The sequence below is a fragment of the Stenotrophomonas sp. GbtcB23 genome, assembly GCF_019091045.1.
Lineage (GTDB): Bacteria > Pseudomonadota > Gammaproteobacteria > Xanthomonadales > Xanthomonadaceae > Stenotrophomonas > Stenotrophomonas rhizophila_A.
On record NZ_JAGXKC010000026.1, the window covers coordinates 1 to 56,778 of the forward strand.

51 protein-coding genes and 2 rRNA genes (1 of these 53 only partly in view) are annotated in these 56,778 nt (G+C 66.7%); 32 read left to right on the forward strand and 21 right to left on the reverse strand.

The annotated features are described in order from the left end of the window. The first annotated feature begins 227 nt into the window (after window positions 1-227). The 3 genes from rrf (KVS69_RS11970) to KVS69_RS11980 all read left to right on the forward strand — a co-directional run bounded on the left by rrf (KVS69_RS11970) (window position 228) and on the right by KVS69_RS11980 (window position 1,443). Window positions 228-342 (forward strand): 5S ribosomal RNA (gene rrf, locus KVS69_RS11970). A 159-nt stretch (window positions 343-501) separates the two neighbouring features. Next, window positions 502-616: ribosomal RNA gene (gene rrf, locus KVS69_RS11975) — 5S ribosomal RNA — on the forward strand. Window positions 617-960: 344 nt separating this feature from the next. Continuing rightward, entirely contained in the window at window positions 961-1,443 is a 483-nt protein-coding gene (locus KVS69_RS11980; protein WP_254622157.1) for a transposase, read from the forward strand. A 62-nt stretch (window positions 1,444-1,505) separates the two neighbouring features. Here the strand turns inward: KVS69_RS11980 and KVS69_RS11985 are convergent, their stop codons facing one another. Both KVS69_RS11985 and KVS69_RS11990 read right to left on the reverse strand, forming a co-directional pair. Next, window positions 1,506-3,236 (reverse strand): M28 family metallopeptidase, encoded by a 1,731-nt coding sequence (locus KVS69_RS11985; protein WP_217538207.1) that lies wholly within the window; start codon window positions 3,234-3,236, stop codon window positions 1,506-1,508. 52 nt (window positions 3,237-3,288) lie between these two features. Next, complete coding sequence (locus KVS69_RS11990; protein WP_217538208.1) at window positions 3,289-3,951, reverse strand: hypothetical protein; 663 nt, start codon at window positions 3,949-3,951, stop codon at window positions 3,289-3,291. A gap of 205 nt (window positions 3,952-4,156) precedes the next feature. Here KVS69_RS11990 and KVS69_RS11995 point away from each other — a divergent pair, with 205 nt between their 5' ends. Together KVS69_RS11995 and KVS69_RS12000 are read left to right on the forward strand one after the other, a co-directional pair. Further along, the gene (locus tag KVS69_RS11995; RefSeq protein ID WP_254622160.1) at window positions 4,157-5,374 is read left to right on the forward strand and encodes a peptidoglycan DD-metalloendopeptidase family protein; all 1,218 of its coding nucleotides are present in this window, start codon (window positions 4,157-4,159) and stop codon (window positions 5,372-5,374) included. 96 nt (window positions 5,375-5,470) lie between these two features. Further along, window positions 5,471-6,859 carry a S41 family peptidase gene (locus KVS69_RS12000; protein WP_217538210.1) on the forward strand — a complete coding sequence of 463 codons (1,389 nt, stop codon included), beginning with the start codon at window positions 5,471-5,473 and terminating at the stop codon, window positions 6,857-6,859. Between the two features lie 179 nt (window positions 6,860-7,038). Here KVS69_RS12000 and KVS69_RS12005 read toward each other — a convergent pair whose 3' ends face one another. After that, window positions 7,039-7,731: a rhomboid family intramembrane serine protease gene (locus KVS69_RS12005; RefSeq protein WP_068848738.1), complete on the reverse strand. Its 693-nt coding sequence runs from the start codon at window positions 7,729-7,731 to the stop codon at window positions 7,039-7,041. Window positions 7,732-7,961: 230 nt separating this feature from the next. Here KVS69_RS12005 and KVS69_RS12010 point away from each other — a divergent pair, with 230 nt between their 5' ends. Further along, entirely contained in the window at window positions 7,962-9,305 is a 1,344-nt protein-coding gene (locus KVS69_RS12010; protein ID WP_093532966.1) for an outer membrane protein transport protein, read from the forward strand. Window positions 9,306-9,499: 194 nt separating this feature from the next. On the opposite strand, the gene KVS69_RS12015 is transcribed toward KVS69_RS12010, so the two are convergent. Then, the gene (locus tag KVS69_RS12015) at window positions 9,500-10,231 is read right to left on the reverse strand and encodes a ThuA domain-containing protein (RefSeq protein WP_217538211.1); all 732 of its coding nucleotides are present in this window, start codon (window positions 10,229-10,231) and stop codon (window positions 9,500-9,502) included. A gap of 104 nt (window positions 10,232-10,335) precedes the next feature. Here KVS69_RS12015 and KVS69_RS12020 point away from each other — a divergent pair, with 104 nt between their 5' ends. After that, window positions 10,336-10,983 carry a hypothetical protein gene (locus tag KVS69_RS12020; RefSeq protein WP_217538212.1) on the forward strand — a complete coding sequence of 216 codons (648 nt, stop codon included), beginning with the start codon at window positions 10,336-10,338 and terminating at the stop codon, window positions 10,981-10,983. 68 nt (window positions 10,984-11,051) lie between these two features. On the opposite strand, the gene putA is transcribed toward KVS69_RS12020, so the two are convergent. Beyond that, window positions 11,052-14,276, reverse strand: coding sequence for a bifunctional proline dehydrogenase/L-glutamate gamma-semialdehyde dehydrogenase PutA (putA, locus tag KVS69_RS12025; protein ID WP_217538213.1), 3,225 nt, complete (start codon window positions 14,274-14,276; stop codon window positions 11,052-11,054). Between the two features lie 441 nt (window positions 14,277-14,717). Here putA and coxB point away from each other — a divergent pair, with 441 nt between their 5' ends. Genes coxB through KVS69_RS12045 form a run of 5 tightly spaced genes read left to right on the forward strand, consistent with a single transcriptional unit; the run spans window position 14,718 to window position 18,943 of the window. After that, window positions 14,718-15,659, forward strand: a complete 942-nt coding sequence (gene coxB, locus KVS69_RS12030) for a cytochrome c oxidase subunit II (protein WP_217538214.1) — start codon at window positions 14,718-14,720, stop codon at window positions 15,657-15,659. Between the two features lie 59 nt (window positions 15,660-15,718). Further along, window positions 15,719-17,329: a cytochrome c oxidase subunit I gene (ctaD, locus tag KVS69_RS12035; RefSeq protein ID WP_068848748.1), complete on the forward strand. Its 1,611-nt coding sequence runs from the start codon at window positions 15,719-15,721 to the stop codon at window positions 17,327-17,329. Between the two features lie 8 nt (window positions 17,330-17,337). Next, complete coding sequence (locus KVS69_RS21275) at window positions 17,338-17,466, forward strand: hypothetical protein (RefSeq protein WP_256947664.1); 129 nt, start codon at window positions 17,338-17,340, stop codon at window positions 17,464-17,466. Further along, complete coding sequence (locus KVS69_RS12040) at window positions 17,463-18,044, forward strand: cytochrome c oxidase assembly protein (protein ID WP_068848749.1); 582 nt, start codon at window positions 17,463-17,465, stop codon at window positions 18,042-18,044. The genes KVS69_RS21275 and KVS69_RS12040 overlap by 4 nt, the downstream gene beginning before the upstream one ends. Window positions 18,045-18,064: 20 nt before the next feature. After that, entirely contained in the window at window positions 18,065-18,943 is an 879-nt protein-coding gene (locus KVS69_RS12045; RefSeq protein WP_068848751.1) for a cytochrome c oxidase subunit 3, read from the forward strand. Window positions 18,944-18,955: 12 nt separating this feature from the next. Here KVS69_RS12045 and KVS69_RS12050 read toward each other — a convergent pair whose 3' ends face one another. Then, the gene (locus KVS69_RS12050; protein WP_068848753.1) at window positions 18,956-19,174 is read right to left on the reverse strand and encodes a twin transmembrane helix small protein; all 219 of its coding nucleotides are present in this window, start codon (window positions 19,172-19,174) and stop codon (window positions 18,956-18,958) included. A 57-nt stretch (window positions 19,175-19,231) separates the two neighbouring features. Between KVS69_RS12050 and KVS69_RS12055 the strand changes: the two genes are divergently transcribed. The 5 genes from KVS69_RS12055 to KVS69_RS12075 all read left to right on the forward strand — a co-directional run bounded on the left by KVS69_RS12055 (window position 19,232) and on the right by KVS69_RS12075 (window position 23,540). Continuing rightward, window positions 19,232-19,963, forward strand: coding sequence for an SURF1 family protein (locus KVS69_RS12055; RefSeq protein ID WP_217538215.1), 732 nt, complete (start codon window positions 19,232-19,234; stop codon window positions 19,961-19,963). 13 nt (window positions 19,964-19,976) lie between these two features. Next, window positions 19,977-20,552 carry a hypothetical protein gene (locus tag KVS69_RS12060; protein ID WP_093532971.1) on the forward strand — a complete coding sequence of 192 codons (576 nt, stop codon included), beginning with the start codon at window positions 19,977-19,979 and terminating at the stop codon, window positions 20,550-20,552. Between the two features lie 10 nt (window positions 20,553-20,562). Then, window positions 20,563-21,759 (forward strand): COX15/CtaA family protein, encoded by a 1,197-nt coding sequence (locus KVS69_RS12065; protein ID WP_217538216.1) that lies wholly within the window; start codon window positions 20,563-20,565, stop codon window positions 21,757-21,759. After that, window positions 21,756-22,643 carry a heme o synthase gene (gene cyoE, locus KVS69_RS12070; protein ID WP_217538217.1) on the forward strand — a complete coding sequence of 296 codons (888 nt, stop codon included), beginning with the start codon at window positions 21,756-21,758 and terminating at the stop codon, window positions 22,641-22,643. The genes KVS69_RS12065 and cyoE overlap by 4 nt, the downstream gene beginning before the upstream one ends. A 72-nt stretch (window positions 22,644-22,715) precedes the next feature. Next, window positions 22,716-23,540: a calcium-binding protein gene (locus KVS69_RS12075; protein WP_254622158.1), complete on the forward strand. Its 825-nt coding sequence runs from the start codon at window positions 22,716-22,718 to the stop codon at window positions 23,538-23,540. Window positions 23,541-23,788: 248 nt separating this feature from the next. Here KVS69_RS12075 and KVS69_RS12080 read toward each other — a convergent pair whose 3' ends face one another. From KVS69_RS12080 to rpsU, 6 genes are all read right to left on the reverse strand, one after another. Next, window positions 23,789-24,781, reverse strand: a complete 993-nt coding sequence (locus KVS69_RS12080) for a bile acid:sodium symporter family protein (protein WP_217538218.1) — start codon at window positions 24,779-24,781, stop codon at window positions 23,789-23,791. A gap of 52 nt (window positions 24,782-24,833) precedes the next feature. Continuing rightward, entirely contained in the window at window positions 24,834-25,421 is a 588-nt protein-coding gene (locus KVS69_RS12085; protein WP_217538219.1) for a protein tyrosine phosphatase family protein, read from the reverse strand. Between the two features lie 24 nt (window positions 25,422-25,445). Then, window positions 25,446-27,170: a DNA primase gene (gene dnaG / locus KVS69_RS12090; protein WP_093532976.1), complete on the reverse strand. Its 1,725-nt coding sequence runs from the start codon at window positions 27,168-27,170 to the stop codon at window positions 25,446-25,448. Between the two features lie 64 nt (window positions 27,171-27,234). Further along, a complete protein-coding gene (locus KVS69_RS12095; protein ID WP_083214047.1) occupies window positions 27,235-28,185 on the reverse strand; it encodes a YihY/virulence factor BrkB family protein in 951 nt (316 codons plus the stop codon). 179 nt (window positions 28,186-28,364) lie between these two features. After that, the gene (locus KVS69_RS12100) at window positions 28,365-28,811 is read right to left on the reverse strand and encodes a GatB/YqeY domain-containing protein (protein ID WP_093532977.1); all 447 of its coding nucleotides are present in this window, start codon (window positions 28,809-28,811) and stop codon (window positions 28,365-28,367) included. A gap of 115 nt (window positions 28,812-28,926) precedes the next feature. Next, window positions 28,927-29,142, reverse strand: coding sequence for a 30S ribosomal protein S21 (rpsU, locus tag KVS69_RS12105; protein WP_002808376.1), 216 nt, complete (start codon window positions 29,140-29,142; stop codon window positions 28,927-28,929). A gap of 167 nt (window positions 29,143-29,309) precedes the next feature. Here rpsU and tsaD point away from each other — a divergent pair, with 167 nt between their 5' ends. Continuing rightward, on the forward strand, window positions 29,310-30,335 hold the full coding sequence (gene tsaD, locus KVS69_RS12110) for a tRNA (adenosine(37)-N6)-threonylcarbamoyltransferase complex transferase subunit TsaD (protein ID WP_068848772.1): 1,026 nt from the start codon (window positions 29,310-29,312) through the stop codon (window positions 30,333-30,335). Between the two features lie 9 nt (window positions 30,336-30,344). Here the strand turns inward: tsaD and KVS69_RS12115 are convergent, their stop codons facing one another. Continuing rightward, entirely contained in the window at window positions 30,345-30,989 is a 645-nt protein-coding gene (locus KVS69_RS12115) for a hypothetical protein (RefSeq protein ID WP_254622159.1), read from the reverse strand. 405 nt (window positions 30,990-31,394) lie between these two features. On the opposite strand from KVS69_RS12115, the gene folB reads away from it, so the two are divergent. The 4 genes from folB (at window position 31,395) to KVS69_RS12135 (ending at window position 36,153) form a co-directional block, all read left to right on the forward strand. Then, a complete protein-coding gene (gene folB / locus KVS69_RS12120; RefSeq protein WP_093532979.1) occupies window positions 31,395-31,748 on the forward strand; it encodes a dihydroneopterin aldolase in 354 nt (117 codons plus the stop codon). A gap of 133 nt (window positions 31,749-31,881) precedes the next feature. Further along, window positions 31,882-33,144, forward strand: coding sequence for a mechanosensitive ion channel domain-containing protein (locus tag KVS69_RS12125; RefSeq protein WP_217538220.1), 1,263 nt, complete (start codon window positions 31,882-31,884; stop codon window positions 33,142-33,144). Window positions 33,145-33,226: 82 nt separating this feature from the next. Continuing rightward, the gene (gene bglX / locus KVS69_RS12130) at window positions 33,227-35,401 is read left to right on the forward strand and encodes a beta-glucosidase BglX (RefSeq protein ID WP_217538221.1); all 2,175 of its coding nucleotides are present in this window, start codon (window positions 33,227-33,229) and stop codon (window positions 35,399-35,401) included. Window positions 35,402-35,529: 128 nt separating this feature from the next. Continuing rightward, on the forward strand, window positions 35,530-36,153 hold the full coding sequence (locus KVS69_RS12135) for a hypothetical protein (protein WP_217538222.1): 624 nt from the start codon (window positions 35,530-35,532) through the stop codon (window positions 36,151-36,153). Between the two features lie 264 nt (window positions 36,154-36,417). On the opposite strand, the gene KVS69_RS12140 is transcribed toward KVS69_RS12135, so the two are convergent. Next, window positions 36,418-37,575 carry a PQQ-dependent sugar dehydrogenase gene (locus KVS69_RS12140; protein ID WP_217538223.1) on the reverse strand — a complete coding sequence of 386 codons (1,158 nt, stop codon included), beginning with the start codon at window positions 37,573-37,575 and terminating at the stop codon, window positions 36,418-36,420. 142 nt (window positions 37,576-37,717) lie between these two features. On the opposite strand from KVS69_RS12140, the gene yiaA reads away from it, so the two are divergent. Then, entirely contained in the window at window positions 37,718-38,149 is a 432-nt protein-coding gene (gene yiaA / locus KVS69_RS12145; RefSeq protein ID WP_068848781.1) for an inner membrane protein YiaA, read from the forward strand. 23 nt (window positions 38,150-38,172) lie between these two features. On the opposite strand, the gene KVS69_RS12150 is transcribed toward yiaA, so the two are convergent. The 6 genes from KVS69_RS12150 to KVS69_RS12175 form a co-directional block, all read right to left on the reverse strand. Continuing rightward, window positions 38,173-38,535: a hypothetical protein gene (locus KVS69_RS12150; RefSeq protein WP_068848783.1), complete on the reverse strand. Its 363-nt coding sequence runs from the start codon at window positions 38,533-38,535 to the stop codon at window positions 38,173-38,175. Between the two features lie 210 nt (window positions 38,536-38,745). Continuing rightward, on the reverse strand, window positions 38,746-40,041 hold the full coding sequence (locus KVS69_RS12155; protein WP_093532984.1) for an amino acid permease: 1,296 nt from the start codon (window positions 40,039-40,041) through the stop codon (window positions 38,746-38,748). Further along, a complete protein-coding gene (locus KVS69_RS12160) occupies window positions 40,038-40,832 on the reverse strand; it encodes a L,D-transpeptidase family protein (RefSeq protein ID WP_068848787.1) in 795 nt (264 codons plus the stop codon). Before KVS69_RS12160 ends, KVS69_RS12155 begins: the two co-directional genes overlap by 4 nt. A 17-nt stretch (window positions 40,833-40,849) precedes the next feature. After that, a complete protein-coding gene (locus KVS69_RS12165; protein ID WP_217538224.1) occupies window positions 40,850-41,698 on the reverse strand; it encodes a MurR/RpiR family transcriptional regulator in 849 nt (282 codons plus the stop codon). A gap of 28 nt (window positions 41,699-41,726) precedes the next feature. Continuing rightward, a complete protein-coding gene (locus tag KVS69_RS12170; RefSeq protein WP_217538225.1) occupies window positions 41,727-42,833 on the reverse strand; it encodes a dipeptide epimerase in 1,107 nt (368 codons plus the stop codon). Then, entirely contained in the window at window positions 42,833-44,275 is a 1,443-nt protein-coding gene (locus KVS69_RS12175; RefSeq protein WP_217538226.1) for an SH3 domain-containing protein, read from the reverse strand. The genes KVS69_RS12170 and KVS69_RS12175 overlap by 1 nt, the downstream gene beginning before the upstream one ends. Before the next feature lie 201 nt (window positions 44,276-44,476). Here KVS69_RS12175 and KVS69_RS12180 point away from each other — a divergent pair, with 201 nt between their 5' ends. The 9 genes from KVS69_RS12180 (at window position 44,477) to KVS69_RS12220 (ending at window position 55,422) form a co-directional block, all read left to right on the forward strand. Beyond that, a complete protein-coding gene (locus KVS69_RS12180; RefSeq protein ID WP_217538239.1) occupies window positions 44,477-45,892 on the forward strand; it encodes a transglutaminase domain-containing protein in 1,416 nt (471 codons plus the stop codon). A gap of 61 nt (window positions 45,893-45,953) precedes the next feature. After that, on the forward strand, window positions 45,954-48,980 hold the full coding sequence (locus KVS69_RS12185) for a TonB-dependent receptor (protein ID WP_068848797.1): 3,027 nt from the start codon (window positions 45,954-45,956) through the stop codon (window positions 48,978-48,980). Window positions 48,981-49,028: 48 nt separating this feature from the next. Next, on the forward strand, window positions 49,029-50,654 hold the full coding sequence (locus tag KVS69_RS12190; protein ID WP_217538227.1) for a serine hydrolase domain-containing protein: 1,626 nt from the start codon (window positions 49,029-49,031) through the stop codon (window positions 50,652-50,654). Then, window positions 50,608-51,339: a M15 family metallopeptidase gene (locus KVS69_RS12195; RefSeq protein ID WP_217538228.1), complete on the forward strand. Its 732-nt coding sequence runs from the start codon at window positions 50,608-50,610 to the stop codon at window positions 51,337-51,339. Before KVS69_RS12190 ends, KVS69_RS12195 begins: the two co-directional genes overlap by 47 nt. A gap of 59 nt (window positions 51,340-51,398) precedes the next feature. Next, window positions 51,399-51,776, forward strand: coding sequence for a hypothetical protein (locus tag KVS69_RS12200; protein ID WP_068848803.1), 378 nt, complete (start codon window positions 51,399-51,401; stop codon window positions 51,774-51,776). Window positions 51,777-51,995: 219 nt separating this feature from the next. Continuing rightward, window positions 51,996-52,412 (forward strand): calcium-binding protein, encoded by a 417-nt coding sequence (locus KVS69_RS12205; protein WP_095364451.1) that lies wholly within the window; start codon window positions 51,996-51,998, stop codon window positions 52,410-52,412. Between the two features lie 95 nt (window positions 52,413-52,507). Further along, window positions 52,508-53,257, forward strand: coding sequence for an HAD family hydrolase (locus KVS69_RS12210; protein WP_217538229.1), 750 nt, complete (start codon window positions 52,508-52,510; stop codon window positions 53,255-53,257). Between the two features lie 4 nt (window positions 53,258-53,261). Further along, window positions 53,262-53,816 (forward strand): hypothetical protein, encoded by a 555-nt coding sequence (locus tag KVS69_RS12215; protein WP_093532993.1) that lies wholly within the window; start codon window positions 53,262-53,264, stop codon window positions 53,814-53,816. A gap of 241 nt (window positions 53,817-54,057) precedes the next feature. Next, complete coding sequence (locus KVS69_RS12220) at window positions 54,058-55,422, forward strand: VOC family protein (protein ID WP_217538231.1); 1,365 nt, start codon at window positions 54,058-54,060, stop codon at window positions 55,420-55,422. A gap of 218 nt (window positions 55,423-55,640) precedes the next feature. Here KVS69_RS12220 and KVS69_RS12225 read toward each other — a convergent pair whose 3' ends face one another. Continuing rightward, a protein-coding gene (locus KVS69_RS12225; protein WP_068848813.1) for an acetyl-CoA hydrolase/transferase family protein crosses the window boundary here: on the reverse strand, window positions 55,641-56,778 show its 3' portion. Its footprint extends 377 nt past the window's final position; only the last 1,138 of its 1,515 coding nucleotides appear in the window; the start codon falls outside the window, past its right edge — the gene reads right to left on this strand; the stop codon is at window positions 55,641-55,643.

Below are 56,778 nucleotides of genomic sequence, written 5' to 3' on the forward strand. Positions count from 1 at the left end.
GGAAGTGAAACGCAGCTGCGCCGATGGTAGTGTGGCTCAAGCCATGCGAGAGTAGGTCATCGCCAGGGTTTACACCCCGAAAACCCCGCTGCAGATGCAGTGGGGTTTTCTTTTTTTTGCAAGTCCCACGTTTTCGGGAGCCTGCACCCGGTAGCACACGACCGTTGGTCGTGTGAAACGGGAGACACGAATGCCGAGCTGGCGCACCGCGCTGCTCCAACCGTCTCCCTGGTGAAATTAGCGCTGTGGAACCACCCGATCCCATCCCGAACTCGGAAGTGAAACGCAGCTGCGCCGATGGTAGTGTGGCTCAAGCCATGCGAGAGTAGGTCATCGCCAGGGTTTACACCCCGAAAACCCCGCTGCAGATGCAGTGGGGTTTTCCTTTTTTTGCAAGTCCCACGTTTTCGGGAGCCTGCACCCGGTAGCACACGACCGTTGGTCGTGTGAAACGGGAGACACGAATGCCGAGCTGGCGCACCGCGCTGCTCCAACCGTCTCCCTGGTGAAATTAGCGCTGTGGAACCACCCGATCCCATCCCGAACTCGGAAGTGAAACGCAGCTGCGCCGATGGTAGTGTGGCTCAAGCCATGCGAGAGTAGGTCATCGCCAGGGTTTACACCCAAAAACCCCGCTGCTCACGCAGCGGGGTTTTTTCTTTTCCGCGATAGGTGCGCGCGTGCCGACCAACGGTCGGCACCTACCGTGTTGGGATGATCGATGTGTGCCGACCAACGGTCGGCACACATCGCGACGGGACGGGAGGTGGTAGGGTCGGTTCCCAAACGACTGCCGATAACGGTGACCGGCACGGTGACGCATGGACCCCGATCGAAACGCGTTCCCTGCGTCCGTGGTCATGCCCCAACGGGGTAATCACCACCACGGCGGTCGATTGGGATGCGACCCTACCGGCTTCGTCTGACAGGCTGATTGATAGTTGCCGGATACAACCAGCCATGGGCGAACGCCACTCTGTGGTCATGCCCAGTCCACGCCTCCTCATCGGCCGCCGCTCCCTCCAGGGCGCCTACTACATGCTCACCACCGTAGTGGCCGGCCGCGAATCGATCTTTGTCGATGACGCCACCGTCGAATGCGTGGTCGAGGCACTTCGCTGCTCAGATCGCGAACATCGCTCACGCACCCTCGCATGGGTGGTGATGCCGGATCACGTCCATTGGCTGATGCAACTGGGCAACGGCAACATCAGTCGCTGTGTCCAAGCCTTCAAATCCCGCTCCTCTCGTGCAGTCAATCTGCATCGCGGCAGCGAGGGCTCGTTGTGGCAACGGGGCTTCTACGATCACTGCATCCGCTCAGACGAATCTTTACTCACACAGGCCAACTACCTGATCGAGAACCCGATTCGTTCGGGGCTCGCTACAAAGGCAGGCGAGTACCCGTATTGCTGGACGCGGTGGCCCTCCGCTACCGAGTGACCCCCAAAAAAGAAGCGGCGCCAAAGGCGCCGCTTCCTTTCAACCAGCGATGTAGGCCAGGCTTACTTCGCAGCCGGAGCCGCCGCAGCCGCCTCGGTCTTGCCCTTCATCATCTCGTCGCGGGCTGCCTTGAACGGGTTGCCCTCGTACCAGTTCGGCCACTGGCCGCCCACGGCGATGGCCTTGCCCACGCCGTGCAGCAACTCCAGGTCTTCCACGGTGCCGTCCAGCTTCCAGGTGCTGGCGTCGTACTCGTCCTTGGGGCCGTGGTACCGGTCGCGGCCATACGCCTCAGCCGCCTTGCGGCCTGCGTCAACGCCGCCCTCAAGCAGGTCTTCGCCGCCGTCGGCATACAGCGCCGGCACGCCGGCCTTGGCGAAGTTGAAGTGGTCCGAACGGAAGTAGAAGCCGCTCTGCACCGAGGTTTCGCCGTGCAGCGTGCGACCCTTCTCCGCCGCCAGCGGCTTGAGGATGTCCTCCAGCTGCGAGCTGCCGAAGCCGGTCACGGTCAGGTCCTTGGCCTTGCCGGCCACCGACATTGCGTCGATGTTGATCACGCCGGCAATCTTGTCCAGCGGGAAGGTCGGGTGGTTCACGTAGTATTTCGACCCCAACAGACCCGATTCTTCCAGCGTCACCGCCAGGAATACCACCGAGCGCTCGGGCGCGGGCTGCTCATGCGCCATCGCATCGGCGATCTCCAGGATGCCGGCCACGCCCGTGGCGTTGTCGATGGCGCCGTTGTAGATGTTGTCGCCCTGCTCGCCTTCATGCTTGCCCAGGTGGTCCCAGTGCGCCATGTACAGCACTGCCTCGTCGGCATGCTTGGTGCCCGGCAGCACGCCGACCACGTTGCGCGACTTCTTTTCAGCGATGGTGCTCTTCAGGTCCAGCGAGATCTTCGCCTTCAGCGGCACCGGCTTGAAGCCGCGCTTGTTGGCATCCTTGTAGGCCTGGTCCAGGTCCAGCCCGGCATCGGCGAACAGCTGGCGCGCCGCTTCGGCACTCAGCCAGCCCTGCGCCGGCAGGCGGGGTTCCGGATCGTCCTTGGCCGGCAGGTCGTACTGCGGGCCGGCCCACGAGTTCTTGACCACCTCCCAACCGTACGAAGCACCGGCGGTGTCATGCACGATCAGCGCCGCGGCAGCGCCCTTGCGGGCGGCCTCTTCGAACTTGTAGGTCCACCGGCCGTAATAGGTCATGCGCTTGCCGTCGAACAGCTTCTCGTCGTTGACGTGGAAACCAGGGTCGTTGACGAACATGACCACCGTCTTGCCCTTCCAGTCCTGGCCGGCGTAGTCGTTCCACTTCTGCTCCGGCGCATCCACGCCGTAGCCGACGAAGACCAGGTCGCTGCCGTCGATCTTCACTTCCTTCTGGCCGCTGCGGGTGCCGATCACCATGTCGGTGCCGAACTTCAGGTCGCGCTGCTTGCCGGCCTGGTCCAGCTTCAGCACGGTGCTCTCATCGGCGGTGGTTTCGGTCATCGCCACCTCCTGGAACCAGCTGTCGCCGTTGCCCGGCTGCAGGCCGATGCGCTGCATCTGGTCGCGGATGTACTCCACCGTGCGGTCTTCGCCGGTGCTGCCCGGCGCGCGGCCTTCGAACTCATCCGACGACAGGGTCTTGACCAGCTCGCCGAAGTCGCCGGCGTTGATTTCGGCCGAGAAGGCGTGGCCGGCGGCGGCCGGGGCGGTATCAGCAGCCGGCGCGGCCGCCGGTGCAGTGGTCTCGCCCTTGCACGCGGTCAGCGCGGCGGTGGCGGCCAGGCACAACAGAAGTTTGCGGGACATCATCGATTCCTGGAGACAAAGGGCCGGTGCGCGGGCACCGGGTAAAAGAGTATCAATCGTTCGGCGCGGCGTCGGTGTCGAACGGCACGGGTTGGGCGCCCTCGACCGGACCAATGTGTGCGCTGCGGTGCACATACAGGGTGACCTCGCGCTCGAAGTGCAGCGGGCCGTTGACCGCCGCATTCGGGCCGATGATCACGCGCGGCTTGCGCCCGGCGCGCAGCGACAGGCTGAAGCTGGGCTTGTTGACGTGGATCCCGCCCTCGACCACCGAACCGATGCCGACGGTGATGTCGCCGTTGACCGTCTCGATGCCTTGGGACAGCCGCGTCTCCACCAGACCGATGCCGCCGTTGACGGTTTCCACGCCACCGTCGATGCGGGTGCCGCGGTCGACAAAGATGCTGCCGTTGACGGTTTCGACATCGCCATCGACCACGACGCGCTGCCCGATCTTGATGCCGCCGTTGACTGTCGAGATGCCACGGGTGCGGGCGCGATCATCCACCTGGATGCCGCCGTTGACGGTCTGGATGTCGCCGGCCTCGGCGCCGCCCTCGACGGTGATTCCACCATTGACGGTGTCCAGGTCGCCGTAGGTCTGGCCGGCGCTGGCGGTGATGCTGCCATTGACCTTGCTGATGCCATCGCTGGCGAAGGCGGGCGCGCAGGGCAGCACCAGGGCAATCAGCAGCGGTAGCGGGAAACGTTTCATGGGGTGCCTCGTCCGGGTATGCGGCTGGCAGGCCGCCTTCAGGAATGTCACCATGCAGCGCTGCAATCCGCATCTGCCTGAAGTCACTGGAAAGCCCTTGCGCCCCAACGTCTTTTCCTCACGCGGGAATAACAATCCGACCGCTGGGCACGGCCGTAGCTCGCGCTGGCCGGTGGCGCTGTCGGCGCTGGCACTGATTCTGGCGATGATCGGCGCTGCGCCGCTGGCCGCGCAGAACCCGAAGGACGCCGAGCGCAAGCTGCAGAAGCTGCGCACCGAGCTGAAGGGTGTCGCCCAGGAACGACGCACGCTGGAAGGCCAGCGCGGGCAGGCCTCGCGCCAGCTGCGCGAGGCCGACGAAAAGGTCGCCCGCACCGGCCGCGTCCTGGCCGAGACCGAAACCGCGCTGCAGCGCGAAACCCGCGCCCTGCAGGAGGCCCAGCAGCGCCGCAGCGAACTGCAGGCGGGCCTGCAGCAGCAGCGCCAGGAGCTGGCCTCGCTGCTGCGCGCCGCCTACCGGATCGGCAACAACGCGCCGTTGAAGCTGCTGCTGTCGCAGGACCGGGTGGCCGATGCCAACCGCACGCTGGCCTACCACCGTTACCTGCAGCGCGAACGCGCGCGGCGCATCGGCGCGCTGACCGCCGACCTGACCGAACTGGAATCGCTGGAGGCGCAGATCGCCGAACGCCGCCAGGCGCTGGAAGGCACCCGCCAGCAGCAGAAACAACAGGCCGCCAGCCTCGCTGCGGACCGCCGCACGCGCGCCGAGACGGTGGCCAGCCTGGACGAACGCTACAAGGACCGCAGCGAACGCGAAAAAGCGCTGGGCCAGGATGCCAAGGCGCTGGAAACCCTGCTGGCCAACCTGCGCGCCGCCGCCGCGCGCGCCGAAGCCGAACGCCGTGCCGCCGCGCGCCGCGCCGCCGCGGAAAAAGCCGCCGCCGAGAAGGCCGAGCGCGCTGCCGCCGCCAGTGGCACCAAGCCGCCGCCGCGCCCGGGCAAGACCCCGCCGGCCGTCGCCTCGGCGCCGCCGCCCAAGGTGGGCGGGCTGGGCTGGCCGCTGTCGGGCAACCTGCTGGCGCGTTACGGCGGCAAGCTGCCGGACGGGCGCACCAGCAGTGGTGTGCTGATCAGCGCGCCTGCCGGCAGCACCGTTACCGCCGTCGCCGATGGCACCGTGGTGTTCTCCGACTGGATGACCGGCTACGGCATGATCCTGATCGTCGACCACGGCAATGGCTACATGAGCCTCTACGCGCACAACGACACGCTGCTGCGCGATGCCGGCGGCACGGTGAAGAAGGGCGATGCCGTGGCCAAGGTCGGCAACTCGGGCGGGCAGGGCGTTACCGCGCTGTATTTTGAATTGCGGCGTAATGGGCAGCCGGTGGATCCGTCGTCGTGGCTGCAGCGCCGGTAGCCCCGTTCAACGGGAATTTACCGTGCCTTCGCGCATAATCGGGCCACGCATCATCGGTGCGTGTGGTCCCGTCCCCCGCTCAACCTGGAGTGCTTCATGCGCGTAGCCCGTTCCGCCACCCTGCTGCTGGCCCTGGTGCCGGCGCTGTCATGGGCGCAGCAGACCGCCCAGGTTCCGGAACGCGGCGGCGATGCAGCCTCCACCGAAGAGGCGGTGACCTCGCGCGTGCCGCTGGATGAAATCCGCCGCTACGTCGCCGTCTACAACGCGGTACGTGCTGCGTATGTCGAGCCGGTGGACGACAAGAAGCTGATGCAGTCGGCCATCCGGGGCCTGCTGCTGGACCTGGACCCGCACAGCACCTACTTCGACAAGGAAGATGCCGAAGCCTTCGACGAACAGGCCGAAGGTGCCTATGAAGGCATCGGCGTGGAGCTGCAGCAGCAGCCCGACAACAGCAGCCTCAAGGTCATCTCGCCGATCGACGACACCCCGGCGGCCAAGGCCGGCATCCTGGCCGGCGACCTGATCATCGCCATCGACGGCAAGCCGATCAGCGCGATCGAAGCCACCGAGCCGCTGCGTGGCAAGGCCGGCAGCAAGGTGATCCTCACCATCGTGCGCGAGGGCAAAGCCAAGCCGTTCGACGTGCCGATCACCCGCGAAACCATCCGCGTCACCAGCGTGCGCAGCCGCATGCTGGAACCCGGCTATGGCTACGTGCGCCTGAGCACCTTCCAGGCCGATACCGGTGCCGATTTCCAGAAGCACGTGGGCCAGCTGCAGCAGCAGGCCGGCGGCAAGCTCAAAGGCCTGGTGCTGGACCTGCGCAGCAACCCCGGTGGCCTGCTCACCGCAGCAGTGCAGGTCGCCGACGACCTGCTGGACAAGGGCAACATCGTCAGCACCCGGGGCCGCATCGCGATCAGCGACGCGCGCTTCGATGCCACGCCCGGCGACCTGCTCAAGGGTGCGCCGGTGGTGGTGTTGGCCGATGCCGGTTCGGCCAGCGCCTCGGAAGTGCTGGCCGGCGCACTGCGCGACAACGGCCGTGCCCGCGTGATCGGCAGCCGCACCTTCGGCAAGGGCTCGGTGCAGACCGTGCTGCCGCTGGACAACGGCGATTCGGTCAAGCTGACCACCGCGCGCTATTACACCCCGAGCGGCAAATCGATCCAGGCCACCGGCATCGTGCCCGACGTGGTGCTGGTGCCGGAGAAGAAGCCGGGCGAAGACGACGACCTGCCGGCCAGCCTGTCCGATTACAGCGAAGCCACGTTGCCGGGCCACCTGCGCGGTGACGAAGAAGGCGGCGAAGGCTACCAGGCCGGCGACGTACTGCCCGGTGACGGCCCGATCAACGACGCGCTGGCCGAGCTGAAGCAGCCCGGTTCGGTAGCCGCAAAGCAGAAGGCCGACGCGGCGAAGAAGCCGGCGCCCAAGGTGGAAGCCAAGCCGAAGCCGGAACCTGCACCCACGCCGTGACGGGTGCACCCGCTGGTAGAGTCGGTTCCCAAACGACTGCCGATAACGGTGCAACGCCCGGTAACGCATTGCGTTGAACGGCGTAACAGCCGGATCCGCCGATGTTCATGCCGACATCGAACGCGGCGGGTACCACGGCGGTCGATTGGGATGCGACCCTACCAGCCTGCGGCGCACGCTTAAAACCCGTGCCGCTTCCGCAACCGCCGCGCGATCGCCGCGCGCACGTACACCCCATACACCAGCCCGAACACGAACCCGGCAATGTGTGCCCACCAGGCCACCATGCCGAAGGTCGGGCCGATGTACGCGAACACAACCTGCAGCCCCGCCCACACCCCGATCAGCAGGTAGGCCGGCGCCCGCACGAATTCCAGGAACAGCCCCAGCGGGATCACCACCCCCAGCCGCGCGCCCGGGAACAGGGCCAGGTACGCCCCGATCAGCGCCGACACCGCGCCACTGGCGCCGATGATGATCTGGTCCGGGCTGCCCATCGTGTAGATCGCGGTGAGGTTGGAGATCGCCCCGCCCACCAGGAACAGCAGGATCAGCCGCCACGGCCCCAGCACCCGTTCGGCGGGCAGCCCGAAGATCAGCAGGAACACCAGGTTGCCCAGCAGGTGCGACCAGTCCGCGTGCAGGAACAGCGCGGTGAACAGCCGCAGCACGCTGCCGTCCTCGAAGGTCGCCCACCAGTCCAACGGCCGGGTCAGCCCGGTGGACAGCGCGCCCCAGTCCATCCACAGGCTGCGCCGGGCATCGCCCGGGCGCGAGATCGACCACAGGAACGCGGCCCACAGCGTCGCGAACAGCAGGGGCGTCGCCCAGCGGACAGCGGACTTCTTGCGGGAGGGGAGCGAGACAAACATGCGTGGGCGCTAGCCTAGCGCGGCAACGCGCCTGAAGGAGCGAAGACGCGTTCAGCCTGAATAGCCGGAAAGGGTGATCGCGTTATTGTTTCATTAACTGGTCTGGGTATACTCGCATACGGCGTCGTATGTCGGGAGGGGAATCCGGCGCGTTGTGTCAAGTCCTTCGGGGCCTGGGACAGCGCAGGCGCGCGTTGCCAAACCACACGCATTTCCGGAGAGAACAAACGATGCATACCGCTTCCACCCTCGCTCGCGTCACCGCCCTCGCTGTCGGCATCGCCGGTGTCCTGGCCGTTGGCCACGTCAACGCCGCCGCCTTCCAGCTGAAGGAAAACAGCGCCAAGGGCCTCGGCCGCGCCTTTGCCGGTTCGGGCAGCGCCCAGGGCGACGCCTCGATCATCGCGGTCAACCCGGCCGGCATGCGCCAGCTGGAAGGCACCCAGATCCAGGGCGACCTGAGCGCCATCAGCTTCAAGGCCGAATTCGAAGGCACCGGCCGCAAGCCGACCGGCCAGCCGCAGACCGGCGGTGACGGCGGCGACGCCGGCATGATCGCCCCGGTTCCGGCCGCGTACTTCCACATGCCGATCGGCGAACAGGCCCACTTCGGCGTGTCGCTGACCGCTCCGTTCGGCTTCAAGACCGACTACGACAACGGCTGGGTGGGTCGCTACAGCGGCCTGAAGACCGACCTGAAGGCGATCGACCTCGGCTTTGCCGCCTCGTACGACGTCAACCCGTACGTGTCCTTCGGCGCGTCGGTGTTCGTTGAGCACCTGACCATCGAACTGAGCAACAACATCGACTTCGGCACCGCGCTGGCCCAGTCCCGCGTGCCGGGCTTCGCCCCGGGCAGCGCCGATGGCAAGCTGACCATGGAAGGTGACAACAATGCGGTGGGCTGGACCGTCGGCGGTCTCTTCAGCCCGGATGAGAACACCCACATCGGCTTCAGCTATCGCTCCAAGGTCGAGCACAAGATCACCGGCGGTGATGCCACCTTCGACGTGCCGGCCAACGCTGCTGCCGTGCTGGCCGTGGCCCAGCCGGGCCGCTTCGTGACCACGTCGGGCAAGGCCACCGTGACCCTGCCGGCGTCGGCAACCATGAGCATCACCCACAATGTCAACGACCGCTGGACCGTGATGGGTGACGTGACCCGTACCGCCTGGTCGACCGCGTTCGACTCGGTCACCATCGACTACGGTTCGGCCCAGCCGGATTCGGTCCTGGACTTCTCCTATCGCGACACCACCTTCGTCTCGCTGGGTGCGGACTACAAGCTGAGCGACACCCTGACCCTGCGTGGCGGCGTCGCGTACGACCAGACCCCGACCACCGACGCCCACCGCGACGTGCGTGTGCCGGACACCAGCCGCAAGTGGCTGTCTTTCGGCCTGGGCTGGACCCCGGCGGCGAACATGGAATACAACTTCGGTTATACCCACCTGTTCACCAGCGACCCGAACGTGAACATTGGCGCCACCACCAACAACCAGGGCAACTCGCTGACCGGCAAGTACAAGGTCCGCGGCGACGTGCTGGCTGCATCGTTCAACTACAAGTTCTGATCCACGGCGTTCGCGCCGCGTAACAGACGGAAGGCCCCGCGCAAGCGGGGCCTTCTGCGTTGTGGGTCGGCAACCGGATGCGAAACGGGATGCGGACGCGGATGCGAAACCGCACCGGTAGAGCCGACTGTTAGTCGGCTGCTCTACGCGCGGTCCACGGCTTCATGCGAACGGCAGCCGACTGACAGTCGGCTCTACCCGCACGCGGGCGAACGTCCTGCGGCGTACAACAGGCCCTGGCGCAGCTGTGCCAGGAAATCGCGGTTGCGGTACAGCGCTGCGTCATGCCCCAGGCCGGTGTACCAGCTGCGCCCGCCATCAAACCGGTGGCACCACGCAATGGGGTGGTCGGCACCCATCGTGCCGCCCTGGTACATGCGCTCGTCCACAGTGGCAGTGACCTGCACGACCCCACGCGGGTTGCTGCGGAAGTTGTACAGCTCGTCGCGTACCGGCCACGAGGTGCCCTGCGGCTTGCCCTCGCGCTCCGGCTGCACGCGGCTGAACTGCCGGCCTTCGGGGTGGTTCTTGAAGTACGCGCCCACCAGCTGCCCATACCAGGGCCAGTCGTACTCGGTGTCGGCGGCCGAATGCACGCCCATGAACCCGCCACCCGCGCGGATGAAGGTCTCCATCGCCTGCTGTTGGGTGGCATCGAGCACATCGCCGGTGGTGTTGGCGAACACCACCACCCGATAGCGGGCCAGGTTGGCGTCGTTGAAATCGGCCGCGTTCTCGCTCTGGTCCACTGCCATCCGCTCGCGCTCGGCCAGCAGGCGCAGCGTGCTCACGGCAGTGGGAATCGAGTCGTGGCGGAACTTGGCGGTACTGGTGAACACCAGCACGCGCTCGTTGGCCGCCGCCATGGCCGCGGGAACGGTGGACAGGAACATCGCCAACAGCAACGGCAGGACATTTGGGCGCATGGCCGGATCATGCCACAGCCCCGTACAATCCCGGTCCGCGCGCAGCCGGCCGGATGCCGCCTGCGGCGCAGGAACCGCTTCACGATCCATGACAAGGAAACCACATGTCGCCCGTTCTGCTTCGTTCCACCCTGGCCTTCGCCCTCTCCGCGCTGGCCGCGCCGGCCTTCGCCGCCGCCGATTTCGCCACCTGTTTCACCCTCACCCCGGGCCTGCGCTACTCCACCGGCGATGAAACCCTGACCATCGAGAAGGCGGAGTTCGCCGGCCAGCAGGCCATCCGCGTGCAGAGCGCCGGTGGTGGCGTCGGTACGGCCGCCTACTACGATGCCAGCGGCCGCCAGCTGCTGGGCCAGGACCGCTACGGCATCTCCGCCTGGGGAGGCGACGCCTCCCGGCCGGTGATGACCGATACCTTCAAGCCCGCGCCGACCTTCCCGCAGGCCGCCAGGCCGGGCGAGCGCTTCGTGGTCAACGGCAGCGGCGAACGCACCCACCACGTGGAGCAAACGGTGGAGCCGGTGGATTACGACGGCTTCAACGACTACACCTTCGTCGGCTTCGAAGACGTGGAGGCCACGGTCGACGACCAGCCGCGCACCTTCAAGGACACCTGCCACGTCAGCGCGACCTTCGAAGACAACCGCATGGAAGCCTGGTACGCACCTGGGTTCGGCCGCATCAAATTCGAGCGCTACATGGGCGAAGAACTGCTCATGCGCGATGAAATCGAGGCCATCCACGCCGAGTGACGGCGTCGGCATCACCCACGAAAAACCCCGCTTTCGCGGGGTTTTCGTTCAAACCATCACAACATCGATCAATCGCCCAACGTCAGCAGCGACGCATTGCCACCGGCCGCGGTGGTGTTCACGGTGACGGTCTTCTCGGTGGCAAAACGCAGCAGGTAGTGCGGGCCGCCGGCCTTCGGACCGGTGCCCGACAGGCCCTGGCCGCCGAACGGCTGCACGCCCACCACCGCACCGATCTGGTTGCGGTTGACGTACACGTTGCCCACGTTCACCCGCGAGGAAATGCGGTCCACGGTTTCGTCGATGCGCGAATGCACGCCCAGGGTGAGGCCGTAGCCGGTGGCGTTGATCTGGTCGATCACCGCATCGAGCTGGTCGCCCTTCCAGCGGATCACGTGCAGCACCGGCCCGAAGATTTCCTTGTGCAGCTGGTCCAGGTTCTTCAGCTCATACGCACGCGGCGCGAAGAAGGTGCCGTGCGCGGCCGCTTCGCTGAGCTCGGCAGCGGCGATCAGGCGCGCTTCCTTCTCCATGCGCACCGCATGTTCCTGCAGGATCTGCAGCGCATCGGCATCGATCACCGGGCCGACGTCGGTCGACAGCAGGCCCGGGTCGCCGATCTTCAGCTCGGCCATCGCACCGGCCAGCATGGTCATCACCTTGTCGGCGATGTCGTCCTGCACGAACAGCACGCGTGCGGCCGAGCAGCGCTGGCCGGCCGAGGTGAACGCCGAACCGATCGCATCCTTGACCAGCTGTTCCGGCAGCGCCGAGGAATCGGCGATGAAGGCGTTCTGGCCGCCGGTTTCGGCGATCAGCACGCCAATGGCGGCATCGCGCGCAGCCATCGCACGGTTGATCGCGCGCGCGGTATCGGTCGAACCGGTGAAGGCCACGCCGGCCACGCGCGGGTCGGCGGTGAGCGCGGCACCCACGGTGGCGCCGTCGCCCGGCAGGAACTGCACCACGCCTTCGGGCACGCCGGCGTCCAGCAGCAGCTTCACCGCGTAGTAGCCGATCAGGTTGGTCTGTTCGGCCGGCTTGGCGATCACGCTGTTGCCGGCGGCCAGCGCGGCGCTGACCTGGCCCAGGAAGATCGCCAGCGGGAAGTTCCACGGGCTGATGCACACGAACACGCCGCGGCCATGCAGCTGCAGCTCGTTGGATTCACCGGTCGGGCTGGGCAGCTTCTCGGCATGGCCGAACTGCTCGCGCGCCTGCTTGGCGTAGTAACGCAGGAAGTCCACCGCTTCGCGCACTTCGGCGATGCCGTCGGGCAGGCTCTTGCCGGCTTCCTTGACGCACAGCGCCATGAATTCCGGCAGGCGGGCTTCCAGCTGGTCGGCAGCGTGCTCGAGGATCGCCGCGCGGCTGGCGGCCGGGGTGCGGTTCCACTGCGGCTGGGCGGCCACGGCGTTGGCCAGGGCCTTTTCCACGGTGGCGCTGTCGGCCGGCTGCCACTGGCCCACCACCTGGCGCGTGTCGGCCGGGTTGACCACGTTCAACAGCGCGCCGGTGGGCTGTGCACCCGGCACCAGCGGAGCGGCCTGCCACGGCTTGACGGCGGCGTTGAGCTGCTCGGCCAGGGCGCGCAGATCGTTGTCGTTGGCGAGATTGACGCCCATGGAGTTCTTCCTGTCGTGGTTCTGGCTGCGCAGCAGGTCAACCGGCAGCGGGATTTTCGGGTGCGGAATGGAATCGAACGAGGCAACGGCTTCGACCGGATCGCGGATCAGGTCGTCGATGGCCACCGCGTCGTCGGTGATGCGGTTGACGAAGCTGGAGTTGGCGCCGTTCTCGAGCAGGCGGCGCACCAGGTACGGCAGCAGGTCTTCGTGCGAACCCACCGGGGCGTACACGCGGCACGGCACGTTCAGGCGGTGGGCCGGCACCACTTCGGCGTACAGGTCATCGCCCATGCCGTGCAGCTTCTGGTGTTCGTACTGGCCACCCTGCGCGATCGCCTGCACCGCCGCGATGGTGTGCGCGTTGTGCGTGGCGAACATCGGGTAGATCGCATCGGCATGGGTGAACAGACGCTTGGCACAGGCCAGGTAGGACACGTCGGTGTTCTGCTTGCGGGTGAACACCGGGTAGGCCGGCAGGCCGTCGATCTGGGCGCGCTTGATCTCCGCGTCCCAGTACGCGCCCTTGACCAGGCGCACCTGCAGGCGACGGCCGATGCGGCGGGCCAGGTCGGCCAGGTAATCGATCGTGTACGGGGTGCGCTTCTGGTACGCCTGCACCACCACGCCGAAGCCTTCCCACCCGGCCAGCGAGGCATCGCTCACCACCGCTTCGATGATGTCCAGCGACAGTTCCAGGCGGTCGGTTTCCTCGGCATCCACCGTGCAGCCGATGCCGTACGACTTGGCCAGTTGTGCCAGTTCCAGCACGCCCGGGACCAGGTCGGCCATCACGCGCGCGCGCTTGGCGTGCTCGTAGCGCGGGTACAGCGCCGACAGCTTGATGGAAATGCCCGGGGCCGAATTGACGTCGCCATCCGGGCGGCCGCCACGGGCCTTGTGGTCGCCACCGATGGAGTGGATCGCGCGGCGGTAGTCTTCCAGGTAACGCTTGGCGTCCTTCATGGTCAGCGCGCCTTCGCCAAGCATGTCGAACGAATAGCGGTAGCTGGCGTTGTCGCCCTTGTGCGAGCGCGACAGCGCTTCGTCGATGGTGCGGCCCATGACGAACTGGTGGCCCATGATCTTCATCGCCTGGCGCACGGCCAGGCGGATCACCGGCTCACCCACGCGGCCCATCAGGCGCGCGAACGCGCCCGGCACGTCGGCGCGGGTGGAGTCGTTGATCTGCACGATGTGGCCGGTGAGCATCAGGCCCCAGGTGGAGGCGTTGACCAGCACCGAATCGCTGCCGCCCAGGTGCTTCTTCCAGTCCGCTTCGCCGAGCTTGTCGCGGATCAGCTTGTCGGCGGTCTCCTGGTCCGGAATGCGCAGCAGCGCTTCGGCCACGCACATCAGCAGCACGCCTTCCTCGCTGCCCAGGTCGTACTGGCGCATGAAGGCTTCGATCGCGCCCTGGTCCTTGGCACGCACGCGTACGCGCTTGACCAGGTCGGCGGCGGTGGCCTGCACCTTCGCCTGCTCGTCCGCGGGCAGGCGCGCCTGCGCCAGCAGCTCGCGCACGTGGCTGGCCTCGTCCTTCATCCAGGCATCGGTGATCGCCTGGCGGAACGCATTGGGAACGGCCGGCAGCTCGGGGGACAGCAGCGGCGGGCGGGAGGCGCCGGACGGGGCCGGGGCAGGGGGAAGCGCGGAAGATGCGGTCATGCCGGTTGGCTCGTGGAAAACTTGACCATTTTAATCGCTTTTTCATCCGTGAAAGCAATCGGAGATGCGCCGCCGATTACGGTCATAGCCTTTCATACAGGGGGATTCGGCGGATCCCGAGGTGTCGTTGAAACTGTGCCGATTTCGTCAAAACAGCTGCCGATGCTTATGCTGTATTGCACCATTGTCAAAACTGTGAATGGACCCTTGCCGGTCGCGCGAGATCAGGGCTACCATCGAGACGTTTCCTGCGGCAGGAACACGCGTCCCCCACGGGCGCTCGAATGAACGGTGTGTGCGGAGATGAATCCGCACCCGGTCGATCGCCGGTGTTCAGTGCATACCCCCATGGGGTGGGGGCTGATCGTCGGCGGGAAGAGAACCAGAAGGCTTGCTAGTGGCCAGCGATGGCTGCAACCGACGACGCTAAGGGTCTAGGCAATGAAGCAACGCAGAAAGTGGGGCACGCAGTTCGCAAAGGCAGTGGGGTGTGGGGCAGCGCTGATGGCGCCGGCTCTGGCGTGGGCCCAATCGGCCGACCCGGTTCCGTGGCAGCTGAACATGGGCAAGGGGGTCACCCAGAGCTCGCGGCTGGCCTGGGAATCCAACATGTTCTCCCTGTGGGTGTGTACGGTCATCGGCGTGCTGGTATTCGGCGCGATGTTCTATGCCATCTTCAAGTTCCGCAAATCCAAGGGGGCGGTCGCCGCCACCTTCAGCCACAACACCAGGGCCGAGATCGTCTGGACGGTCATTCCAGTGATCATCCTGGTGGTGATGGCGTGGCCGGCCACGGCCAACCTGATCAAGTTCTACGACACCCGCGATGCCGAAATGACCGTCAAGGTCACCGGCTACCAGTGGATGTGGAAGTACGAATACCTGGGTGAAGACGTCACCTTCACCAGCCGCCTGGACCGCGAATCCGACCGGGTCCGGCAGAGCGGCAAGGTACCCGACCGCGAAAGCCACCCGCATTACCTCCTCGACGTGGACAACCGCCTGGTGTTGCCGGTCGATACCAAGGTGCGTTTCGTCATCACCTCCGACGACGTGATCCACGCGTGGTGGGTGCCGGCGCTGGGCTGGAAGCAGGATGCCATTCCCGGTTTCGTCAACGAAGCCTGGACCAATATCGAGAAGGTCGGCGTGTACCGCGGCCAGTGTGCCGAACTGTGCGGCAAGGACCATGGCTTCATGCCCATCGTGGTGGAAGCGGTGTCCAAGGAAGATTTCCAGAAGTGGCTGGCCGGAAAGCGGCCCAAGGCGCCCGACCCGGCACCGGCACCGGCCGCACCGGAAGCCGCCCCTGCGCCCGCAGACCCGGCGGCGCCCGCACCCGAGGCTGCACCCGCAGCTGCACCGGCGCCTGAAAACGCCTGATACGAACCGCGCGCGCCGCACGGCGCGCGCTGATACCGAACCAACGAGGTGGTGTGGCGATGGCGCATTCCGCAGTTGATCACGACGGGCATCACGGGCATCAGCAGTCGTTCTTCGAGCGTTGGTTCTTCTCGACCAACCACAAGGACATCGGCACGCTCTACCTGCTTTTCAGCTTCATCATGTTCATCATCGGCGCGGCGATGAGCGTGATCATCCGCGCCGAGCTGATGCAGCCTGGCCTGCAGTTCGTGAAGCCGGAAACCTTCAACCAGCTCACCACCGTGCATGCGCTGGTGATGATCTTCGGTGGCGTCATGCCTGCCTTCGTCGGCCTGGCCAACTGGATGATCCCGTTGCAGGTGGGCGCGCCGGACATGGCGCTGCCGCGCATGAACAACTGGTCGTTCTGGCTGCTGCCGGTGGCCTTCAGCCTGCTGCTGCTCACCTTCCTGCTGCCCGGCGGTGCGCCGGCCGGCGGCTGGACCCTGTACCCGCCGCTGTCACTGCAGGGCGGCTACAACGTGGCGTTCACCGTGTTCGCCATCCACGTGGCCGGCATCAGTTCGATCATGGGCGCGATCAACATCATCGCCACCGTGCTCAACATGCGCGCCCCGGGCATCGACCTGCTGAAGATGCCGATCTTCTGCTGGTCCTGGCTGATCACCGCCTTCCTGCTGATCGCCGTGATGCCGGTGCTGGCCGGTGCGGTGACCATGCTGCTCACCGACAAGTTCTTCGGTACCAGCTTCTTCAACGCGGCCGGCGGCGGCGATCCGGTGATGTTCCAGCACATCTTCTGGTTCTTCGGCCACCCGGAGGTGTACATCATGATCCTGCCGGCGTTCGGCGTGGTCAGTGAAATCATCCCCACCTTCAGCCGCAAGCCGCTGTTCGGTTACCAGGCCATGGTCTACGCGATCGCCGCGATCGCCTTCCTGTCCTTCATCGTCTGGGCCCACCACATGTTCACCGTGGGCATGCCGCTGGGCGGCGAAATCTACTTCATGTTCGCCACGATGCTGATCTCCATCCCGACCGGGGTGAAGGTGTTCAACTGGGTGAGCACCATGTGGCGCGGTTCGCTCACCTTCGAAGCGCCCATGCTGTGGGCGGTCGCCTTCGTGATCCTGTTCACCATCGGCGGCTTCTCCGGCCTGATGCTGGCCATCGTGGTGGCCGACTTCCAGTACCACGACACCTACTTCGTCGTGGCGCACTTCCACTACGTGCTGGTCACCGGCGCGGTGTTCGCGCTGATCGGCGCCGTGTACTACTGGTGGCCGAAGTGGACCGGGCGCATGTACAGCGAGTTCTGGGCCAAGGTGCACTTCTGGTGGTCCATCATTTTCGTGAACCTGCTGTTCTTCCCGCAGCACTTCCTGGGCCTGGCCGGCATGCCGCGCCGCATTCCCGATTACAGCGTGGCGTTCGCCGACTGGAACCTGATCAGCTCCATCGGCGCGTTCGGCATGTTCGTGACCCCGTTCATGATGGCCGCAATCCTGATCGCCTCGCTGCGCAACGGCGAAAAGGCCGCTGACCGCGCCTGGGAAGGTGCACGCGGGCTGGAGTGGACGGTTCCGTCACCGGCACCGGCGCATACCTTCACCGTACCGCCGACCATCCGCCCGGGCGATCTGGCCCATGACGACATCACCCATTGAGGTCCGCCATGCATGATGTCCACCAACAGGATCTGGCTGCCCGCCGCCAACGCGCACGGCGCACCGCGCTGTGGGTCGGTGCGGTCGCGATCCTGGTCTATGTCGGCTTCATCCTGAGCGGGGTGCTGGGCCGATGAGCGAGACCCGCCCCGCACCGCATGCCGGGCTGCCGCGCCTGATCGCGGTGGCGGTGGCGGTGTTCGTGCTCACCTTCTCGCTGGTGCCGCTGTATCGCATCGCGTGCGAAAAGGTGTTCGGGGTGCGGCTGGAGCGTGGGCCCGGTGCGGCGGCGGTGGGCGCGCCCGGCGCAGCCAAGCGCACCGTGCGGGTGCAGTTCGATGGCGGGGTGAACTCCAAGCTGCCGTGGGCCTTCCACCCCGAACAGCTGACCATGGACGTGGTGCCCGGCGAGCTCAACGAAGCGCTGTACTACGCGCGCAATGACAGCGACCACGCGCTGGTGGGCAGCGCGGTGCCGTCGGTGGCCCCGGCCAAGGCCTCGGGCTACTTCAGCAAGACCGAATGCTTCTGCTTCACCGCGCAGACCCTGGTGGCCGGCGAGAAACGCGACATGCCGGTGCGTTTCATCGTCGACCCGGACCTGCCCGCCAACATCAAGACCATCACCCTGTCCTACACGTTCTACAAGAACGACGCGCTGTCGGCGCAGCTGGCCACGGCGACCCCGCCGGCCACCGCGCGCTCGGCACCCTGATACGTACCCGGATACCGATCATGGCCACCCAGCACAGCCCAGACGCCAACGTGTACTTCGTGCCCACCCACAGCAAGTGGCCCTTCATCGGTTCCATCGCGATGATGGTCACCATGGTGGGCGTGGCCAGCTGGCTCAATGATGCCGGCTGGGGCAAGTGGACCTTCTACGCCGGCATCGCCATGCTGGTGCTGACCCTGTTCTGGTGGTTCAGCGACGTCGTGCGCGAATCGCAGGCCGGCAACTACAACCACCAGGTCGACGGCTCGTTCCGGATGGGCATGGTGTGGTTCATCTTCTCCGAAGTGATGTTCTTCGGTGCCTTCTTCGGCGCGTTGTTCTACACCCGCAACCTGGGCCTGCCGTGGCTGGGCGGCGAGGGCGACGGGGTAATGACCAATGAACTGCTCTGGGATGGCTACTCGGCCGCCTGGCCGACCAACGGCCCGGGTGCCATCGGCGGCCACTTCCAGACCATCCCGGCCTGGGGCCTGCCGCTGATCAACACGCTGATCCTGCTCACTTCCGGCGTCACCCTCACCATCGCCCACCATGCGCTCAAGGCCGGCCACCGCCGCCAGCTGCTGGTGTGGCTGGGCATCACCGTGCTGCTGGGCGCGTTCTTCCTCACCCTGCAGGCCGAGGAGTACATCCACGCCTACAAGGAGCTCAACCTCACCCTGGGCTCGGGCATCTACGGCTCCACGTTCTTCATGCTCACCGGCTTCCACGGCGCGCACGTGCTGCTGGGCACGATCATGCTGATCGTGATGTGGCTGCGCTCGGCCAAGGGCCACTTCACCCGCGACAACCATTTCGGTTTCGAAGCCGCCGCGTGGTATTGGCACTTCGTCGACGTGGTGTGGCTGATGCTGTTCCTGTTCGTCTACGTGCTGTAGCGTCGGGCGGTATCAACCGCCCACGCCGTGGGGTTTGATCCAGCCGCTGTAGATGCCGATGGCCACCAGCACGATCAGCGCCACCGATACCGCGATGCGGCGGGTGAGCGCATTGACCGTGCGTTTGGTCTGGCCACGGTCGACCAGCAGGTAATACAGCCCCGCGCCCAGATTCCAGACGATGACGATCAGAAACGCGATTACCAGCAGGGTCTTCAACGAATCATTCATGCGCAGCTCGAGGGCAGGGCGGGTATGCCTATCTGACCGCGTTTTGCCGGCGTTGTCATGATGCGCAAGCACACGCGCCTGATCGGCTGGGTCGTCGCCGTGCTGGTGATCCTCGCGTTCTGCCAGCTGGGCCGCTGGCAGCTGCAGCGGATGCATGAAAAACAGGCGCTGCTGGATCAGCAACTGCCGGCCCGTGCGCAGACCCTCAGCCTGGCCCAGGCGCAGGCCGCACCCGTGCAGCTGCGCTGGGTGGAGGACCACGGCCACTTCCTGCCCGGCACCCTGCTGCTGGACAACCAGACCCGCGAAGGCCGCGCCGGCATCAAGGTGTACCAGCCGTTCCGCAGCGATGGCGGCGCGGTGGTGCTGGTGGACCTGGGCTGGCTGCCGATGCCGGGCGACCGCACCCTGCCGGCCATCGTGCCGCGCGAGGGTCCCGCCCAGGTGGCCGGCCTGCTGGCGCCGCCGCCGGCCAGCGGGCTCGTGCTGGGCCCGGCATTCACCACGACCCCGCAACCGGGTGTGTGGCTGGCCAACCGCATGCCGCCCGATGACGTCGCCTCCACGCTGGCACTGCCCGCGGGCAGCCTGCACGGCCCGGTACTGCGCCTGGACCCCGCGCTGCCCGGCGGCTACGCCCGCGACCTGGAGCTGCTGCCCAACACCCTGCCGCCCAGCCGCCACCTCGGCTACGCCGTGCAGTGGTTCGGCCTGGCCCTGACCGTGCTGATCGTCGCACTCGTCCTCGAATGGCGCCGGCGGCGCACGGCACGCCCCCTCCTTCCATGAGAAAATCCCACGCATGAATGCCATCACCCCGGAACAGCTCAAGGCCCGCAACCGTGGCCGCTGGACCCTGGTAGCCCTGTTCGGCCTGTTCTTCGGGGCCATGGCGCTGGCCGGCGTGCTGCGCTTCGCCGGCTGGCAGCCGGCCGCCCACCGCAACACCGGCGAAGTGTTCACCCCGGCGGTGGACGCGCGCGCGCTGCCGCCCACCCTGGCCAACGGCCAACCGTACCCGTGGAACCCCGATGCCCATGTCTGGCGCATCCTGGTGGCGCCGGCCCCGGGCTGCGCGGCCGAGTGCGTCACTTTGTCGCAGGGATTGGACAAGGTGTGGCAGCTGTTCGGCCATAGGGCCGATAATGTCGAGATCCTGTGGCTGGGTACGCCGCCGGCCGAGGTCCAGGGCTTTCCCGCCCTGCGCGTGCTGGCCCCCCAGCCGAACCTGCGTGCCGTGTTGCCCGCCGTGGATGACGCCGCCGGCACGCCTGTGTATGTCATCGACCCGAATGGGTTCGTGATCATGCGGTATGCGCCGGGATTCGAATTGGCCGGTCTGCGCAAGGACATGGCCACGCTGTTGAAACTGAAGTGAGTTCCGTTTGATGAACCCCACCGCGCGCCCGGCGCTGCATCGCAATTTCCACCGTCTGGCGTGGTTCGCCCTGATCATGACGGCCAGCACGATCATGTTTGGTTCGTTCGTGCGCCTGTCCGATGCCGGCCTGAGCTGCCCGGACTGGCCGACCTGCTACGGCCGCGTGACCTGGCCGCAGCATGCGCAGGAAGTGATCGGCCACGAAGCGGCCAAGATCCGCCCGCTGGAAACCCACAAGGCGTGGCGCGAGCAGGTGCACCGTTTCCTGGCCGGCGCGCTGGGCATCGAAATCCTCACCCTGGCCCTGCTGGCCACGCGCCGCCGGCGCTGGGGCACCACCGCCGTGGTTACCGCGTGCGTGCTGGTGGCCACCGGCATACCGCTGTACATGATGGGCATGCATGTCCTGGCCAGCATCCTGGCCATCACCGGCGAAGTGATCCTGCTGATCGCCGCGTTGCGCTGGAACAACATCGACCTCTCACGCGCGGCCTTGCTGACGCTGGCGGTGGTGATCTTCCAGGCGCTGCTGGGCATGTGGACGGTGACCCTGCTGCTCAAGCCCATCGTGGTGATGGGTCACCTGCTCGGCGGCATGCTGATGTTCGGGCTGCTGGTGTGGATGGCCTGGCGCGCCACGCACATGCCGATCACCCTGGTGCAGGCACCGAAGCTGAAGTGGCTGCTGCGCATCGGCGTGGCCGTGCTGGTCATGCAGATCGCATTGGGTGGCTGGGTGAGCGCCAACTACGCCGCGCTGGCCTGCGGCGGCGGCAGTGCGTCGCTGGATAACTTCCCGCGCTGCGTCAGCCAGTGGTGGCCTCAGCACGACTTCAAGGAAGGCTTCACGCTGTGGCGTGGCATCGGCGTGGATTACGAAGGGGGCGTGCTCGATGGCGCTTCGCGTATCGCGATCCAGATGACGCACCGGATGTTTGCCGTTGTCGTGGCGGTGTACCTGCTGTGGCTGGCGGTGCGCCTGTACCGGCTGCCGAGCATGCGTGGCTGGGCCAGCGCGCTGGGGCTGCTGGTGGTGGCGCAGATTACCCTGGGCATTCTCAACGTGAAGCTGGCGGTGCCGCTGGAAGTGGCAGTGGCGCACAGCGGCGGCGCGGTCGCGCTGCTGTTCGTGCTGGTCACGCTGATGGCGCGCCTGCGCGCGCCTTCCGACGTGGTGGATGAAGCCGTCGGGGCGACACCATGAGCATCAGGCAGTATTGGGACCTGACCAAGCCGAAGGTCGTGGCGTTGATCGTGTTCACCGCGCTGGTGGGCATGTTCCTGGCCATCCCCGCGTTGCCCACCGCCGAGCAGGCCATGCGCGGCGCGCTGGGCTTCCTCGGCATCTGGCTGGCGGCCTCGGCCGCGGCGGCCATCAACCAGCTGCTGGATGCGCAGATCGACGCGCAGATGGCGCGCACCTCGTGGCGGCCACTGGTAGTGGGCAAGGTCAAGCCGTGGCAGGTGCTGGTGTTCGCCGGCGCGCTGATCGTGCTGTCGATGACCATCCTGGTGCTGTGGGTGAACGTCATCACCGCCGTGCTGACCTTCGCCTCGCTGATCGGCTACGCGGTGATCTACACCGTGTACCTCAAGCGCGCCACCTCGCAGAACATCGTCATCGGCGGTCTCGCCGGCGCCACCCCGCCGCTGCTGGGCTGGGCGGCCATCACCGGCATGCAGGGCCCGTGGGACTGGGCGTATGCATCGTTGCTGGTGCTGATCATCTTCATCTGGACCCCGCCGCATTTCTGGGCGCTGGCAATCTTCCGCCGCGAAGATTACGCCAAGGCCAAGATCCCGATGCTGCCGGTCACCCATGGCGTGGCGTACACCCGCAAGTCGATCATGGCGTATTCCATCGTGCTGGCCATCGTCAGCATCCTGCCCACGGTGGTGGGCATGAGCGGGCTGTTCTACCTGGGCGGCGCGGTGGTGCTCAACGCCGTGTTCCTCTGGTACGCCTGGCGCATGCTCAATCCACCGGACGAGCTGTTCTCGATGAAGATGTTCGGCTACTCCATCGTCTACCTCATGGCGCTGTTCGCGTTCCTGATGGTGGACCACTGGATGCTGCCGTTCCTGTGAGCTTCCTGCGCCAGCCTTGAAACCGGACATCGCGTCGCCATTGCTTTCATGACCCCAACAGGACGTGACGGCATGAAGCGATGGCTCTGGATGGCTGTGATGGTGGCTTCGATGGTGTGCGGCACAGCCGTCGCCGTGCCGGCAGGCGGTGTCGGTGACACCGCAACACAGATCGTGACCTTGGCGGGCGACCACCGGCTGGTGGTGCTCGGCGAATACCACGGAACCGCCGAAACGCCGCTGCTGGTGGCCGACCTGATGGAACGCTACAGCCGCGACAACGCGTCCGTGCGGCTGGGGTTGGAGCTGCCGATGAGCGAGAACGCCGCGCTGGCGCGGTACCTGCGTTCCAACGGCGATGCGGATGCGCGCGAAGCACTGCGCACCTCGCCGTTCTGGCGGGTGAAAGATGGCCAGCATGACGGACGACGCAGCCGCGACATGCTGGCGTTGATCGAAACGTTGCGCGTGCTGCGGGCACAGGGTCGCGATATCGCTGTAGCGGGCTACGACATTGAGATCAGCGCGTACGACAGCGACGTGGATCGCGACGCGGAGATGGCCACCCATGTGCGCCAACAGTTCAACGCGCTGCCCAGCGCGGCGCGGATGCTGGTACTGACAGGCAACGTGCATGCGATGCGCCACCCGTTCGAAGATGCGCCCCCGGAAATGCAGCATCGCACCATGGCGGCGTTCCTTCTGGACCTGCCGCTGTACAGCGTGCGCCTGGAGGCACTGCGTGGCCACACCTGGCATTGCATGAGCCCCTGCCGCGCGATGCCGCTGCTCGAGCGGCCGGCACGCGATCCGGTTGCCGACACGGACCCGGATCGCTCGTATGACGCATGGGTGTACCTGCCGGAGCTGAGCGTAGGAACGTTGACCGACCGCTGACGCCGGCCGGCGCGGAGCACGCTGGGCTGGGAACGGCATTGGTAGGGTCGCTTCCCAAACGACCGCCGGTAGCAATGATCAGCGCGGTGGCGGCATGACCCTGGCCGACGCCACGTCGCAAAGCGCAGTTCCGATGATTGTCATGCCCACCATCGGCTGATCACCGTTATCGGCGGTCGTTTGGGAAGCGACCCTACCAACATCGCCGCGTGCCGCGTGCCGCGTGCCGCGTACCGCGTGCTGCGCCGTCAGTCCAATGGCGCGGGGTTCACCACGGGGTCGCGTGCGTAGCGCTGTGCGATCACCGCGCAGACGATCAGCTGGATCTGGTGGTAGATCATGATCGGCAGCACGATGGCGCCCAGGCTGCCGCCGGCAAACAGGATCTTGGCCATCGGCACGCCGGTGGCCAGGCTCTTCTTGGAACCGCAGAACAGGATGGTGATGCGGTCTTCGCGGTTGAAGCCCAGCCGCCGTGACAGGAAGGCAATCGTTGGCATGGCGATACCCAGCAGCACCGCCGCCACCACCGCCACGGTGAGCAGCGACAACAGCGGGGTCTTGCTCCACAGCCCTTCGTTGACCGCTTCACCGAAGGCCGAATACACCACCAGCAGGATCGTGCCCTGGTCGGTGTAGCGCAGCAGCGCGCGCTGCCGTTCCACCCAGCGGGCGATCCACGGGCGCAGCAGGTGGCCGGCCACGAACGGCAGCAGCAGCTGCAGCATGATGCTCAGGATGGCCTGGCCGGGATTGTGCATGCCGCCTGCGGTACCGGCCAACAGGGCCAGCAGCAGCGGGGTGAGGAACACGCCGAGGATGCTGGACAGCGAAGCGCTGACCACCGCCGCCGGCACGTTGCCGCGCGCCAGCGAGGTGAACGCGATCGATGACTGGACCGTGGACGGCAACGCGCACAGGAACAGCACGCCGATGTACAGCTCGGGGGTGAGCAGCCAGCCATCCAGCGGCTTGAACGCCAGCCCGAACAGCGGGAACAGTACGAACGTGAAGGCCAGGATGGTCAGGTGCAGGCGCCAGTGCAGCAGCCCGGCCATGATCGATTCGCGCGGCAGGCGCGCGCCGTGCAGGAAGAACAGCGCAGCGATGGCCACGTCGGTGACATCGTCCAGCACCATGGCCGCAGGACCGTGCATTGGCAGGAACGACGCCAGCAGCACGGTGCCGAGCAGGGCGAGGGTGAAGTTGTCCGGTCGCAGGCGCGACCACCAGCGGGTCATGGTGGGCAGGCTCCTGTAGAGCAGGGGGAAAGGGGGTGAAGCGGCAGCAGGATCAACGCGCGGTGTCCTGCTCGAGCAGGGTGCGGGTCTGGGCCTCCAGCGAGGTCATGCCGGCCTCGCGGCCGAACTGCAGGGCCTGTTCGGTGGATGCGCCCTGTTGCGCTTTCATCAGCGCCAGCAGCGCGCCGACGCGGTTGCCGGAGGCACAGTGCAGCAGCACCGGGCCGTTGGCCTGGGTCAGCGCGGCCTGCAGGGCCTGCACCTTGGCGGGGGTCAAGCCGGCAGCACCAGCGAGCGGGATGCGCACGTAGTGCAGGCCGAGCGACGCCACCGTGGCGGTTTCGTCGAAGCCGCGGTCTTCTGTGGGTTGGCGCAGGTCGATCACGGTGGTGATGCCTGCCGTGGCGGCCTGCTCCAGTTGTGCTGCCGTCGGTTGCCCGCCGGTGTAGAGGTCTTCTGCAGGATTCCTGAAGGTTCGGGCGAGGTCGGCTTCGGCCAGCGAGGCAGGGCCTCGCTCTACCAGTTTGTCATCCGGCCCTTCCTGCGTAGAGCGAGGCCCTGCCTCGCTGCCCACCGGAGCCAGGGCAACCAGACACAGCAGGAAGGCACTGAAGAAGGCGGGGCGGTTCCAACGTCGCATCACTTCACCTTCCTCCCTCATCGGTCAACGCAGCGTGGCGCGCGCCTTCAACAGCTCGCGCAGTTCGTACTTGTCAGTATCGTCCAGACCCTGCTGCCGCTGCTTTGCCTGAAGCTCCTCAAGACGTTGCAACAACAGCTGTTTTTCCAGCTGCGCCACCGCATCGTGCAGTTCCTGGTTCCACATCGCCTCATCGCCGGGCAGCGTCTGCGCGGCCAGCTTGTGCAGCGATTCCTGCTCTTCGCGGCCTTCGAAGTGCTCCAGCAGTGCGCCGGTGCTGATGTCCGGGCGCTGTTCCACCAGCGTGAGCAGCTCGATCAGCAGCTCCACCCCGGGCAGGCGCAGGCCGCTGAAGTGGTGGCCTTCCAGCGTCATCGCCAGCGACGGCTGCTGCAGCAGGATGGCAATGGCCGCGCGTACCAGGCTGCGACGCTGCGCGGGTGCCACGGCGCGTGCCGGCGGGCGCGATGCCGGCGCGGCGGCTGGTTTGGCGCCCAGCCCGGTCAACGTGGCCAGCTGCTGCTTCATCAGGTCGCCGAAGGCGCCATCGGGAATCTGCGCCAGCATCGGCCGCGCGCGTTCGGCCAGGCGTGCCTTGCCATCCAGCGTGGCCATGTTCACTTCGCGGGTGAGCTCATCGAAGAAGAACTGCGACAACGGCGTGGCCTGCTTCAGGCGCTCGTCGAAGCCGTCCTTCCCTTCCTTGCGCACGATGGTGTCGGGGTCTTCGCCATCGGGCAGGAACAGGAAGAACGCCTGGCGGCCATCCTTCATGCGCGGCAGCACCGATTCAAGCGCGCGCCAGCCGGCGCGGCGGCCGGCGGCGTCGCCGTCGAAGCAGAAGAACACATCCGGCGCGTTGCGGAACAGCAGCTCGGCATGGTCCGGCGTGGTCGCCGTGCCCAGCGTGGCCACCGCCTGGGTGACCCCGAACTGGAACAGCGACACCACGTCCATGTAGCCTTCGACCACGATCAGGCGTTCGATCTTCTGGTTGGCCTGGCGCACCTGCCACAGGCCGTACAGTTCGCGCCCCTTGTGGAACAGCGCGGTCTCGGGCGAGTTGAGGTACTTGGGGCCGTCGTCCTTCTCGAGCACCCGGCCGCCATAGGCGATCACGCGCCCGCGCCGGTCGAAGATCGGGAACATCACCCGGTCGCGGAACTTGTCGTAGACATGGCCGCGGTCGTTCTTGGAAAACAGCCCGGCGCGGTCAAGCAGCTTCATGCGCCGCTCGTCCTTGCCCAATGCATCCTTCAGCGCGCTGTAGCCATCGGGTGCGTAGCCGATCGCAAAGCGCGTGCGGTTCTCCTCGTCCACGCCGCGCTGGTCCAGGTAGGCACGGGCGGTGTCGCTGCCCTCCAGCGACTTCTGGAAGAAGCGCGTGGCCGCATCCAGCGCGGCGTACAGCTCGCGGCTGTCGTCCTGCTGCTGGGCGGTGCGCGGCTGCGTATCGCGCGGTACTTCCATGCCCACGCGCTTGGCCAGCTCATCGACCGCGTCTAGGAACTCCAGGCGGTCATAGTTCATCAGGAAGCTGATCGCGGTGCCGTGCGCGCCGCAGCCGAAGCAGTGGTAGAACTGCTTGGTGGGCGAGACCGTGAACGAGGCCGAGCGCTCGTCATGGAACGGGCAGCGCGCCGAATATTCCTTGCCCTGGCGCTTCAGCGGCACGCGGCTGCCCACCACTTCGACGATGTCGGAGCGGGCCAGCAGGTCGTCGATGAATGCGTCGGGGATACGGGCCATGGGCAGCAGCAGGGGGCACGGCCGGCAACGGCCACGCACGGAAGCGGGGGACCCCGCTAGTCTACTAGCTGGCGGTGCCTTCGCCCGGTTTCGGCGGCACGATGCCGGCCTCGGCCAAGTGCACGCGGGCACGCAGGCGCTCGTCAATCACCGCCGTCATCAGCGCGCCCACGAAGAACACCACCGTGGCGTAGTAGATCCACACCAGCGAGATCACCAGCGCGCCCATCGAGCCGTAGGCGCTGCCCGGCGCCACCGTGGCGATGTACAGCCCGATGGCATAGCGGCCCAGCGCGAACAGCGCCGAGGTGATCACCCCGCCGATGAACGCCTGCCGCCAGGCCACGCGCCGGTCGGGCAGGTAGTGGTAGAGGAACGCGAACCCCACCGTGTACAGCAGCAGGCTGGTCAGGTAACCCACCGCCGGCAGCACCGAGGGCAGCTGCGCGAACGCCACCTGCAGCATGGTGGTGGCGGTCATCGACAGGATCAGCAGGAAGCCCAGCGCCAGCACCACGCCGAAGGAAAACACGCGCTTGCGCAGCCACGCCACGATGCCGTCCAGGCGTTCGCCGCTGGTGTTGAAGATCAGGTTGAGTGCGTTCTGCAGCTGGGCGAACACCGCCGTGGCGCCGATGAACAGCAACAGCGTGCTCCACATCCCGGCCAGCGAGCCCATCGAGGGCTGGTTGTCGGCGTTCTTGAGCACGGTATCGGCCACGGTGGCCGCGCTGCTGCCGGCCACATCGTTGATCTGGCCGATCAGCGCCTGCTGTGCGGGCGGGTACAGCGAAGCGGTAAGCCACAGCAGCAGCACCAGCAACGGCGCCATCGACAGCAGGGCATAGAAGGACACCGACGCGGCCTGGGTCAGCACGTCCACATCGACGAAGCGTTTGCCCACGGCAACCGGGAAACTGCGTTCAAGCCGGTCCACGTACTTGCGCAGGCGGGGCGGAACGCGGGAAGGGTCGTGCGCGGGCTCGGGCGCGGGAGAGGGCGGCAGCGAAGACATGCCTGGATTTCTAGCAGGCCCGGTTCGAAGACCGGGTGAAACGCGGGCCCATCAACGGTGGGCGCCCACTGGTAGGACACGCAAGGTGCGGCGAAAGCCGCACCTAACGTCGTTTACGACGGCCCGAAGGGTGCCCGCGCCCAGCGTGGGCATACCGTTGGTCGTGTCCCCCCGCTCACTCAACCGGCGAAGTGCGCCTTCACCAGCTTGGAGACCAGGCCCATGTCGGCCTGGCCGGCCAGCTTCGGCTTCAGTGCGCCCATCAGCTTGCCCATGTCGGCGGCGCTGGCGGCGCCCGTTTCGGCAACGGCGGCCTGGATCGCAGCCACGATCTCGGCTTCGCCCATCTTGGCCGGCAGGTAGGTGTCGATCACCACCAGTTCGTCGCGCTCGATCTGCGCCAGGTCTTCACGCTGGGCTGCTTCGTACTGGCTGATCGAGTCCTTGCGCTGCTTGACCATCTTGTCGAGCACGGCGATCACAGCGGTGTCGTCCAGCTCGACGCGCTCATCCACTTCGCGGCGCTGGATTTCCGCCTTGATCAGGCGGATCACGGACAGCTTGTGCTTGTCGCCCGCCTTCATGGCGGCCTTCATGTCTTCGGTGAGCTGCAGCTTCAGGCTCATGGAACACCTCGTATCGATGAAAAGGGTGGAAACGCAAAAAGCCGGTAACGCTCGCGCGTTCCGGCTTCGGCTCCGCCGCGACAGGACAAGCCTGCCGCATCGAAGTTGCGTCCGATCAGTACAGGCGCTGACGCTTGGTGACGTCGCGCGACGAGCGGCGCAGCTGACGCTTCACAGCAGCGGCAGCCTTACGCTTGCGCTCCTGGGTCGGCTTTTCGTAGAACTCGCGCTTGCGGGTTTCGGCCAGCACGCCGGCCTTTTCGCAGGTGCGCTTGAAGCGACGGAGCGCAAACTCGAAGGGCTCGTTCTCGCGGACTTTAACGCTGGGCATGGAATCTCCGGGACACAGTAGAACCGGGTCACGCCCGGTGAGAGCCGCACATTATAGCGGCGAGAAAAGAAGTTGCAACCCACCCCGGCAAAGATCCTGGCCTGGGGTAGTGAAGGGCACGTCGGCGGTACGTCTGCCAAGGCCTCAAGAGGTCCATAATACCCGTTATGCGAGTCCTTGGTATCGAATCTTCCTGCGATGAGACCGGCGTAGCGGTGTATGACACCGCCGTGGCCGGCCCGGACGCCCTGCGCGCCCATGCCGTGTACAGCCAGATCGCCCTTCACGCCGAATACGGCGGGGTGGTGCCTGAACTGGCCAGCCGCGACCACGTGCGCAAGCTGCTCCCCCTGATCCGGCAGACCCTGGCCGAGGCCGGGCTGGGCGTGGGCGACATCGACGGGGTGGCCTACACGGCCGGCCCGGGGCTGGTCGGCGCCCTGCTGGTGGGCGCGGGCGTGGCCCGTTCGCTCGCCTGGGCGCTGGAGGTGCCTGCGGTGGGCGTCCACCATATGGAAGGCCACCTGCTTGCCCCCCTGATGGAAGACGACCCGCCGGAGCCGCCGTTCGTGGCCCTGCTGGTGTCCGGCGGGCATACCCAGCTGGTGGCGGTGGACCGGATCGGCCAGTACCGCCTGCTCGGCGAGACCTTGGACGATGCCGCCGGCGAAGCCTTCGACAAGACCGCCAAGCTGATGGGCCTGCCGTATCCGGGCGGCCCCCAGCTGGCAGCCTTGGCCGAACAGGGCACCCCGGGCAGGTTCAAGTTCACCCGCCCGATGACCGACCGACCCGGGCTGGATTTCAGCTTCTCCGGCCTGAAGACCCAGGTGCTGCTGGCCTGGCGCGACAGCGACCAGAGCGAGCAGACCCGCGCCGACATCGCGCGCGGCTTTGAAGACGCCGTGGTCGAAACCCTGGCCATCAAATGCGAGCGCGCGCTGGATGCGGCCGGTACCGACGTGATCGTGGTGGCCGGTGGCGTGGGCGCCAACAAGCGCCTGCGGGCCAAGCTGCAGCAGATGGCCGAACGCCGCGGTGGCCGGGCGTGCTTCCCGCGCCCTTCGCTGTGCACCGACAACGGCGCCATGATCGCCTTCGCCGGCGCGCTGCGCCTGGAGGCCGGCCAGCACAACCCGCCGCAGGTGCAGGTCACCCCGCGCTGGGACATGGCGACGCTGCCGGCGGTGTAGCAGTCGGCGTCAGACCGGTCGATTCCGCAGCAGTGGCCTCACCATATCGTGTCCGGCCATCCATGCCGCTGTGCGCGGGCAGCGCAGCTTCACTACTCGCTCGATGGCCGCATAGTCGTCGGCCAATGCCCTCCCGAAGATGGGTTCATGGTGCGCGATACGATTACGCAGACGCCGGATCTGCTCGAGATCACGGTGCATCTCCGCCCGGATCCCGTGCAATGGCATCCCGCGATCGGCGCCGGGAAATACCTGGCCCATGCAGCGGGACCAGAGGCGGGCGTCGAAGCGATGCGTGAACATTTTCTGCCAGAACACGAAGCTGAGCGTCGGGATGACGGTCGCCGTCGCGCTGCTGCGGGCTGCGGCGCGACGTAACTCCCTTCGTGGATCGTATCCGCCTGCAGGGCTGGGAAGGCTGTCTTCAAAGCCTTGAACCCATGGCCACCGCGGCCCATGGATTCGGGTAAGCGCATCGGATACGGCGTTGCGGGTCACCACCTCGCCAATGTGCAGCGGCACCAGAAACGCGGCGGAGATGCGTGCATTCCAGAGGTAAAGTTCGAGTGGTGTGCACTGTGTGCTGCAGGTGACTGCACAATCGAATGTGCGCAGCCGTTCTTCCGACAAAGCACGTCTTACTGCGTCTTCCATATGCACACTGCTGGCCCCTCATGTCCGATGGGTGGAGGATGGAGTGGCAGGCGGTGCTGTGAACATCAGGGATCAGGAGGCTGTTGCGAGGTTGTCTCAATCGATCTGCGGAGCCTGATTGACTGTCTCTATTGAATCGACCGCAAGAGCGAAACTCGTCCCAATTCCAGTCAACAATGGTTGACGGCGTAGCGCCGCCCACGTAATTTCTGCCTCACGCGCCACCGGGACTCGCGGATGGGTATCCCATCTCCACCCGGGGACAAGAGGTAAAGCAAAGGGCCCCGCGCGGGGCCCTTTGTCTTTTTCGACCCGCATTTCACATCGGGCGCCGTCAGGCACCGGTTCGAGGCACGTTCGGGGCCGTCCCGTTACCATGGTCGCCATCTTCTACGTGGCACTCCTATGGACAAGGTATTCATCGAAGGGCTTGAGATCGATGCCCTGATCGGGATCTACGACTGGGAACGGCGCATCCGCCAGACCCTGCGCTTCGATCTGGAAATGGGCTTTGACAACCGCAGGCCGGCGGCCAGCGACGACATCGCCGACACCCTGAACTACAAGGCCGTGAGCAAGCGCATCGAGCAGTTCGTGCGCGAATCCGACTTCGGCCTGGTTGAAACCCTGGCCGAGCGCATCGCCGAGATCGTGCTGCGCGAATTCAACGTTCAGTGGCTGCGCCTGAAGCTCAGCAAGCCCGGCGCGGTGCGCGGCGCCAAGGCGGTAGGCGTGATCATCGAGCGCAGCGCCGCCTGAGGCACCGCTGCCCGGCACTGACCGCGCAGCTGTCGCACGGGTCGCGCCCCGGTCGCGCAGCTGTCGCAGGGGCCGCGCCCCGGTAGCGCCGACTGTCAGTCGGCCCTCGCAATACCAAGAGAACCCGTAAACGATGGTAGACGCCGTAATCGCAGTACAACTCCTGGAAAACCTGCAGGACACCCTTGAACCCTGGCCCTGGGCCTATACCACCATCGTGCTGTGCGCATTGGCGCTGGCCGCGTGGCTGGCCAACTTCGTCACCAAGCGCATCCTGCTGCGCGGCCTGCGCCGGCTGGTGCGGCGCCTGCCCGGCACGGAAGGCGGCAGCAACCTGCGGGTGATCTCGCGGCTGTCCAACGTGGTGCCCAGCATGGTCATCGCCGCCGGCATCCGGATCGTGCCGGACCTGCCGCCGCAGCTGGTGTCGGGCGTGGTCAGTGCCTGCCAGGCCTGGGCGGTACTGACCGTGGCGCTGGCCGTCTCGCACGCGCTGGATGCGGCCAACGAGCTCTACGAACGCCGCCCCGACGCCCGCAGCAAGCCGATCAAGGGCTACCTGCAGGTGGTGAAGATCGTGGTGTTCGTCGTGGCCGGGCTGTCCATCGTCGCCACCCTGCTGGGCCTGAAGCTGGGCCCGATGGTGGCCGGCCTGGGCGCCGCCACCGCCGTGCTGATGCTGGTCTTCCAGGACACCATCCTGTCACTGGTGGCCAGCGTGCAGATCAGCGGCGATGGTCGCGTGCGGCTCGGCGACTGGATCGAAATGCCCAGCCAGAACGCCGATGGCGATGTGATCGATATCGCCCTGCACACCATCACCGTGCAGAACTTCGACAAGACCATCACCACCATCCCGACCAAGAAGCTGGTCACCGAGTCGTTCAAGAACTGGCGCGGCATGCAGGAAGCCGGCGGCCGCCGGATCAAGCGCGCGCTGTACCTGGACCAGCACAGCGTGGGCTTCCTGGACGCGGCGGCATTGCAGCGGCTGGAGCAGTTCGCGGTACTGGGCGACTACCTGCGGGAAAAGCAGGCCGAGCTCACCCAGTGGAACACCCAGCTGCAGGCCAAGGGCGTGGCGGCGGTGAACGCGCGCCGGGTTACCAACCTGGGCACCTTCCGTGCCTACGTGGAGCGCTACCTGCGCCAGCACCCCGGCATCCATACGGATATGACGTTGCTGGTACGGCAGCTGCAGCCCACCACCGAAGGCCTGCCGTTGGAGGTGTACTGTTTCACCCGCACCACCGCCTGGGCGGACTACGAAGGCATTCAATCGGACGTGTTTGACCACCTGCTGGCGATCCTGCCGGCGTTCGGGCTGCGCGTATTCCAGGCCTCCAGCGATGCCATGTTGATGGCCGCACAGCAGCAGCGGGCCGCCGCAGAGTAAGCTCCTGTGCCCCGCGCTTTGCTTTGCTGGCGGCGGGAACGCTAGAATCTCGGCCTTGTAAACGTTTTCATAAGGATAGCCGGTGGCCTCCGATCGCATCGAAACCCTCATTGCCCAGATGACCGTCGAAGAAAAGGTCGGCCAGCTGGGTGTGTTCGCGGACATGGTCCGGCCGTTCGCGCCGGACGTGAACCCCGAAGCCAATGTCAGCAACGCCGACCAGGTGCTGCAGCAGGTGCGCGAAGGCAAGGTGGGCTCGCTGTTCAACGGCGTGGGCGTCGAGGCCGGCCGCCGCATCCAGCAGGTCGCCCTGGAAGAAGGCCGCCTGGGCATTCCGGTGATCCTGGCCGCCGATGTCATCCACGGCATGCGCACCGTGTTCCCAATCCCGCTGGGCGAAGCGGCCAGCTTCGAACCGGACCTGGCCCAGCGCACCGCGCGCGCCACCGCCGTCGAAGCCACCGCGGCCGGCCTGCACTGGACCTACGCACCGGCGGTGGACATCGCCCGCGACCAGCGCTGGGGCCGCGGTGCCGAAGGCGCCGGTGAAGACGTGGTGCTGGGCTGCGCGTTCGCCGCCGCCCGCGTGCGCGGCTTCCAAGGGCCGGACCTGCGCGCCGCCGACGCGCTGCTGTCCACCCCGAAGCACTTCGCCGCCTACGGCGCCGTGATGGCCGGCATGGAATACAACATGGTGGACATCTCGCCGCAGACCCTGCGCGACGTGCACCTGCCGCCGTTCAAGGCCGCGTTCGAGGCCGGTGCGATCACCGTGATGTCCTCCTTCAACGACATCAACGGCGTGCCCGCCAGCGCCAACGCCGAACTGCTCACCGACATCCTGCGCGGTGAGTGGCAGTTCCCGGGCGTGGTGATCTCCGATTACACCGCCGACATGGAACTGGTCGCGCACGGTTATGCCGCCGACGACCGCGACGCCACCGCCAAGGCCTTCACCGCCGGCCTGGACCTGAGCATGCAGAGCGGCTTCTACGCCGAACACCTGCCGGGCCTGATCGACAGCGGCGAGGTGCCGATGGCCACGCTGGACGAATCGGTGCGCCGCATCCTCAACCTGAAGGAAGCGATCGGCCTGTTCGACGATCCCTACCGTTCGCTGGATCCGGTGCGCGAAGCCGATACCTCCTACATCGCCGCACATGACGCACTGTCGCGCGATGCCGCGCGTCGCTCCATCGTGCTGCTCAAGAACGAAGGCAACGTGCTGCCGCTGCGGAAGGAGGGGCAGAAGATCGCCCTGATCGGCCCGTTCGTGCAGGACCGCGACAACATCGAAGGCTGCTGGACGCTGTTCGGCGACAAGTCGCGCTACGTCACCCTGGAAGCCGGCGTGCGCGCTGCGATCCGCGATGAAAGCCTGCTGGAGATCGTGCCCGGCTGCGACCTGGAAGCGGCCGTGCAGGACGGCATCGAACAGGCCGTCGCCGCCGCACTGCGTGCAGACGTGGTGGTGCTGGCGCTGGGCGAACCGCAGCGCTACAGCGGCGAAGCGCAGTCGCGGGTGGAAATTACCCTGCCGGCAGCGCAGCAGGCGCTGGCCGAGGCCGTGGCGATGACCGGCAAGCCGCTGGTGGTGCTGCTGCGCAATGGTCGCGCGCTGGCCCTGCAGGGTGCGGTGCGCAATGCGCAGGCCGTGGCCATCACCTGGTACCTGGGCACGCAGACCGGCCCGGCCGTGGCCGATGTGCTGTTCGGCGATTACAACCCGTCCGGCCGCCTGCCGGTGAGCTTCCCGCAGGTATCGGGGCAGCAGCCGTTCTTCTACAACCACCCGCGCACCGGCCGGCCGGAACTGCCGACCATGTCGGAGTTCAAGGCACGCTGGCGCGAGATTCCGAACGCGGCGCTGTATCCGTTCGGGCACGGCATTGGCTACACCACCTTCGCTTACGGCGTGCCCCAGTTGAACAGCGCCCAGCTGGGTTGGGATGACACCCTGGAGATCACCACCACCCTGACCAACACCGGTGCGGTGGCGGGTGAGGAAGTGGTGCAGCTGTACATCCACGACCGCGTGGCCAGCCGCGTGCGGCCGGTGCGCGAGCTCAAGGATTTCCGCAAGGTGGCATTGCAGCCGGGCGAGAGCACGGACGTGCGCTTCACGCTGGATCGTCATGCGCTGGGCTTCACCGGCCGTGATGGCGTGTTCCGTGCGGAGCCGGGCCAGTTCGATGTGTGGGTGTGTGCATCGTCTGCCGCCGGTGAGCCGGTGATCTTCGAGCTGCTGGCCAGGTGATGTGGCGCCGGGCCCTGCCCGGCGATCCATCACCGCGCGCTTGCCAGGCAGGGCCTGGCGCTACCGTCATGGGTGCTGCACGCCATGCGGGCTACGCTGGCATCTTCGAGATATCGACGGAGCCGTGCATGCGCCTGATCAAGATCCTGCTACCCACGTTGATGCTGGCTGCATGCAGCCAGCCCACGCCGCCGGCCAACGAAGCGGCGGCGCCTTCGACATCGCCGCCGGTCACCGCGCCCACGGCCGCCGAGGATGCGCCGCAGGCCGGGTTGTCGCCCGATGCGGTGGAGCCCAGCACGGCAGCCACGCCGGATACGGCTCCCCCGGTAGCGGGGACCGATTCGGCGGCGACGCCTGCGGATGCATCTGCCGACGCCGAGGGTGGCGCACGCGAGCGCATCACCAAGCTGCTGGGGGATGCCGCCCCGTACGAAAGTGTGTTCAACGAACTGCAGCGTGGTGTTGCCGCAGGCGACCGTGCCGCGGTGGCCGGGCTGATGCGGTACCCGGTTCGGGTCACCATCGCCGGCAAGAACCAGAAGGTGGCTGATGCTGCCGCTTTCCAGCGCGACTACGACAGGATCGTGACCCCGGCGTTGGCCAAGCTGATTGCCGAGCAGAAGTTCGACACCTTGTTCGTCAACTGGCAGGGCGTGATGCTGGGCCAGGGCGAGGTGTGGATCAACGGCACCTGCCTGGACAAGGAATGCACGAAGAGCGACGTCAAGGTCAACAATATCGGGGCCTGATGCCAAGAGCGTACCGACCAACGGTCGGCACTACCAGGTGACCGCAAGGTGACCGCAACCGGTAGCGCCGACCGTTGGTCGGCACGCGATGCAACCGCAGCCGGTAGGTGCCGACCGTTGGTCGGCACGCGATGCAACCGCAACCGGTAGGTGCCGACCGTTGGTCGGCACGCGATGCAACCGCAACCGGTAGCGCCGACCGTTGGTCGGCCCCCGCGATGCAACCGCAACCGGTAGGTGCCGACCGTTGGTCGGCACCCCCCATCACCCCTTCGGGGTGAGCTTCAACAGCTTGCCCTTGCTGCCATCTTCCAGCAGCCAGATCGCGCCATCCGGGCCCTGTTCCACTTCGCGGATGCGTTCGCCCATCAGGAAACGCTCGGCTTCGCGCGCGTTGTCGCCGTCGAAGGCCACCCGCACCAGCGAGGTGGACGACAGCCCGCCGATGAAGCCGCTGCCGGTCCACTGCGGGAACAGCGTGCCGCTGTAGATGATGAAACCGGCCGGCGAAATCACCGGGGTCCAGGTCACCTTCGGCGCGGCGAATTCCGAGCGCGTGCTGTGGTCGGGAATGTCGCGGCCGTCGTAATGGTTGCCGTTGGACACGATCGGGTAACCGTAATTGGCCCCGCGCGTGATCAGGTTCAACTCATCGCCACCGGCCGGTCCCATCTCGTGCACCCACAGCTTGCCGCGCGCATCAAAGGCGATGCCCAGCGCATTGCGATGGCCCAATGACCACACCTGCGTGGCCACGCCCCCTTGGGAGGCAAACGGATTGTCGGCCGGCACGCTGCCGTCGTCATTGAGGCGGATGATCTTGCCCAGGTTGCCGGACATGTCCTGCGCCGGATCGAACTTCTGTCGCTCGCTGGAGGTGATCCACAGCTTGCCGTCCGGACCGAAGGCCAGGCGGTGGCCGTAATGGCCCTTGCCTTCCACCTTCGGGATCTGGCGCCAGATCACCTTGAAGTCTTCCAGCGTGCCGCTGCCATCGGCGGCCAGCACCAGATTGGCGCGGCCCACGGCGGCACCGCGCGTGTCCTTGTCGCCTTCCTCGGCGTAGCTCAGGTACACAAAGCCGTTCTTCGCGAAGTCCGGGTGCGGCAGCACATCCCCGAAGCCGCCCTGGCCGCCGTAGGCCACCTTCGGCACACCGGTGATCTCCGCGCTCTTTCGGGTGGTCAGGTTGAAGTGCTTCAACCGGCCTTCCTTCTCGGTCACCAGCAGGCTGCCATCGGGCAGGAAGCTCATCGCCCAAGGCTGGTCGAAGGTGGCAAATTCGGTGGCGGTGAACGGCCACTGCGCCTTTTCCAGCGCGGGCGCGGCGGCCGCCGCAGGCGTATCGGCGGCCACGCAGGCGGTGGTGAACAGGGCGGGGGTGGCGGCGAGGGCAAGGCTGAGCAGCAGGCGGCGGGTCATGGGAAATCTCCGGAAGGGGACGCGAATGGCCAGCTGTTGTTGTACACCATGGCCATCAAGGGGGCGTGGACCATACGTCACCCCCGTAGGCGGGTGCGGGGGAATCGGCTACCGTAGGCGCCATCAAAAGGGAGTTTGAACAATGAAGCCTCAGGTCACCAAACCGTCTCCGGCGTTCATCGCCGCCTCGTGGACCGCACTGCTGCTGGGCGCCGTGGCGTACCTGGTCGGCCTGTTCAACGCCGAAATGGCACTGAACGAAAAGGGCTACTACCTCACCCTGCTGCTGTTCGGCCTGTTCGCCGCCGTGTCACTGCAGAAGAGCGTGCGCGACCGGGTGGAAGGCATTCCGGTGAGCAGCCTGTACTACTCGCTGTGCTGGTTCGCGCTGCTGGTGTCGCTCTTGCTGCTGCTGGTGGGCCTGTGGAACGCCACCTTGCTGCTCAGCGAAAAGGGCTTCTACGGCATGGCCTTCGCGCTGAGCCTGTTTGGCGCCGTGGCCGTACAGAAGAACACCCGCGACCTGATGGCCGCGGGTGATCGCGAGATTCCGCCGATTCCGCGCGCGGAGTAATCCAGCGCCCGGCTGCGCGGTACTCAGGTACCGCGCGGGACACCCTTGTCCAGGTGTGACTGGTGGAGGGCGGTGGATTCGTCCCAGCCGCGACGGACCGCGTTGCGGGCCTGCGCCCAGGTCAACTTGCTGGTGGCCTGTTCCCGTGCCCAGCGCGATTCGAGTTCTGCTTCCACCTGCTCGTAGGCGTCGATCATTTCATCGGCGCGGGTGCGGGCGTGGCGGGAGCTGTAGCCGAGGTAATAGGCCGGCTCGTAATCCTCGAACGCCAGGTCACTGTCGTAGTACGGCTCGGCGCTGAAGCGCTCGCGCCAGTAATCCGAGACCGCTTCGCGCGGCACGCCGTCTTCCGGCACCCGGCCGGGAATCTGGTAGTCAGGGCTCATGTGGGGCTCCGGTTGGGTGAGGCTTCAACCTACCCAAGGGCCGGTTAACACGGCGGGCGCGTGGGGTGAATGCTGCATCAAGGTTTCGTGCTGGCGTTTAATCGGGTCGGCTGGCACGGATGGCGTTGACACGCATGGCGTGTCACTACGCGTACGTGACCAGCTGTAGAGACACGCCATGCGTGTCTGAGCGCGGTGCCCGGCCGCCCGTCAGCCTTCCTGTTTGCGCGGCAACAGGTAGATCACCGCGCCCACCGCGAACGCGATCAGCGCCGCGGCGATGTTCTGCCAGCTGGCACTGGCAAACAGCGCCAGGCACAGCACCAGCGCCAGGATCGGAATCAGCGGGCCGCCGGGCAGCTTCAATGCGCCGGGGCGGTCGCGGAAGCGGCGGGCCAGCACGATCACGGCTGCCGCCGTGCCGATGTACGCAAACAGGCGCGTGGTCATCGACAGCAGCGCCAACTGCACGAACGAGCCGGACAACGCCAGCACCAGCGCGATCAGCCCCTGGGTGATGATCGCCGCCGCCGGCGTGCGGAAGCGCGGGTGCACCTGCGCCAGCAGCTTCGGCCCGTAGCCATCGCGCGCCAGGGCGAACAGGAAGCGCGGGCCCATCATCATCGTGTTGCTGTTGGTGCCCAGGATGGAGATCGTCGCGCCCACCGTGAGGATCAGGGCCAGCGCCTCGCCGCCGAAGCCGGCGGCAGCATCGGCCAGCGGCGTGGCCGAATCGGCCAGGCCCGGCAGCGTGCCCTGCGCGATGAACTGCACCGCGCCGTAGATCACCGTCACCGTGATGATCATGGTAATCAGCGCGAACGGAATATCGCGGCGCGGATTGCGGTACTCACCGGCCGCGGCCGGGATGTTCTCGAAGCCTGCATAGGCATACAGCAGCAGCAATGCCGCCTCGCCCATGCGCTGCAGGTCGTGCGGGTCCGGGCGGGTGCCGGAGAAGGCCAGGTCGGTATCCACGTAGAACGCGCCGATCGCCACGAACAGCAGCAGCGGCAGCATCTTGCCGATCACCAGCACGATCCCGGTCCGCGCCGCCGAGCGCACACCGGCGACGTTCACCGCAGTCAGGAACCCCAGCGAGGCCACGATCACCAGCACCCGGCCCACGTCGTGCCCGGCCCAGGGCCAGAACCGTGCCACCGCATCGGCCAGCGCGTTGCTCAACGCGGCCGCCGAACTGATCCGGGTCAGCCAGATCATCCAGCCGATCTCGAACCCGGCAAAGCGCCCGAACGCCTCGCGCGCATACAGGTAGCTGCCGCCGGGTTCATCGAAGTAACTGGCCGCCTGCGCGTAGCACAGCACCAGCAGTGCCACCACGATGCCCGCAGCCACCACGCCCCACAGGCTGAACGGCCCCAGCAACAACACAGTCGCGGCCGGCAGCAGGTAGATGCCGCTGCCGATCACATCGTTGATCGACAACCCCACGATCTGCCAACGGCTGACCGCGCGTTCCAGTTGCGGTTCGGGCGCGGCGCTCATCGTGCGGCCTTGGGCAGGGCCGGCAGCTGCCAGTCCTGCTGCAGCCGCTGGTACTGCGCGCGGGGCAGCAGCACGAACACCGGGCGCTGGGCCGGGTCCAGCCAAGCCAGCAGGCCGCGCATGTGTTCGGGCTGCATCGCCGTGCAACCGGCGGTGGCCTCACCCGGCGTGCGCCACAGGTGCGCGAAGATGCAGCTGCCCCGGCGCGGCTCCGCGTTCGGGTTGTGCTCGATCACGAAGCCCTCGCGGTAGCGCACGTCGCCCTTGTTGTGCAGGTCCAGCCGCATCGGTTCGGTGGAGCCTTCCACCGCATCGGCACCCACGACGTCGGCATCCACAATGCGGTTGTAGTACTTCGAATCCGGCACATCCATGCAGTAGCTGCTCTCCAGCATCGGCTGGTAGGGCATCGCGCTGGCCACCTTCGGCGCATAGCCGAACGCCGGGCCGATCCTGAACATCCCGGCCGGGCTGCGGCCGTCGCCTTCCTGCTTCACCGGCTCGCCCGGCTGCTGCGGCCCACTGCCGTCCGGCGCGGGCGCTACGCCCACGCCCCAGGCGCTGCCGTTGCGGCCCACCGCCACATCGAACGCGGCGCCATGCGGCTGCCAGCCCTGCGCGGTGCGTGCATAGGCCTGAAGGCGGCCCTGGGTGGCATCCCAGCCGTCGGTGGTGACCACGATCATCTGGCCGTTGTCCAGCAGCGGCGTGGCCACGGGGGTGAGTGCAGACGCGGGCAGGGCGCTGGCAACCAGCACGGTGGCAAAGGCGGTACGCAGCAGCGACAGCATCGGGTGCACTCCGGGAATCAGGTGTCGATCAGGTGTTCGATCCGTTCCAGGTTCACCCCGAGCTGGCGGTGGCGGTCCGGGTTGGCGTGGCAGAGCAGCACGAACACGAAGTCCAGCAGCGACTGCAAGGCAGAACGGTACAACAGTTGTGCCACGTGCGGCGCCGGATCGTGCGCGCACACCACCAGCGCGCCATCGGCGTGCGCGCGCAGCGGGTTGGCGCTGTGCCGGGTGATCGACACCACCTTGCCACCCACGTCCTGGAACTGGCGCGAGAGCTGGAACAGCTGCGGCAGCTTGCCGAATTCGGAAAACACCAGCAGCACATCGCCCGGCCGCGCCGCCGAAAGGTTGGCCATCATCAGGATCGGGTCGGCGTGCTGCACCGTGAGCATGCCCAGCAGCGACAGCCGCATCGCGAACTCGCGCGCATACAGGCCATCGTCGCCCAGCCCGTACACGAACAGCTTGGGCGCGCCGTCGATCAGCTGCACGATCGCTTCCACGTCCGCCTGCGGGTTGGCCAGCCGGGTTTCCTCGTCGGCCGCGGTGCGGCTCAGGCGCAGGCGCTCGGCCAGCTGGTCGTAATCGTTGCCCGGCGCGGCGGCCGGCGGGCCGGCGGCCGGATCGTTGCCGGCGCGGGCCACGGCTTGGCCGATGGAATACTTCAGGTCCGGGTAGCCCTTGAAACCCAGCTTCTGGCTGAACTTGACCACGCTGGACTGGCTGATGCCCAGCGCGCTGGCCAGCTGCTGCGACGAGTAATCGCGCAGCAGGTGGGCATTGTCGAGGATGAAATCGGCGATGCGGCGTTCGATCGCCGACATGTGGTCACGCTCGGAGCGGATTTTCACCAGAGGCGGCATGGGGTCATCAAAAAGGGGACGGGGGACGTTACCAGCGCGGCGGCTTGATCATCTCCAACCCGCGCACCTCGGTGATGCCCAGGCCGGGCGCATCGCTGATGGTGATCTCCGACTCGTTGAAATGTACCCCGCCGGTGACCGGATTGAACTGCCCCAGCGACGGGCCGTCCAGGTCCACCTTGGTGATGATCTCGCTTTTTGCCACCGCCAGGTGCACGGCCGCGGCCACGCTGATGCTCGATTCGATCATGCAGCCGATCATGCACGGCACCCCGTAGATGGCGGCGATGTCGGCAATCCGGATCGCGTTGGACAGCCCGCCGGTCTTCATCAGCTTGATGTTGATGATGTCGGCCGCGCGCTGCTGGATCAGGTCGAACACCTGGCCCGGGTTGAACACGCTCTCATCGGCCATCACCGGCGTGTTGACCCGGTCGGTCACGTACTTCAGCCCGCTGATGTCGGCTGCCTTCACCGGCTGCTCCAGCAGTTCCAGCACCACCCCGGCCTCTTCCAGCGTGCGCATGGCGTGCACCGCCTGCTTGGCGGTCCAGCCCTGGTTGGCATCCAGCCGCAGCAGGGCGCGGCCCTGCACGGCGGCGTGGATCGCCTTCACCCGCTCGATATCCAGCCCGATGTCCTTGCCGACCTTGATCTTCAGCGACTCGAAGCCACGGTCGATCGCCGACAGCGAATCGGCCACCATCTTGTCGATGTAATCCACGCTGATGGTGATGTCGGTGGTGATCACCGGGTCGCCACCGCCCAGCATCTGGTACAGCGGCGCCTTGTGCAGCTGCGCCCACAGGTCGTACATCGCGATTTCCACCGCCGCCTTGGCGCTGGTGTTGCGCTCCATCGACGACTGGATCAGCGCGCAGTTGCGGTTGAGTTCGGCCACGTCCTGGCCGACCAGGCGCGGCTTGATGAAGGTGTTGATCGCCTCGATGATCGAACCGTGGGTATCGCCGGTGATCACCGCCGTGGCCGGCGCTTCGCCATAGCCGGTGTGGCCGGTGTCGGTGCGCACCAGCACCACCACGTCTTCCACCGTATCCACGGTGCGCAGTGCGGTCTTGAACGGGGTTTTCAGCGGCACGCGCAGCATGCCAAGTTCAATGTCGGTGATTTTCATCAAGGAGTCTGGGGCCGGATGCGCTGGATGTTGGTGATGCGGTCGATGTAGCTCACGGTGTCGCTGGCCATCATCGGCTGCAGCGGAGTCACCGAAACGCCGTTGAGGTGGGCCTGCACGCGATTGCCGTCGTGGCCGAACCAGCTGCCGCCGGCGGTGTCGTGGATCATCCACGTCTGCCCGTCGAGCTGGCCGATGGTGACCATGACGTGGCCGGGAATGTAGACCAGGTCGCCCACCTGCAGCTGCTGCACGGCCGCGTTGCGCCTGGCCTTGCCGTCCTTGTCGCTGAAGGCGATGCGGTCCAGCGCCGGGCTGACTGCCTGCGCGCTGGTATTGCGCGGCACCAGCACGCCGAAGCTGCGGTAGATCTCGGACACGAAGCCGCTGCAATCACGCGTGTCGTACGAATGGCCCCAGCCGTAGCGCTCGCCCAGGAACTTGAACGCCTGGGTGAGCACGTTGCGCGGGGTCAACGGCAGGTAATCGCTGGCGGTGTCCTGCGAACGCGGCAGCAGCGCCGGCACCAGCGCCAGCGTGCCATCGGCATTGCGCACCGGCAGCTGCACCACGTGCGCGGCGTGCGCCTGCTGGCCGTTCACGGTCTGGTTGAGCGGCCAATCGGCCAGCACCGGCACGCGCACGCCCATCTCCAGCTGCAGCCGCGATACCCGCGGCTCTTCCGGGGTGAACGCCGTGAAGGCGGTGGCGCCGGTCACCACCCGGTAAGGACCGTGCTGGCCGTAGCCGAACACGGTGTCCGCGCTGCCAATGCCAACGAAGCGCTTTTCAATCCACGCCGAATAGCGCTCGCTGGTGACGAACAGCCACTGGCCGTCGGCGCTTTCATGCAGCACCGCCACCGCGTCGCCGGGGAACAGCGCCGATTCCTGGAAGCGGTCGATATCGGTGTCGCCCTGCGCGGTGAACACCCGCAGCGCGGTCGGGAACGCACGCAGCGCCGCGCGGTGGGTCACCAGCCCGTACTGCAGCGGGCGCTCGGCGGGAATGGCCGCCAGGGCCAGGTTCGCCTCGATGGCGGTACGTGCAGTGGCGGGAATCGGCTGCTCGTCTTCGCCGAACAACGGCTTCGTCGGCCAGCGCGACAGCGCCTGGATGTCGGCCAGCACCCGCGCACGCGTCAGCTGGGCCGGGAGCGCGCGCAGGTCATGGATGGAGTCGTCTTCAGCGCGCATCCGCGTGTTCTGCGCGGCAATGCCGGCGCGATCCAGGATCACCCGGTCGGCATCGGGCAACCGGGCCGCCCAGAACGCCGGGTCGAGGTAGGCCTCGCGCAATCCGGTCACACCGCCGAATGCCGCCGGCGGCGCAAAGGGCGCGTCGGCCCAGGTCGCGCCGGCGGGCAGCAGCGCCAGTGCCACCAGCAGGGCGCGCGCCGGCCACGCAGGCCGCACGGGGCGGCGGGGGGAAGCCTGGATCATGGAGCGGTCACCCTCCTCGAAAGCGTCAGGAATATTTATTCCTTTTTCCAGCGAAAGCAAGAATAAATTATTGACCACCTGTCAGGCCCGTGTTACACAGCGATTACCACCTGCACCTTGGGAAGTGTCGCCGTGGATCTGCCCGTACGCAAACCGCGTTCACCTGCCTCGACCTTCGCCCGGCGCGCCGCAGCGGCGTGCCTGCTGCTGGGCATTGCCTCGGCCGGGGCACAGGGGCCGGCGCTGGATGCGGTGGTGGCGCAGATCGACCACGGCGACTTTGCCGCTGCCGATGCCCGCATCGCTGCGGCCATCAACGACCCCGCGCTCAGCGCAGACGCACGTGCCGCCTATGCGTTCCAGCGCGAGCGGATGCGCCGCATGCGGCTGGACTTCACCCTGGACGAGGCCGCCGCCAAGGCCCTGGTGCGCAAGCAGATCCCCGACCTGCGCGATGACGAATTCGCGCGCTGGGACGCCGCCGGGCTGATTGAACACCTGGATATCGACGGTGAACGCCGCTACTTCAAGCGCGCGCCGGCCAACCTGTTCCGGGTCAGCGCCGAAGCCAAGGCACGCCGCGCAGCCAACGTCCCGCTGCCGGTGGATGGCCCGTACGAGAACCTCGCCCCGCACCATGAAGAAGTGATCGCGGCGGCCAAGGCCAGCGGCACCCGCAGCGTGGTGCCGCGCCGTGTGGAAGTCACCCAGTCGATCACGGTCAAACCCGATGCCGTGCCCGCCGGCGAACTGCTGCAGGCATGGATTCCTTACCCGCGCGCCATTCCTGGCCAGCAGGAAGACATCAGCTGGATCGGCCCCGAAAGTGGCGCAGTGATCGCGCCCGAAGCAGCCCAGCAGCGCACCGTCCATCTGCAGCAGAAAGCAGTGGCCGGCAAGCCGACCCACTTCGAGATCCGCTATGCCGTCACCGTCTACGCCCGCCACATCGAGATCGATCCGGCCAAGGTGCTGCCCACGCCGGCCGATGCGGCGTTGCAACCCTATCTGGCCGAACAGCCACCGCACGTGGTGTTCACCCCGGCGTTGCGTGCGTTCTCGCAGCGCGTGGTCGGCAATGAAACCAACCCGTACCGCATCGCCCAGAAGCTGTTCGACGCGGTGGACCAGATCCCGTGGGCCGGCGCGCGCGAATACTCCACCATTTCCAACATCAGCGATTACGCCCTGCACGCCGGCCATGCCGACTGCGGCCAGCAGACGCTGCTGCTGATCGCGTTGCTGCGCCTCAACGGCATTCCCGCGCGCTGGCAGTCCGGCATGGTCTATTCGGACGACGCGGTGGGCTACAACAACCTGCACGACTGGGGCGCGCTGTACCTGGCCCCGTATGGCTGGGTGCCGATGGATGTCACCACCGGCCGCCTGCAAAGCGCCGACCCGGCGCTGCGCGACTTCTACTTCGGCGGGCTCGATGCCTACCGCATCGCCTTCAACGACGATTTCCAGCAGCCGTTCCAGCCGGCCAAGCAGCACCCGCGCTCGGACACCGTGGATTCGCAGCGCGGCGAGGTCGAATGGTCCGGCGGCAACCTGTACTTCGATCAATGGAATTACGACTTCCAGTCGCACGTGGTGCCTGCCACACCGCGGTAGCACCCCACCGTTGGTGGGGTGATCAACATTAATTTTTCACCCTTGAAGGAGAGAGCAGGGAATGAAAGCGAACGGTTTGAAGCGGGCGGCGCTATGCGTCGCATTGGGTGCGTGTTTCGGCAGCGTGCTGCCAACGGTTGCATACGCTCAGGCAGTCAGCGGTGCGGTGGCCGGCCGGGCCAGCGCCGGTGACCAGGTCACCGTGGTCAGCAACAGCACCGGCCTGACCCGCACCGTCACCGCCAGCGCCGATGGCAGCTATCGCCTCGGCCAGCTGCCGGTGGGCGATTACCAGCTGCAGCTCAGCCGCGACGGCCAGAAGCTCGGCGACCCGGTGGCGGTCAGCGTGGCCATTGGCGGCACCACCACGGTGAACCTGGCCAGTGGTGGCGGCGTGGTCAACCTCGATGCCCTGCAGGTGGTCGGCACGCGCGTGGTCAACCGCGTGGACGTATCCACCACCGAAACCTCCTTCAACGTCAACCGCCAGGAACTGCAGCGCCTGCCCGTGGCGCAGGACCTCAGCGCGGTGGCGCTGCTGGCGCCGGGCGTGGTCGGCGGCAACTCCACGTTTGGCGGCCTGTCCTTCGCCGGTTCGTCGGTGGCCGAAAACGCGGTGTTCATCAACGGCCTCAACGTCACCGACATGTACACCCGGCGCGGTTTCTCCAGCGCACCGTTCGCCTTCTTCAGCGAGTTCCAGGTCAAGACCGGCGGCTACTCGGTGGAGTTCGGCCGTTCCACCGGCGGCGTGATCAACGCGGTGACCCGTTCGGGCAGCAACGAACTGCAGGGCGGCGTGGAAGTCACCGCCGAACCCAGCGCGTGGCGCTCCAGCGGCCGTGACCATTTCCACCGCGACGGCACCGCGCATTCCTATGCCAGCCGTGACGACAGCTCGTTCTTCAAGACCAATGTCTGGGGCTCGGGCGCACTGGTGCAGGACAAGCTGTTCCTGTTTGCCATGTACGAAGACCGCAACGACCATGGCCACAATACCTCCAACGACGCGCTCACCTGGTTCAAGAACGAAGCCAACAACGGCTTCTGGGGCGCCAAGCTCGACTGGAACATCACCGACAACCACAGCCTGGCCCTGTTGGCGTTCTCCGACGAAGGCGATGTCACCAACGGCTCCTACAACTATGACTGGGACGAGAACCAGATCGGCGGATGGGGCGGCGATTCGGTGACCGAAAGCGGCGGCCGCAACTACTCGGCCACCTACACCGGCCACTTCGGCGAGAACTTCACCGCCCGCGCCATGGTCGGCCAGAACAACCAGCGTGCGTTCACCAGCTCCTCGCTGGATGAAGCCTGCAGCCCGGTGTTCACCGATCCCAGCTATGCCTCGCGCCTGGGCCAGCTCAACGGCCTGCGCCCCGGCTGCCACCCGACCGGCGCTGCCGTGGCCGAGCGCGACGACACCCGCGACGTGGCCCGCCTGGACTTCGAATGGCAGCTCGGCCGCCACCTGCTGCGCTTCGGCGTGGACCGCGAGCTGATGACCACCGAGCAGTCCACCCGCTACCCGGGCCCGACCCAGCTCAGCTACACCGCCTACGTAGCCCGCCCCGGCGATGAAGTGTGGGATGGCGCCAACGCCTTCGTGCCGCCGGGTGTCACCGAGATGCTGCGCGGGCGCAACCGCGTGTCCGGCGGTACCTTCGAAACCGAAGCCAACGCCTTCTACCTGGAAGACATCTGGAACGTCACCAACAACCTCATGCTCAACCTGGGCGTGCGCTGGGACCGCTTCGAGAACCGCACCGCCGATGGCAATGCCTTCATCAAGATGGATGACCTCATCGCACCGCGCGTGGGCTTCTCCTGGGACGTGAAGGGTGATGCCACCACCAAGCTGTTCGGCAACGCTGGCCGTTACTACCTGCCGGTGACCAACAACATCAACGTCAACTTCGCCGGCGGCCTCACCGACGAGTACTCCTACTTCGTGTTGAATGGCTGGCAGCAGCAGGCCAACCCGGTCACCGGTGCGCCCTACATGGCACCGATCATCGGCCAGCAGATCGGCCCGGTGGATACCCGCATGAACACCGGCGCGGCCGACCTGCGCCAGAGCGTGGACCGCGACCTCAAGGCCGTGTACCAGGACGAATACATCCTCGGCTTCCAGAGCATGATCAACCAGGCCTGGTCGTGGGGCGTCAACGCCACCTACCGCACCATGGACCGCGCGCTGGACGACATGCGCCTGAACTACACCCCGTGCGGCCCGACCGGCACCACCCTGTGGCCGATCGCCAACCCGGGCGAAAGCCTGACCATCTGGGGCGACTCCAGCATCGGCTGTACCACCGAAGGCTGGATCACCATCGATACCGCCAACAGTGGCTACCGCAAGGGCGGCAGCGGTGAGGTGGTGGGCTACTCCAAGCCCAAGCGCACCTACAAGGCGCTGGAATTCCAGATCGACCGCGCATGGGACGAGAAGTGGCTGTTCAACGCCTCCTACCTGTGGTCGCGCAGCGACGGCAACTTCGAAGGCCCGGTCAACTCCGATACCGGCTACGGCGACACCGGCATGGTCCAGCACTGGGACCACCCGTCCAACAACGAACGCTATGGCGTGCTGTTCAACGACTTCCGCCACCAGTTCAAGCTTCGCGCTGCGTATGCGCTCAATGAACAGTGGTCGTTCGGCACTACGCTGCAGGTGCAGTCCGGTGGCCCGGTCACCGCCTTTGGCGTGATGTGGCCCAACGACACGGTCGCTGGCGGCAGCACCTCCAACGAAAGCGGTGGCGGCGGCACCGGCTGGCTGTGCGTGGCCAACTGCTCCGGCCCGTACGACCAGCGCCAGTTCGAATACACCCCGCGCGGTGCCTATGGTCGCCTGCCGTGGACCTGGACCATGGGCGCCAATGTCACCTGGCGCCTGCCGGTGGAAGGCATCGACCTGAGCGCCCGGCTGTCGGTGTTCAACCTGTTCAACAACCAGACCGTCATCAACGTCCACCAGCGTTATGAAGCCCAGCCGGGCCAGTACCGCGAGAACACCTTCAACACCGGCACGCGCTGGCAGGCCCCGCGCTACACCCAGCTGATGGTGACCTGGAACTTCTGATCGACAGCGCGGGGGACGGCAGGACCGTCCCCCGCCGATACGGCAACCATGCACACGCCTCTGTTCCGATCCACAACGCTGCTGCTGTCCCTCGCCCTGGCGGCCGCATTGCCTGCGTCAGCGGCCGGCCCGTCCCCGTTCACCGCGATGCTCGACAGCACCGTCGAACACCACCACCTGCCCGGCATCGCCATGGCGGTGGTCGACAACGGCCAGGTGGTATTCACCGGCACCCGTGGCGAACGCCGCGCCGGCAGCGGCGAGCCGATCGACGCCGACACCCTGTTCAAGATCGCCTCCAACAGCAAGGCGATGACCGCCGCGGTCCTGGCGCGGCTGGTCGACCGTGGCCTGCTCGCCTGGGACGACCCGGTGACGAAGTTCCTGCCGCAGTTCCGCATGCACGACCCGTGGGTCACCCAACACATGCAGGTCCGCGACCTGCTCATCCACAACAGCGGGCTCGGCCTGGGCGCGGGCGACCTGATGCTGTGGCCCGAACCCAATGCGTTCACCCGCACCGACATCATCGCCGGCCTGGAGCATCTCAAGCCGGTCACCAGCTTCCGCAGCGGCTACGCCTACGACAACCTGATGTACGTGGTGGCTGGTGAAGTAGCCGCCGCCGCCGGTGGCAAACCCTATGACCAGCTGCTGCGCGAGGAAGTGTTCATCCCGCTCGGCATGACCCGCTGCCAGGCGGGCACGTGGTCGGTGGCGAAGGTGGGCAACGTGGCGCAACCGCATGCCCGGCGCGGGAGTGGCAACGTGGTCGTCAACGCCGATTCCGACGTCGCCCCGGACCTGACCTCGATGGCCGCCGGCGGCATCCGCTGCAGCCTGCGCGACATGACCCGCTGGATGCAGGTGCTGCTGGATCCCACGCGGGTGCCTGGTTGGCTCAGTGAACCCCAGCGCCGCGCGCTGTGGACCGCGCACATGCCCATGCCGCTCGGCGAACGCCAGCGCCGCTGGGACAACGCGCACTTCTCTGCCTATGGCTACGGCTGGCGCCTGTCGGACATGGACGGGCAGTGGAAGGTCGCCCACACCGGCACGCTGTCGGGCATGTATTCCTCGCTCGCGCTGCTGCCGGACCGCAGGGTGGGCGTGGTGATCCTGATCAACGGCGAAGGCGAGGATGCACGCACCGTGCTCATGCAGGCCGCGCTGAAGCACCACACCGCCCCGGCGCAGAAGCAGACCGTAGCCAGCTACGCCGCGCAGTTGCAGGCCGAAACAGCCAGCCGCCATGCGGCGGGCCATGTGCGCCCCGATACGAGCGCGCGCAAACCCGTAGAGCCACGCCATGCGTGGCTGAGCAGCGCCGACCATCCCGCAGCCACGCAGGGCGTGGCTCTACGCGGTGGCGACCATCCCGCAGCCGTGCAAGGCCTCTATCGCGACCCTTGGCTGGGCCAGGCGCGCCTGTGCCCTGAAAACAACACCCTGCGCTTCAGCGTGGACAAATCGCCCACACTGCGCGGAACCGTGATGCAGCTCGATTCCCGCTGGCTGGTGCAGTGGGATACCCTCGGGGCGGATGCAGAACCCTGGCTGCGGGTGGTGCCGGGTACCCCGCCCACGCTCCGCCTGAGCGCGATCGATCCGGACATCGACTTCAGCTATGACTACCAGGACCTGCACTTCACCCGCATCGGCGATTGCCCTTAGCCTGCTGCTCGCCCTGGCCGCGCCTGCGGTGGTGTCGGCCCAGCCGGTGCACATCGCGCTGGTGCGCACCGCCGAGCAGGCCGGCCTGGTCGACATCACCACGCTGGCGCCGGATATCAAACTCGACATGCGCTACGCCGGCGCCAACAACTTCACCGGCCGCCCGGTGCCGGGCTACGAAGCGCCCAAATGCTTCCTGCTGCGACCGGCCGCCAAGGCGCTGGCCGAGGTGGAAGCCGACCTGCGCGCCAACGGCTACGGCCTGCAGCTGTTCGACTGCTACCGCCCGGCGCAGTCGGTGCGGGCGTTCGTGGACTGGGCCAACGACCCGCTGGAGCAGTCGCGCAAGGCGCAGCAGTACCCCAGCCTCGACAAACCCGCGCTGCTGGGCGGCTATATCGCCGAAACCTCCGGCCACAGCCGCGGCGCCACCGTCGACCTGGGCCTGCTCGACTGCCGCAGCGACCCCTGCCGCGTGGTCGACATGGGCACCGATTTCGACTTCTTCGGCCCGCGCGCGCATACCAACGCGCCCGACATCACCCCCACCCAGTACCGCAACCGCCAGACCCTGCTGCAGGCCATGCAGCGCCATGGCTTTGCCAATTATCCGCAGGAATGGTGGCACTTCACCCTCACCCCCGAACCCAGCCCGACCACCGCCTTCGACGTGCCGGTGCGCTGAGCCCCTGCGTCCGGTCGGCGCGCCGCTACAATGCGCGCTCCCCCAACGCCCGGACCACGATGAACCTGCCGCTGCACTTTGGATTGCTGGGCACGCTGGAAGCCGGGCTCATCGCCCTGCTGGTCGGCCTGCTGGTCTACGCACTGTGGCACCGGGTGTGCCGCTGGGCGGGGTGGTCCGACGGGCACGCCATTGGCTGGGCCTGCGTGATGTCCGTGGTCGCATCCGCCGGCATCGATGCCTGGAACCTGTTCTACATGGGCATGATGCGGCTGGAGTCGCCGCTGTATGCACGCCTGTTCCTGGCCACCATCCACGATCCGAACGAACTGGGCTCGCGCGTGGTGATTGAAGTGGCCGGTGCGCTGGGCGGTGTTGCACTGGGCTGGCTGATATTCAGTTCCCGCTCAGGCGAAAAAAACGCCAGCAACCCCTGAGTTTTCGTTCGCAACCGGTTAAATCCGGGCCCATTGAATGATCGTCTTACCAACCGCTCACCTGCGCGTAACCGCAGGGGTAAGGGAGCGCTGCGCGCGTGTGGTTAAGACCGCGTGCGCAGGCCGGTTGCAGGGCAAGGTCGATTCACAAACGGGGTGTCAATGTGGGGCCGTGCGGAAAACAACGAGCCGCGCAACATCCCACAAGGAGACCACCCAATGACTATTCGCAACCGCAAGCCCCTGATCGCCCTGATCGTCGCCGCCGGCAGTGTTCTGGCCATTCCGGCGATGGCACAGACCGCACAGCAGAGTGCCGCGCAGGCCCAGACCCAGGCCGCGCAGGCCCAGCAGTCGGCGGCACAGGCAGACCAGGCGGCAGATGCGGCCACCGGCGCGGCCGCCCAGGCCTCGGCGCAGGCCGGCGGCGGTGGCGGCCAGACCTGGGCCAGCGTCGATACCGACGGTGACGGCGCCATCAGCAAGACCGAGGCCCAGGTGAACGCAGGCCTTGCCCAGGTGTTCGACCAGGCCGACACCAACAAAGACGGCAAGCTCACCCCGGACGAGTACAAAGCCTACGTCGCCGCCCAGCAGGGCGCCGCAGCCGGCGGCAACGCCGCCCCGGGCCGGTAACCACGCAACTGCCTGAAACCGCTGGACAACGGTGAATGGCCTGGAAGGGCGGCTTGGGCCGCCCTTCCTTCTTTTCCGCTTGGTATCCTTGCCCGATGATGACCTCCATGCCCGCGCCCACCGGCGCCATCGGTCTGGTCGGTTTTGACGGTGACGACACGCTGTGGAAGAGCGAGGACTATTACCGCAAGGCCGAGCAGGATTACCTCGACATCCTGTCGCGCTACATCGACGTGCACGACACCGCCACCGCGCGCCACCTGCTCGAAGTGCAGCAGCGCAACCTCGGCGTGTTCGGCTACGGCGTCAAGGGCATGACTCTGTCGATGCTGGAAGCGGCCATCGAGATCACTGAAAAGACCATTGCCGCACGCGACCTGCAGCTGATCCTCGACATCGGCCATGACACCCTGCGCCACCCGGTGGAGCTGATTGATGGCGTGCGCGAGTCCGTCGCCGAAATCGCCCGCGAGTATCCAGTGGTGCTGATCACCAAGGGCGACCTGTTCCACCAGGAAGCCAAGATCAAGGTGGCCAACCTGCGCGACCTGTTCCCGCGCATCGAAATCGTGTCCGAGAAGGATCCGGAAACCTACGCGCGCGTGCTCGAAGAGTTCGACCTGCCGATGGAGCGTTTCGTCATGGTCGGCAATTCGCTGCGCTCGGATATCGAACCGGTGGTCACCCTGGGCGGTTGGGGCATCCATACCCCGTATGCAGTGACCTGGGCGCATGAAACCCAGCATGGCGTGTCCGCCGATGAGCCGCGCATGGTCGAAGCGGCCACCGCGTTCGACTGGCCGCAGGCCCTGCGCGCCATTGAAGCCAAGGCGGCGGGCGGCTGAGCCGGTGAAGCGCCTGCGCCTGCTGCTGGTTGCCCTGCTGCTGTGGCTGCCGTTGCTGGCGGCCGCGCAGCAGACCCCGGAAAAGTCCCAGGCTTACCAGGTCCACACCGGTGACGCCTGGGTTGATGACCAGCTGCAGGACATCAACCACTACGCCGAGCGCTACCCGGAGAGCTTCCTCGACGAGGTCGCGCGCTACGCCAGTGTCCCGCGCGATTACATCGCCGCGCTGTTCTACACCCATGGCTGGCAGGCCGGCGACATCTACTTCGCCTGCTTCTGGGCCAAGGCCACCGAGCGCTCCTGCCGGGACGCCGTGCAGGCCTGGTCGCGCTTCGTGCCCGACGAAGGCGATGACAAGCGCTGGGCCGACGTGGTGACCAGGATGCCGGTCACCCCCAGCAACACGCATTGGCGCACCCTGCGCCACGCCATCGTGGCCAGCCACGACCACTGGGACCGCCCGGTCACCCTCGACGCCACCCTCAAGCGCCAGCTCGGCGACCGCGCCCAGCGCGACAAAGCCGCTGCTGACGCCGAAACCAAACGCGCCCGCTGACCCTCCAGGTCCCATCTGCGCCGGACTACATGAACTTCGGCGGGGACGGCTCCTGCTCCGCTCGTTGGTCATGCGTTACCGGGTGTTGACCCGTTATCGGCGGTCGTTTGGGAACCAACCCTACCCATCCATGCATCGCGTGGGGCACTCCCCCCAATGCTGCTGTGCACCTCGCCCGGTACGGCCCACCTCGGCGACAATGGGTACCTGCTGTTCCCCGTGATCCGTTGCCGAGTACGTAATGAGCGCCGACCGTTTCGTTTCACCCGACGATATCCGCAGCCTGTTCGCCCAGGCCATGTCCACCATGTACCGCACCGAAGTGCCGCTGTACGGCACCCTGGTCGACCTGGTGGCCGAGATCAACGATGCCGTGCTCACCGACAACCCGGCACTGGCCGAGCAGCTCGAGCGCAATGACGAACGCGGCCGCCTGGCGCAGGAGCGCCACGGCGCCATCCGCGTCGGCACCGCCGAGGAGCTGGCCACCCTGGGCCGTCTGTTCGCCGTCATGGGCATGTACCCCATCGGCTACTACGACCTCTCCGTGGCCGGCGTGCCGGTGCATTCCACCGCCTTCCGCCCGCGCACCGCTGCCGCGCTGGCCGCCAACCCGTTCCGCGTGTTCACCTCGCTGCTGCGCCTGGAACTGATCGAAGACGAAGCCCTGCGCGAGGAATCCGCGCGCATCCTCGCGCGCCGCCGCATCTTCACCGATGAAGCGCTGGCGCTGATTGAGCAGGCCGAACGCGAATGCGGGCTGGAGCAGAACGATGCCCGCCGTTTCGTGCTGGCCGCACTGGAAACCTTCCGCTGGCACAGCGATGCCACCGTCTCGCTGGCCACCTACGAGGCATTGAGCAACGCCCACCGCCTGGTGGCCGACGTGGTCAGCTTCCGTGGCCCGCACATCAACCACCTCACCCCGCGCACGCTGGACATCGACGCCGCGCAGGCGGGCATGCTCGCCCGTGGCATCGATGCCAAGGCCGTGGTCGAAGGCCCGCCGCCGCGCCGCTGCCCGATCCTGCTGCGCCAGACCAGCTTCAAGGCGCTGGAGGAAACGGTGAACTTCCCCGATGGCGAAGGCGCCGATGCCGGCACCCACACCGCGCGCTTCGGCGAAATCGAACAGCGTGGCCTGGCCCTCACGCCCAAGGGCCGCGCGCTGTACGACCAGCTGCTGGCCCAGGCCCGCGATGCCGGCGGCGCCGGCAGCACCGGGCAGGATTACCCCACGCGCCTGGCCGCAGCGTTCACCGCCTTCCCGGACGACCACGACACCCTGCGCCGCGAAGGGCTGGGCTACTACCGCTACGCCCTCACGGACGCCGGCCGCGCCAACCCGGCCGCCGTGGGCGACCTGCCGGCCGAAGCGCTGGTAGCGGCAGGGCTGGCCAGTGCCGACCCGATCGTCTACGAAGATTTCCTGCCGGTCAGTGCCGCGGGCATCTTCCAGTCCAACCTCGGCGGCGAAGAACAGCGCGCCTATGCCGCCCATGCCAACCGCGATGCGTTCGAGCAGGCATTGGGCATGAAGGTAGAGGACGAGTTCGTGATTTACGAGCGCCTGCAGCAGGAATCGCTCGATAGTCTCCGAATCTAAATGGCAATGGGATGCGCCGGTAGGGTCGCATCCCAATCGACCGCCGTGGAATTTTCCGCGTTCGGTTGTGGCATGACCTCCGGCGGGGACGGCGTTTGTTTTTGCCCGGGGTCATGCGTTACCGGACGTTGCACCGTTATCGGCGGTCGTTCGGGAACCGACCCTACCATCGCGAACAAAAAACGCCGGGAAATCCCGGCGTTTTTCGTTGCATCATCTCAGGCCTTCATCGTCCCAGTATCCAACCACCGCTGGTGCCACGACAACGCTTCCGGCAACAGGTGCGGAGTGTGCTTGCCGTAACTGTCGCGGCTGGCCCGCTCGAAATAATCATTGAGCTGGTCGCGGAAATCCGGATGCGCGCAATTATCGATCACCACCCGCGCACGCTTGCGCGGCGGCAACCCACGCAGATCCGCCAACCCCTGCTCGGTCACGATCACCGAGACATCGTGCTCGGTGTGGTCCACATGGCTCACCATCGGCACGATCGCCGAAATGGTGCCGTTCTTGGCCGTCGACGGGCTCAGGAACGCCGACAGGAACCCGTTGCGCGCGAAATCACCCGAACCGCCAATGCCGTTCATGATCCGCGTGCCCATCACATGCGTGGAATTGACGTTGCCGTACAGATCCACCTCGATCATTCCGTTCATGCCGATGCAGCCCAGGCGGCGCACCAGCTCCGGATGGTTCGAAATCTCCTGCGTGCGCATGATGATGCGCTCGCGGTAGAAATCGATGTTCTCCTTGAACGTTTCATTGGCCTGCGGGCTCAGCGCGAACCCGGTGCACGAGGCATAGCTCAGCACCCCGTCGCGCAGCAGGTCCAGCATGCCGTCCTGGATCACCTCGGTGAACGCGCTGAGGTCGCGGAAGCCGCTTTTGCCCAACCCTGCCAGCACTGCATTGGGAATATTGCCCACGCCGCTCTGCAGCGGCAGCAGGTTGGCCGGCAGGCGGCCGCGCGCCACTTCGTGCTGCAGGAACTCGATCAGGTACGCCGCAATCTGCTCGCTGGTGGCATCGATCGGGCTGAACGGGCTGTTGCGGTCGGGGCCGTTGGTGCGCACCACCGCCACGATCTTGTCCGGGTCGCAGCGCAGCGCCGTTTCACCGATGCGGTCGTTGCCGTGGATCAGCGGAATCGGCTTGCGGTGGGGCGGCAGCGCCGTGCCGTAGTAGATGTCGTGCATGCCGTCCACGCCGGCCGGCTGCCATTCGTTGACCTCGACGATCACCTTCCTGGCCAGGTCCAGCCAGGTCTTGTTGTTGCCCACCGAGGTGGAGGGCACCAGCGAACCGTCTTCGCGGATCGCGGAAACCTCGATCACCGCCGTATCGATCTCGCCATAG

Coding starts and splice junctions, on each gene's coding strand:
- KVS69_RS12015 (WP_217538211.1), bottom strand. CDS start 10,231: ATGCGCCCAAATGTCCTGCCGTTGCTGTTGGCGATGTTCCTGTCCACC.
- KVS69_RS12200 (WP_068848803.1), top strand. CDS start 51,399: ATGAACCTGCCGCTGCACTTTGGATTGCTGGGCACGCTGGAAGCCGGG.
- KVS69_RS12045 (WP_068848751.1), top strand. CDS start 18,065: ATGGCCACCCAGCACAGCCCAGACGCCAACGTGTACTTCGTGCCCACC.
- KVS69_RS12075 (WP_254622158.1), top strand. CDS start 22,716: ATGAAGCGATGGCTCTGGATGGCTGTGATGGTGGCTTCGATGGTGTGC.
- KVS69_RS11980 (WP_254622157.1), top strand. CDS start 961: ATGGGCGAACGCCACTCTGTGGTCATGCCCAGTCCACGCCTCCTCATC.
- KVS69_RS12150 (WP_068848783.1), bottom strand. CDS start 38,535: ATGAGCCCTGACTACCAGATTCCCGGCCGGGTGCCGGAAGACGGCGTG.
- KVS69_RS12040 (WP_068848749.1), top strand. CDS start 17,463: ATGAGCGAGACCCGCCCCGCACCGCATGCCGGGCTGCCGCGCCTGATC.
- KVS69_RS12115 (WP_254622159.1), bottom strand. CDS start 30,989: ATGGAAGACGCAGTAAGACGTGCTTTGTCGGAAGAACGGCTGCGCACA.
- dnaG (WP_093532976.1), bottom strand. CDS start 27,170: ATGGCCCGTATCCCCGACGCATTCATCGACGACCTGCTGGCCCGCTCC.
- KVS69_RS12010 (WP_093532966.1), top strand. CDS start 7,962: ATGCATACCGCTTCCACCCTCGCTCGCGTCACCGCCCTCGCTGTCGGC.
- KVS69_RS21275 (WP_256947664.1), top strand. CDS start 17,338: ATGCATGATGTCCACCAACAGGATCTGGCTGCCCGCCGCCAACGCGCA.
- coxB (WP_217538214.1), top strand. CDS start 14,718: ATGAAGCAACGCAGAAAGTGGGGCACGCAGTTCGCAAAGGCAGTGGGG.
- folB (WP_093532979.1), top strand. CDS start 31,395: ATGGACAAGGTATTCATCGAAGGGCTTGAGATCGATGCCCTGATCGGG.
- KVS69_RS12185 (WP_068848797.1), top strand. CDS start 45,954: ATGAAAGCGAACGGTTTGAAGCGGGCGGCGCTATGCGTCGCATTGGGT.
- KVS69_RS11995 (WP_254622160.1), top strand. CDS start 4,157: ATGATCGGCGCTGCGCCGCTGGCCGCGCAGAACCCGAAGGACGCCGAG.
- ctaD (WP_068848748.1), top strand. CDS start 15,719: ATGGCGCATTCCGCAGTTGATCACGACGGGCATCACGGGCATCAGCAG.
- KVS69_RS12065 (WP_217538216.1), top strand. CDS start 20,563: ATGAACCCCACCGCGCGCCCGGCGCTGCATCGCAATTTCCACCGTCTG.
- KVS69_RS11990 (WP_217538208.1), bottom strand. CDS start 3,951: ATGAAACGTTTCCCGCTACCGCTGCTGATTGCCCTGGTGCTGCCCTGC.
- KVS69_RS12050 (WP_068848753.1), bottom strand. CDS start 19,174: ATGAATGATTCGTTGAAGACCCTGCTGGTAATCGCGTTTCTGATCGTC.
- KVS69_RS12205 (WP_095364451.1), top strand. CDS start 51,996: ATGACTATTCGCAACCGCAAGCCCCTGATCGCCCTGATCGTCGCCGCC.
- KVS69_RS12100 (WP_093532977.1), bottom strand. CDS start 28,811: ATGAGCCTGAAGCTGCAGCTCACCGAAGACATGAAGGCCGCCATGAAG.
- KVS69_RS12055 (WP_217538215.1), top strand. CDS start 19,232: ATGATGCGCAAGCACACGCGCCTGATCGGCTGGGTCGTCGCCGTGCTG.
- KVS69_RS12095 (WP_083214047.1), bottom strand. CDS start 28,185: ATGTCTTCGCTGCCGCCCTCTCCCGCGCCCGAGCCCGCGCACGACCCT.
- cyoE (WP_217538217.1), top strand. CDS start 21,756: ATGAGCATCAGGCAGTATTGGGACCTGACCAAGCCGAAGGTCGTGGCG.
- KVS69_RS12020 (WP_217538212.1), top strand. CDS start 10,336: ATGTCGCCCGTTCTGCTTCGTTCCACCCTGGCCTTCGCCCTCTCCGCG.
- KVS69_RS12190 (WP_217538227.1), top strand. CDS start 49,029: ATGCACACGCCTCTGTTCCGATCCACAACGCTGCTGCTGTCCCTCGCC.
- KVS69_RS12165 (WP_217538224.1), bottom strand. CDS start 41,698: ATGCCGCCTCTGGTGAAAATCCGCTCCGAGCGTGACCACATGTCGGCG.
- putA (WP_217538213.1), bottom strand. CDS start 14,276: ATGACCGCATCTTCCGCGCTTCCCCCTGCCCCGGCCCCGTCCGGCGCC.
- KVS69_RS12195 (WP_217538228.1), top strand. CDS start 50,608: ATGACTACCAGGACCTGCACTTCACCCGCATCGGCGATTGCCCTTAGC.
- tsaD (WP_068848772.1), top strand. CDS start 29,310: ATGCGAGTCCTTGGTATCGAATCTTCCTGCGATGAGACCGGCGTAGCG.
- KVS69_RS12085 (WP_217538219.1), bottom strand. CDS start 25,421: ATGCGACGTTGGAACCGCCCCGCCTTCTTCAGTGCCTTCCTGCTGTGT.
- KVS69_RS12080 (WP_217538218.1), bottom strand. CDS start 24,781: ATGACCCGCTGGTGGTCGCGCCTGCGACCGGACAACTTCACCCTCGCC.
- KVS69_RS12220 (WP_217538231.1), top strand. CDS start 54,058: ATGAGCGCCGACCGTTTCGTTTCACCCGACGATATCCGCAGCCTGTTC.
- KVS69_RS12160 (WP_068848787.1), bottom strand. CDS start 40,832: ATGCTGTCGCTGCTGCGTACCGCCTTTGCCACCGTGCTGGTTGCCAGC.
- KVS69_RS12175 (WP_217538226.1), bottom strand. CDS start 44,275: ATGATCCAGGCTTCCCCCCGCCGCCCCGTGCGGCCTGCGTGGCCGGCG.
- KVS69_RS12170 (WP_217538225.1), bottom strand. CDS start 42,833: ATGAAAATCACCGACATTGAACTTGGCATGCTGCGCGTGCCGCTGAAA.
- KVS69_RS12135 (WP_217538222.1), top strand. CDS start 35,530: ATGCGCCTGATCAAGATCCTGCTACCCACGTTGATGCTGGCTGCATGC.
- KVS69_RS12060 (WP_093532971.1), top strand. CDS start 19,977: ATGAATGCCATCACCCCGGAACAGCTCAAGGCCCGCAACCGTGGCCGC.
- rpsU (WP_002808376.1), bottom strand. CDS start 29,142: ATGCCCAGCGTTAAAGTCCGCGAGAACGAGCCCTTCGAGTTTGCGCTC.
- KVS69_RS12140 (WP_217538223.1), bottom strand. CDS start 37,575: ATGACCCGCCGCCTGCTGCTCAGCCTTGCCCTCGCCGCCACCCCCGCC.
- KVS69_RS12005 (WP_068848738.1), bottom strand. CDS start 7,731: ATGTTTGTCTCGCTCCCCTCCCGCAAGAAGTCCGCTGTCCGCTGGGCG.
- KVS69_RS12125 (WP_217538220.1), top strand. CDS start 31,882: ATGGTAGACGCCGTAATCGCAGTACAACTCCTGGAAAACCTGCAGGAC.
- yiaA (WP_068848781.1), top strand. CDS start 37,718: ATGAAGCCTCAGGTCACCAAACCGTCTCCGGCGTTCATCGCCGCCTCG.
- KVS69_RS12210 (WP_217538229.1), top strand. CDS start 52,508: ATGATGACCTCCATGCCCGCGCCCACCGGCGCCATCGGTCTGGTCGGT.
- KVS69_RS12155 (WP_093532984.1), bottom strand. CDS start 40,041: ATGAGCGCCGCGCCCGAACCGCAACTGGAACGCGCGGTCAGCCGTTGG.
- KVS69_RS11985 (WP_217538207.1), bottom strand. CDS start 3,236: ATGTCCCGCAAACTTCTGTTGTGCCTGGCCGCCACCGCCGCGCTGACC.
- KVS69_RS12000 (WP_217538210.1), top strand. CDS start 5,471: ATGCGCGTAGCCCGTTCCGCCACCCTGCTGCTGGCCCTGGTGCCGGCG.